Source organism: Perlucidibaca sp., from assembly GCF_057084925.1.
Genome location: NZ_JBXMRC010000031.1, coordinates 57,672 through 114,199, shown reverse-complemented (window position 1 = coordinate 114,199; position 56,528 = coordinate 57,672). Strand labels below are relative to the sequence as shown.

General features: G+C 56.6%; 56 protein-coding genes and 1 pseudogene (2 of these 57 cut by a window edge). 16 read left to right on the top strand and 41 right to left on the bottom strand.

Annotation, left to right across the window (positions count from 1 at the left end):
• The 4 genes and pseudogenes from AC14IB_RS10435 to AC14IB_RS10420 all read right to left on the bottom strand — a co-directional run.
• A protein-coding gene (locus tag AC14IB_RS10435; RefSeq protein WP_484231810.1) for a DUF445 domain-containing protein crosses the window boundary here: on the bottom strand, window positions 1-440 show its beginning. The gene continues 781 nt to the left of window position 1, outside the view; only the first 440 of its 1,221 coding nucleotides appear in the window; the start codon lies at window positions 438-440; its stop codon lies beyond the left edge, outside the window.
• A 141-nt stretch (window positions 441-581) separates the two neighbouring features.
• On the bottom strand, window positions 582-1,763 hold the full coding sequence (locus AC14IB_RS10430) for a lipid-transfer protein (RefSeq protein ID WP_484231809.1): 1,182 nt from the start codon (window positions 1,761-1,763) through the stop codon (window positions 582-584).
• Window positions 1,764-1,833: 70 nt separating this feature from the next.
• On the bottom strand, window positions 1,834-3,879 hold the full coding sequence (locus tag AC14IB_RS10425) for an SCP2 sterol-binding domain-containing protein (RefSeq protein ID WP_484231882.1): 2,046 nt from the start codon (window positions 3,877-3,879) through the stop codon (window positions 1,834-1,836).
• 63 nt (window positions 3,880-3,942) lie between these two features.
• A pseudogene (locus AC14IB_RS10420) lies at window positions 3,943-4,833 on the bottom strand (SDR family oxidoreductase); the annotation flags it as partial.
• Window positions 4,834-5,030: 197 nt separating this feature from the next.
• On the opposite strand from AC14IB_RS10420, the gene AC14IB_RS10415 reads away from it, so the two are divergent.
• Window positions 5,031-5,729 (top strand): TetR/AcrR family transcriptional regulator, encoded by a 699-nt coding sequence (locus AC14IB_RS10415; RefSeq protein ID WP_484231808.1) that lies wholly within the window; start codon window positions 5,031-5,033, stop codon window positions 5,727-5,729.
• A 13-nt stretch (window positions 5,730-5,742) separates the two neighbouring features.
• On the opposite strand, the gene AC14IB_RS10410 is transcribed toward AC14IB_RS10415, so the two are convergent.
• Complete coding sequence (locus AC14IB_RS10410; RefSeq protein ID WP_484231807.1) at window positions 5,743-6,330, bottom strand: hypothetical protein; 588 nt, start codon at window positions 6,328-6,330, stop codon at window positions 5,743-5,745.
• Between the two features lie 137 nt (window positions 6,331-6,467).
• Here AC14IB_RS10410 and gmk point away from each other — a divergent pair, with 137 nt between their 5' ends.
• The 4 genes from gmk to AC14IB_RS10390 all read left to right on the top strand — a co-directional run bounded on the left by gmk (window position 6,468) and on the right by AC14IB_RS10390 (window position 10,073).
• Complete coding sequence (gmk, locus tag AC14IB_RS10405) at window positions 6,468-7,085, top strand: guanylate kinase (RefSeq protein WP_484231806.1); 618 nt, start codon at window positions 6,468-6,470, stop codon at window positions 7,083-7,085.
• Window positions 7,086-7,185: 100 nt separating this feature from the next.
• A complete protein-coding gene (gene rpoZ / locus AC14IB_RS10400; protein WP_068857809.1) occupies window positions 7,186-7,458 on the top strand; it encodes a DNA-directed RNA polymerase subunit omega in 273 nt (90 codons plus the stop codon).
• 69 nt (window positions 7,459-7,527) lie between these two features.
• Complete coding sequence (gene spoT / locus AC14IB_RS10395) at window positions 7,528-9,657, top strand: bifunctional GTP diphosphokinase/guanosine-3',5'-bis pyrophosphate 3'-pyrophosphohydrolase (protein ID WP_484231805.1); 2,130 nt, start codon at window positions 7,528-7,530, stop codon at window positions 9,655-9,657.
• 32 nt (window positions 9,658-9,689) lie between these two features.
• Window positions 9,690-10,073, top strand: coding sequence for a RidA family protein (locus AC14IB_RS10390; RefSeq protein WP_484231804.1), 384 nt, complete (start codon window positions 9,690-9,692; stop codon window positions 10,071-10,073).
• 25 nt (window positions 10,074-10,098) lie between these two features.
• Here AC14IB_RS10390 and AC14IB_RS10385 read toward each other — a convergent pair whose 3' ends face one another.
• Together AC14IB_RS10385 and AC14IB_RS10380 are read right to left on the bottom strand one after the other, a co-directional pair.
• Window positions 10,099-12,006: an alpha/beta hydrolase gene (locus tag AC14IB_RS10385; protein WP_484231803.1), complete on the bottom strand. Its 1,908-nt coding sequence runs from the start codon at window positions 12,004-12,006 to the stop codon at window positions 10,099-10,101.
• Between the two features lie 91 nt (window positions 12,007-12,097).
• A complete protein-coding gene (locus tag AC14IB_RS10380; protein WP_484231802.1) occupies window positions 12,098-12,967 on the bottom strand; it encodes an NAD(P)H-binding protein in 870 nt (289 codons plus the stop codon).
• A gap of 61 nt (window positions 12,968-13,028) precedes the next feature.
• Here AC14IB_RS10380 and AC14IB_RS10375 point away from each other — a divergent pair, with 61 nt between their 5' ends.
• From AC14IB_RS10375 to AC14IB_RS10365, 3 genes are all read left to right on the top strand, one after another.
• Window positions 13,029-13,925 (top strand): LysR substrate-binding domain-containing protein, encoded by an 897-nt coding sequence (locus tag AC14IB_RS10375; protein WP_484231801.1) that lies wholly within the window; start codon window positions 13,029-13,031, stop codon window positions 13,923-13,925.
• Complete coding sequence (recG, locus tag AC14IB_RS10370; protein WP_484231800.1) at window positions 13,922-16,015, top strand: ATP-dependent DNA helicase RecG; 2,094 nt, start codon at window positions 13,922-13,924, stop codon at window positions 16,013-16,015. Before AC14IB_RS10375 ends, recG begins: the two co-directional genes overlap by 4 nt.
• 94 nt (window positions 16,016-16,109) lie before the next feature.
• Window positions 16,110-16,904 (top strand): tetratricopeptide repeat protein, encoded by a 795-nt coding sequence (locus AC14IB_RS10365; protein ID WP_484231799.1) that lies wholly within the window; start codon window positions 16,110-16,112, stop codon window positions 16,902-16,904.
• 68 nt (window positions 16,905-16,972) lie between these two features.
• On the opposite strand, the gene AC14IB_RS10360 is transcribed toward AC14IB_RS10365, so the two are convergent.
• The 3 genes from AC14IB_RS10360 to AC14IB_RS10350 all read right to left on the bottom strand — a co-directional run bounded on the left by AC14IB_RS10360 (window position 16,973) and on the right by AC14IB_RS10350 (window position 18,917).
• Window positions 16,973-18,142, bottom strand: a complete 1,170-nt coding sequence (locus AC14IB_RS10360; protein WP_484231798.1) for an NAD(P)/FAD-dependent oxidoreductase — start codon at window positions 18,140-18,142, stop codon at window positions 16,973-16,975.
• Between the two features lie 3 nt (window positions 18,143-18,145).
• A complete protein-coding gene (locus AC14IB_RS10355) occupies window positions 18,146-18,310 on the bottom strand; it encodes a rubredoxin (protein ID WP_068857800.1) in 165 nt (54 codons plus the stop codon).
• A gap of 133 nt (window positions 18,311-18,443) precedes the next feature.
• Complete coding sequence (locus AC14IB_RS10350; RefSeq protein ID WP_068857799.1) at window positions 18,444-18,917, bottom strand: rubrerythrin family protein; 474 nt, start codon at window positions 18,915-18,917, stop codon at window positions 18,444-18,446.
• Between the two features lie 181 nt (window positions 18,918-19,098).
• On the opposite strand from AC14IB_RS10350, the gene AC14IB_RS10345 reads away from it, so the two are divergent.
• From AC14IB_RS10345 to AC14IB_RS10325, 5 genes are all read left to right on the top strand, one after another.
• Window positions 19,099-19,620: a chorismate--pyruvate lyase family protein gene (locus tag AC14IB_RS10345; RefSeq protein WP_484231797.1), complete on the top strand. Its 522-nt coding sequence runs from the start codon at window positions 19,099-19,101 to the stop codon at window positions 19,618-19,620.
• 6 nt (window positions 19,621-19,626) lie between these two features.
• On the top strand, window positions 19,627-20,502 hold the full coding sequence (gene ubiA, locus AC14IB_RS10340) for a 4-hydroxybenzoate octaprenyltransferase (protein WP_484231796.1): 876 nt from the start codon (window positions 19,627-19,629) through the stop codon (window positions 20,500-20,502).
• Window positions 20,503-20,571: 69 nt separating this feature from the next.
• Window positions 20,572-21,285, top strand: a complete 714-nt coding sequence (phoB, locus tag AC14IB_RS10335) for a phosphate regulon transcriptional regulator PhoB (RefSeq protein WP_484231795.1) — start codon at window positions 20,572-20,574, stop codon at window positions 21,283-21,285.
• Window positions 21,282-22,583 carry a phosphate regulon sensor histidine kinase PhoR gene (gene phoR / locus AC14IB_RS10330; RefSeq protein ID WP_484231794.1) on the top strand — a complete coding sequence of 434 codons (1,302 nt, stop codon included), beginning with the start codon at window positions 21,282-21,284 and terminating at the stop codon, window positions 22,581-22,583. The genes phoB and phoR overlap by 4 nt, the downstream gene beginning before the upstream one ends.
• Before the next feature lie 31 nt (window positions 22,584-22,614).
• Window positions 22,615-24,114, top strand: coding sequence for an amidase (locus tag AC14IB_RS10325; RefSeq protein WP_484231793.1), 1,500 nt, complete (start codon window positions 22,615-22,617; stop codon window positions 24,112-24,114).
• Between the two features lie 47 nt (window positions 24,115-24,161).
• Here AC14IB_RS10325 and phoU read toward each other — a convergent pair whose 3' ends face one another.
• From phoU to AC14IB_RS10300, 5 genes are all read right to left on the bottom strand, one after another.
• The gene (phoU, locus tag AC14IB_RS10320; RefSeq protein ID WP_484231792.1) at window positions 24,162-24,875 is read right to left on the bottom strand and encodes a phosphate signaling complex protein PhoU; all 714 of its coding nucleotides are present in this window, start codon (window positions 24,873-24,875) and stop codon (window positions 24,162-24,164) included.
• 18 nt (window positions 24,876-24,893) lie between these two features.
• Window positions 24,894-25,751: a phosphate ABC transporter ATP-binding protein PstB gene (pstB, locus tag AC14IB_RS10315; RefSeq protein ID WP_484231791.1), complete on the bottom strand. Its 858-nt coding sequence runs from the start codon at window positions 25,749-25,751 to the stop codon at window positions 24,894-24,896.
• A gap of 82 nt (window positions 25,752-25,833) precedes the next feature.
• A complete protein-coding gene (gene pstA, locus AC14IB_RS10310) occupies window positions 25,834-27,495 on the bottom strand; it encodes a phosphate ABC transporter permease PstA (RefSeq protein ID WP_484231790.1) in 1,662 nt (553 codons plus the stop codon).
• A 17-nt stretch (window positions 27,496-27,512) separates the two neighbouring features.
• Window positions 27,513-29,759 carry an ABC transporter permease subunit gene (locus AC14IB_RS10305; RefSeq protein ID WP_484231789.1) on the bottom strand — a complete coding sequence of 749 codons (2,247 nt, stop codon included), beginning with the start codon at window positions 29,757-29,759 and terminating at the stop codon, window positions 27,513-27,515.
• A gap of 187 nt (window positions 29,760-29,946) precedes the next feature.
• Entirely contained in the window at window positions 29,947-30,903 is a 957-nt protein-coding gene (locus AC14IB_RS10300; protein WP_484231788.1) for a PstS family phosphate ABC transporter substrate-binding protein, read from the bottom strand.
• A gap of 177 nt (window positions 30,904-31,080) precedes the next feature.
• Between AC14IB_RS10300 and AC14IB_RS10295 the strand changes: the two genes are divergently transcribed.
• Both AC14IB_RS10295 and AC14IB_RS10290 read left to right on the top strand, forming a co-directional pair.
• A complete protein-coding gene (locus tag AC14IB_RS10295; RefSeq protein WP_484231787.1) occupies window positions 31,081-31,347 on the top strand; it encodes a hypothetical protein in 267 nt (88 codons plus the stop codon).
• Window positions 31,348-31,461: 114 nt separating this feature from the next.
• Window positions 31,462-31,881: an acyl-CoA thioesterase gene (locus AC14IB_RS10290; protein ID WP_484231786.1), complete on the top strand. Its 420-nt coding sequence runs from the start codon at window positions 31,462-31,464 to the stop codon at window positions 31,879-31,881.
• Here AC14IB_RS10290 and uvrD read toward each other — a convergent pair.
• Window positions 31,878-34,079, bottom strand: a complete 2,202-nt coding sequence (gene uvrD, locus AC14IB_RS10285) for a DNA helicase II (protein WP_484231785.1) — start codon at window positions 34,077-34,079, stop codon at window positions 31,878-31,880. The genes AC14IB_RS10290 and uvrD overlap by 4 nt on opposite strands.
• Before the next feature lie 118 nt (window positions 34,080-34,197).
• Between uvrD and AC14IB_RS10280 the strand changes: the two genes are divergently transcribed.
• Window positions 34,198-36,780 carry a putative bifunctional diguanylate cyclase/phosphodiesterase gene (locus AC14IB_RS10280; protein WP_484231784.1) on the top strand — a complete coding sequence of 861 codons (2,583 nt, stop codon included), beginning with the start codon at window positions 34,198-34,200 and terminating at the stop codon, window positions 36,778-36,780.
• Here the strand turns inward: AC14IB_RS10280 and AC14IB_RS10275 are convergent.
• The 25 genes from AC14IB_RS10275 to rsmG all read right to left on the bottom strand — a co-directional run.
• On the bottom strand, window positions 36,777-37,541 hold the full coding sequence (locus AC14IB_RS10275; RefSeq protein ID WP_484231783.1) for a pseudouridine synthase: 765 nt from the start codon (window positions 37,539-37,541) through the stop codon (window positions 36,777-36,779). The two genes, AC14IB_RS10280 and AC14IB_RS10275, sit on opposite strands and share 4 nt — an antisense overlap.
• Window positions 37,538-37,912, bottom strand: coding sequence for a phosphopantetheine adenylyltransferase (locus AC14IB_RS10270; RefSeq protein ID WP_484231782.1), 375 nt, complete (start codon window positions 37,910-37,912; stop codon window positions 37,538-37,540). The genes AC14IB_RS10275 and AC14IB_RS10270 overlap by 4 nt, the downstream gene beginning before the upstream one ends.
• Window positions 37,913-38,026: 114 nt before the next feature.
• Window positions 38,027-38,419: an acyl-CoA thioesterase gene (locus tag AC14IB_RS10265; protein ID WP_484231781.1), complete on the bottom strand. Its 393-nt coding sequence runs from the start codon at window positions 38,417-38,419 to the stop codon at window positions 38,027-38,029.
• Window positions 38,420-38,473: 54 nt separating this feature from the next.
• Entirely contained in the window at window positions 38,474-38,902 is a 429-nt protein-coding gene (locus AC14IB_RS10260) for a DUF3465 domain-containing protein (RefSeq protein ID WP_484231780.1), read from the bottom strand.
• 22 nt (window positions 38,903-38,924) lie between these two features.
• A complete protein-coding gene (locus AC14IB_RS10255) occupies window positions 38,925-39,245 on the bottom strand; it encodes an eCIS core domain-containing protein (RefSeq protein ID WP_484231779.1) in 321 nt (106 codons plus the stop codon).
• Window positions 39,246-39,369: 124 nt separating this feature from the next.
• Window positions 39,370-39,864 carry an LbetaH domain-containing protein gene (locus tag AC14IB_RS10250; protein WP_484231778.1) on the bottom strand — a complete coding sequence of 165 codons (495 nt, stop codon included), beginning with the start codon at window positions 39,862-39,864 and terminating at the stop codon, window positions 39,370-39,372.
• Window positions 39,819-39,974: a hypothetical protein gene (locus AC14IB_RS10245; protein ID WP_484231881.1), complete on the bottom strand. Its 156-nt coding sequence runs from the start codon at window positions 39,972-39,974 to the stop codon at window positions 39,819-39,821. The genes AC14IB_RS10250 and AC14IB_RS10245 overlap by 46 nt, the downstream gene beginning before the upstream one ends.
• A 277-nt stretch (window positions 39,975-40,251) precedes the next feature.
• Window positions 40,252-40,476, bottom strand: a complete 225-nt coding sequence (locus AC14IB_RS10240) for a YbdD/YjiX family protein (protein ID WP_484231777.1) — start codon at window positions 40,474-40,476, stop codon at window positions 40,252-40,254.
• Window positions 40,473-42,533 carry a carbon starvation CstA family protein gene (locus AC14IB_RS10235; protein WP_484231776.1) on the bottom strand — a complete coding sequence of 687 codons (2,061 nt, stop codon included), beginning with the start codon at window positions 42,531-42,533 and terminating at the stop codon, window positions 40,473-40,475. Before AC14IB_RS10235 ends, AC14IB_RS10240 begins: the two co-directional genes overlap by 4 nt.
• 4 nt (window positions 42,534-42,537) lie before the next feature.
• On the bottom strand, window positions 42,538-44,364 hold the full coding sequence (gene glmS / locus AC14IB_RS10230) for a glutamine--fructose-6-phosphate transaminase (isomerizing) (protein ID WP_484231775.1): 1,827 nt from the start codon (window positions 44,362-44,364) through the stop codon (window positions 42,538-42,540).
• A gap of 30 nt (window positions 44,365-44,394) precedes the next feature.
• Entirely contained in the window at window positions 44,395-45,765 is a 1,371-nt protein-coding gene (gene glmU / locus AC14IB_RS10225; RefSeq protein ID WP_484231774.1) for a bifunctional UDP-N-acetylglucosamine diphosphorylase/glucosamine-1-phosphate N-acetyltransferase GlmU, read from the bottom strand.
• A 93-nt stretch (window positions 45,766-45,858) separates the two neighbouring features.
• Entirely contained in the window at window positions 45,859-46,293 is a 435-nt protein-coding gene (locus AC14IB_RS10220; protein WP_484231773.1) for a CBS domain-containing protein, read from the bottom strand.
• Window positions 46,294-46,398: 105 nt separating this feature from the next.
• Entirely contained in the window at window positions 46,399-46,827 is a 429-nt protein-coding gene (locus AC14IB_RS10215) for a F0F1 ATP synthase subunit epsilon (RefSeq protein WP_068857729.1), read from the bottom strand.
• A gap of 31 nt (window positions 46,828-46,858) precedes the next feature.
• Window positions 46,859-48,253, bottom strand: coding sequence for a F0F1 ATP synthase subunit beta (gene atpD / locus AC14IB_RS10210; RefSeq protein ID WP_484231772.1), 1,395 nt, complete (start codon window positions 48,251-48,253; stop codon window positions 46,859-46,861).
• A gap of 46 nt (window positions 48,254-48,299) precedes the next feature.
• A complete protein-coding gene (atpG, locus tag AC14IB_RS10205) occupies window positions 48,300-49,169 on the bottom strand; it encodes a F0F1 ATP synthase subunit gamma (RefSeq protein WP_484231771.1) in 870 nt (289 codons plus the stop codon).
• A 60-nt stretch (window positions 49,170-49,229) separates the two neighbouring features.
• Window positions 49,230-50,774 carry a F0F1 ATP synthase subunit alpha gene (gene atpA, locus AC14IB_RS10200; protein ID WP_484231770.1) on the bottom strand — a complete coding sequence of 515 codons (1,545 nt, stop codon included), beginning with the start codon at window positions 50,772-50,774 and terminating at the stop codon, window positions 49,230-49,232.
• A gap of 25 nt (window positions 50,775-50,799) precedes the next feature.
• Window positions 50,800-51,336 (bottom strand): F0F1 ATP synthase subunit delta, encoded by a 537-nt coding sequence (locus AC14IB_RS10195; RefSeq protein WP_068857725.1) that lies wholly within the window; start codon window positions 51,334-51,336, stop codon window positions 50,800-50,802.
• Window positions 51,337-51,354: 18 nt separating this feature from the next.
• Window positions 51,355-51,828: a F0F1 ATP synthase subunit B gene (locus AC14IB_RS10190; RefSeq protein WP_068857724.1), complete on the bottom strand. Its 474-nt coding sequence runs from the start codon at window positions 51,826-51,828 to the stop codon at window positions 51,355-51,357.
• Between the two features lie 73 nt (window positions 51,829-51,901).
• Entirely contained in the window at window positions 51,902-52,150 is a 249-nt protein-coding gene (gene atpE / locus AC14IB_RS10185) for a F0F1 ATP synthase subunit C (protein ID WP_068857723.1), read from the bottom strand.
• Window positions 52,151-52,193: 43 nt separating this feature from the next.
• Complete coding sequence (gene atpB, locus AC14IB_RS10180) at window positions 52,194-53,042, bottom strand: F0F1 ATP synthase subunit A (protein ID WP_484231769.1); 849 nt, start codon at window positions 53,040-53,042, stop codon at window positions 52,194-52,196.
• 14 nt (window positions 53,043-53,056) lie between these two features.
• Entirely contained in the window at window positions 53,057-53,455 is a 399-nt protein-coding gene (locus AC14IB_RS10175; protein WP_484231768.1) for an ATP synthase subunit I, read from the bottom strand.
• Between the two features lie 155 nt (window positions 53,456-53,610).
• Window positions 53,611-54,312, bottom strand: coding sequence for an SRPBCC family protein (locus AC14IB_RS10170; protein ID WP_484231767.1), 702 nt, complete (start codon window positions 54,310-54,312; stop codon window positions 53,611-53,613).
• Window positions 54,287-55,174: a ParB/RepB/Spo0J family partition protein gene (locus tag AC14IB_RS10165; protein ID WP_484231766.1), complete on the bottom strand. Its 888-nt coding sequence runs from the start codon at window positions 55,172-55,174 to the stop codon at window positions 54,287-54,289. Before AC14IB_RS10165 ends, AC14IB_RS10170 begins: the two co-directional genes overlap by 26 nt.
• Before the next feature lie 36 nt (window positions 55,175-55,210).
• Entirely contained in the window at window positions 55,211-55,978 is a 768-nt protein-coding gene (locus tag AC14IB_RS10160) for a ParA family protein (protein WP_484231765.1), read from the bottom strand.
• A 36-nt stretch (window positions 55,979-56,014) separates the two neighbouring features.
• Window positions 56,015-56,528: the 3' portion of a 16S rRNA (guanine(527)-N(7))-methyltransferase RsmG gene (gene rsmG / locus AC14IB_RS10155; protein ID WP_484231764.1), read on the bottom strand. The gene runs 140 nt beyond the window's last position; only the last 514 of its 654 coding nucleotides appear in the window; its start codon lies beyond the right edge, outside the window; its stop codon occupies window positions 56,015-56,017.

Sequence of the window (56,528 nt, the reverse complement as noted above, 5' to 3'; positions counted from 1 at the left end):
TCGCCCATGATCGTGGCCACGATTTTCGGTGCTTCCGATTTCACGCGTTTAATGATGGCTTGACGCATGAACTCGGGCATACCCTCCCAGAGTCCCGGCTGATACTGGTGCATGACTTCACGCACGATATCTTCCGATGCTTCCATCATCGGCGTTTCGATTTCACGGGCGATGCGCTTGGGGTCAAGTCTGGCAAAGATTTCTTCGGGCTTAATTAAGCGCTCGGTCATCAGATCCACGGCGATGGTGGCCATTTTTACGGATTTGCGCGGCACAATACCTTGCCAGCCGAAAAACGGTTTGATGCCCCAGAATTCGATGGGGTGGAACATCATTTTGATCGCCACCACTTTCGTGACGTAGCCGATCAAACCGCTAATAAACGGAATCGAGATGTATAGCCATAAGTTGGCTTGAAAGTCGGCGATATATGCGTCCATGAAGCCCCGAAAATGGCAAATGCCGTCAAAAGTGACCAAAAGGTCTACCAATCGCGGAGCTTACGGGGTTGACCTGACAAGTTCAAATCGCATGCTGCTTGGCAGGCAACCCCTGTACAGACGTCACAGGTAAGTTAGAGCTCAGTCACGACGATACATCGTGACCACGCAAGCCCCTCCGAGGCCGAGATTGTGCTGCAGCGCCACGCGCGCGCCGGCCACCTGACGCTGATCGGCGGTGCCGCGCAGCTGCCAGACCAGCTCCGTGCACTGCGCCAGTCCGGTCGCGCCGAGCGGGTGACCCTTGGACAACAAACCGCCGGACGGGTTGGTCACGACCTTGCCGCCGTAGGTGTTGTCTTCGTCCCAGATGAACTTCTCGGCGCCACCTTCCGAGCACAGCCCCAGCGCCTCGTAGGTCAGCAGCTCGTTGGCCGTGAAGCAGTCGTGCAGCTCGACCACATCCACGTCTTCCGGGCCGATGCCGGCCGCCTCGTAGACCTGACGCGCCGCATTTTTGGTCATGTCGTAACCGACCATCTTGATCATCGAGTTCTCGTGGATGCTGCTCGGGAAGTCCGTGGTCATGGCCTGCGCGGCGATGTAGACCGGGTTCTTGATGCCATGCTTGGCAGCGAAGGCGTCCGAGCAGAGCACGGCAGCACCGGCACCACAGGTCGGCGGGCAGCACTGAAAGCGGGTCAGCGGATCGAAGACTTCCTCCGAGGCCATGATTTCTTCCAGCGAAAGCACCTGCCCGAACAACGCATACGGGTTCTTGCTGGCATGACGACGCGCCTTCTCGGCGATCTTGCCAAAGGTCTCCTTTTTGGTGCCATGCTGCCAGCGATACTCGCGGCCGGCACCGCCGAACATCTGCGCGGCCGGCGGCGCGCTGGTGAAGCCCTGGGCATCGAGCATGACCTGCGCATGCAGCGACATGGAGGATTCGCGGTCGTTGAACTTGGCCCCGAGCGCGCCCTTTTCCATCTTCTCGAAACCCACCACCAGCACGCACTCGGCCAGGCCGGACTCGATAGCCTGGCGACCCAGATACAACGCGCTGGAACCGGTGGAGCAGTTGCTGTTCACGTTGAAGATGGGAATGCCGGTGAGGCCGATCTCGTACACGGCGCGCATGCCGCTGCAGGAGTCGCCATAGACATAGCCGGTGTAGGCCTGCTCGATCTCGTCGTAGCGGATGCCGGCGTCATTCAGCGCCAGGCGGCCCGCGGCGGCGGCCATCACATGGTAGTCGTCGCTGGCACCGGGCTTGGCGAACTTGGTCATGCCCACGCCAATCACGTTCACACGATTTTTCATGATGCTTTCTCTCGTTGAATTCAGGGTTGATCCGGGCGGCCGAAGCCGCCCGGCAGTCAGGCAAACTGGATCAGAGCAGTCCGGCCAGACAGGTCAGCTCGCGCGCCAGCCGCACATCGCCGACCACGCTCAACGCGCCTTTCTGGAACAGCGCCCGCAGATCGCCACCGTCGGCCAGTGCCTTCAGGGTGTCGTCACTGAGGCCGATGACCGCCGCCGGCGAGGCCACCGCACGGCGCGCCACCTCGCGGCCACCGAAGTCCACCGACCACACCGCGTCGAGGTCGTGGAGGTTGAACTGCAGCACGGCCGTCAGCCCGGTCTTCAGCTCGCCCCGTCCCAGCTTCTCGGTCAGCGCCGCGAACAGGCGATCCGCGAAGACCTCGCGCGGCGCTTTGGCGGCCACCGCCGCCTCGGCCGATGCACCGCTGGCCAGACGCGCCTGACGCGCTTTTTCCACCAGCGCCTTGTCCATGTCGGCCAGCACCGTGAGCTTGTTCGACGCCATGACATTGCCGCTGATCTTGAGCTGACCGCCGAAGAACAGCTTCTGCACGGCCGCCAGATCGCCGCCAAACAGCGTATCCACATACTGGCTGTCGAGCTCGATGGTCACGTCCGGCTTCACCGCTGTGCCGGCGCCCACGCTGCCCGGCGCATTGCGCAGGTCAATGAACCAGCTCGACTCGGGATTGTGGAAAGTGAACTGGAAGCTGGTCTTGGTCTGCTCGACCAGCTCCGGCTTGGCCGCCACGAAGGCCTTGATGCCACCGAAGACATCCGCCAGCGTCACGGCTTCATCTGCTGCCGGCGCTGCCGCCTCGGAAGCAGCTCCACCACCCGCCGCGACACGCGTAGCCCGCGCCTGCTCAACCAGGGCCTTGTCCATGCCCGAGAGCACGGTCAGCTTGTTCGAGGCCATGACATTGCCATGCACCTTCATCTTGCCGCCGAAATAGAGCTTCTGCACCGCGCCCAGATCACCGCCGAACAGCGTGTCGATGTGCTCGGCATCGAGCTCGATGGTCACATCGGGCTTGTCGATCTGACCGCTGCCGACCGCGCCTGCTCCATTCTTGAGATCGATGAACCAGCTCGATTCCTGGTTGTGGAAAACGAACTGGAACGAGGTCTTGGTTTCCGCCACCAGCGCCGGCTTGGCTGCCACAAACGCCTTAATGCCGCCGAACACATCAGCCAGCGTCACACCCTCGTCAACGCCACTGGCCGCACCCTTGGCAGCCGCCGGCTCAGCCTTCGCCTTGGGCGCAGGAATCTCGGCATACAGTTCCACAGCGGCGTTCTTGATCACCACCTCGCCGCGCTCCTTCACTGAAGTCTCGAAGAGGATGCGGGTGTCGGACTCCTTCCACATCTTCGTGACCAGAGTCTCGCCCGGAAACACGCTCTTGGCGAAGCGCACCTTGATGCTCTTGAAATAGCGTGGGTCGTTGCCGCTGAACGCCTTCACCACATGGCGACCGCAGTAGCCGAAAGTACACATGCCATGCAGGATGGGCTTCTCGAAACCGAACGCCCTGGCGAAAGCCGGATCGGCATGCAGCGGGTTCCAGTCGCCGGACAGGCGATACAGCAGCGTCTGGTTGTCATCGGTCTTCTCCTCGATGACCGCATCCGGCTCGCGCGCCGGCGGCACATTGATGTCCGCCGATGGCCCGCGATCGCCGCCCCAGCCACCCGCGCCCTTCACGAAGGAGGTCATCTCGTTGTAGATGATCTCCTCGCCGGTCTCGTCATAGCTGTGCACGGCAAAGGTCACCACCGCATTCGGCGCCTTGTCGAAGGCTTCCTTGAACTTGAACACGTGCCGTAGCTTGGCCTGCGGCGGCAGCGGGCGCTTGATCTCGGTGTACTGCTCGCCGTGCAGCAGGCGATCAAAGCCGAAATTCATGCCCGGCAGCTTCAGGCCGCCGGCCTTGGCCGCCGCCAGCATGGCGTTGGACTGCGGCATCACGCCGTAGGTCGGCAGCACCCGGAAGTCCGACCCCAGCTCGTACACATAACCCAGCTCGGTAGCGTCCATCGGGTCGCGCGCGGCACCGATGCCCAGCGCATACAGCGCGATATCGCGCTCGTCGTAACTGTTTTCCAGCACCAGCTCGGCCTTGGCGGCTTCATCGAGATCAATGAACTCGTTCCCGCCCAGGCGCGGGTTGTTGATGTTGTGCAGAATCGGTGCGAAGGAATCGTTCACACTGGCCGGGTGGCCGGCGTCGGTGAAATCAGTGATCGTGTCCCATTTCTTCGCCACGTCATCAATGCTGAACGCCTTGCCCAATGGGAATGACTGGCCCTGCGTGCGCTCCCAGCGCAGCTTGGCAATGTAACCAGCGCCGACCTCGAACAGACCCTTGGTCTCTTCGCAATCCTCATGGCAGAGCCAGGCCACCAACGGGCTGACATTCTCTGGCTTTAGATTGGCCAGCAGCTCCGGCGGCATCACCGTCTCGGTCAGGCGCGACGCCGCGATGGGCGCGATGGTGTTGACGTGGATGCCCTTGCTGCGACCCTCCTCGGCGAGACAGTTGGCGAGGCCGGCGAGACCGAGCTTGGCCGCGCAGTAGTTGGCCTGGCCGAAGTTGCCGTAGATGCCCGCCGCCGAGGTGGTCATGATGATGCGGCCGTAGCCCTTCTCGCGCATGATCGGCCACGCCGCGTGCGACACGCTCATCGACCCGGTGAGATGCACCTTGAGGATCAGGTCCCAGTCGCCCTGGGTCATCTTCTGGAAGCTGACATCACGCAGGATGCCGGCGTTGTTGATGACGATGTCGACCGTGCCGAAGGCATCCAGCGCCGTCTGCACGATGCTCGCGCCGTGTTCCACGGAATCGTAGTTGGCCACGGCATCACCACCGAGCGCCTTGATTTCTTCCACGACCTTGTCGGCCGCTGCGGAGGACTTGCCGTCGCCATGCGCGCCACCCCCCAGATCATTGACCACCACCTTGGCCCCGAGCGCACCCAACATCAGGGCGTGCGAACGACCAAGGCCGTTACCAGCCCCGGTCACAATGGCCACGCGGCCGTCAAAACGCAGATTGGACATCGTTCAACTCTCCCAAGTGTCGGCCGCGCTAATGAAGAATATTTACAATACGGTCGTACAACATGTTTGTGTTTACCGCGCAGGCTGAGATACTGTCAAGCAATTTATGACCACGCAGTCATGAAATGACCGAGTCCCGGTCCAGTGAAATGATCGTTAGAATGCGGCAACAAAGATGGTCGCGAGAGAATGCCAAGATGACTGAAGCTGCTGCTTCCGGTGCCGTCAATGACAGCGCCCGCCGCACCCAAGCCGAGCGCAGCAACGCCATGCGCCAGCGTCTGATCGAGGCCACGGCGCAATGTCTGGCTGCCGAAGGTTATGTTGGCACCACCGTCAGTCAGATCATCACTGCCGCCGGCGTATCGCGCGGGGCTCCGCTGCATCACTTCCCGACCAAGGCATCGCTTATTGAGGCCACGGCGGACCATCTGATTCGACAGCTCTACATCTATCTCGGCCATGCCATTCGCGCACTCGAGCACTCGGACAATCGCCTCAACGACATGATTCTGGCGAGCTGGCACGAGCTCTTCGGCAAAACTGAGAGCCTGGCCTTGATGGAGCTCATGCTGGCGAGTCGGCGCGATGATGAGCTGTCGGCCATCATTCAGAAACTCTGGGCCGTGGGATACAAAACACTTGAAGTGGCGACGCAACACTACTTTGAGCCAGCGCGAGATGGCGTTAATGCCACGCACCTGTTCGTGCTTACGCACTGGCTGCTCACGGGCATGGCGATGGAGCGCCATTTAATGAAAAGCGACGCTTTCGCCTCACACTTTCTCACGCTCTGGTCGCGCGTGCTTGGAGAATATCTACAGGCAAAACCGGGGGTGACGACACCGCCGCCACGACCGGTTTATTGGGATAGTTCGTTCAACGATCCGCACTGAGCGTCAACACACTTCACGCCACGGATGGCACAGACTTCAGCGGTGCGCCAACCACGCGCCCGAAGCGCATCGGGTCCGGCAAGCGCTTCGCCAGCCACTGCGGCAGCTTCTGCAGCCCAAGCACATTATTCTCACGCGGGGCATCCGGCATGAATTCACGCGTGCCCATGACGTAGTCGAACCACGGCTTGGTCACACACCAGTTGGCGTTCGGGTTACGGCCCATGTGATGGTCGTAGTGCCAGGGAATGTTGGCTCGCCCCCACGCTGGGTCCATGTGCGACTTTTTGTGCACGCGATAGTAGTTGGCCGCGCAATACCAGAGCGTGCCCACATAAAACGGCGCTACCGGGAACAACGGTGCCACCGCCGCGCTGGCCGCGATCAAACCCCACGCTTCCTTGCCCTGAGCGTGCAGGCCGAGCGGGAATTTCTCGTAGTTCGGATCGTGGTAGGCATTCTTACGCACCACTTTGTGATGCTCGTGAAAATGAAAGGCCCAGAAGTTTTTCGGATCGCGACCCATGTCATGCAGCACATACTTGTGCATGACCCACTCCACGGCGTTTGCGGTCATCAGCCCCAGCGGAATACCTAGCATGATCCAACCTATTTTTAATGTGACAACGCGTTTTATCACGACCCAGCAGTCACTGTCAGTGGCCTTACAATCACGCACACGACCACTGCCTGCTGCATGCGCTAAACTCCATTCTTTGTAATTTTTGGAGCGAGGCCATGTCCGGCACCCTGTTTATCATCGCCGCCGCCTCCGGCACAGGCAAAACCTCACTCGTGAAAGCCTTGGTGGCCGATGCCGACCGTCTGGGAGTATCCGTGTCGCACACCACGCGCCCAGCTCGCCCTGGCGAGGTCGATGGCGTGAACTATCATTTCACCTCGCGCGAACAATTCTTAGCTGAGGTCGCGGCCGGTCAGTTCCTTGAACATGCTGAAGTCTTTGGCAACCTCTATGGCACTTCCCGCACGTGGGTCGAACAACAACTCGCCAAGGATCACGATGTCATTCTTGAAATTGACTGGCAGGGTGCTCAGATTGTTCGTGCGCTGATGCCGCAGGCCTTATCCATCTTCATTTTGCCGCCATCACTTAAGGCACTCGCCGAGCGCCTGAACGGACGCGGCACAGACAGCAATGAGGTCATTGCGCATCGTCTTAGCGAAGCCATTGCCGACATCACGCATTACAGCGAGTTCGACTACCTCGTCATTAACGATGATTTCCCCACCGCACTGGCTGACCTGCAAGCGATTGTCCGTGCGGCGCGCCAATCCCATCGAGCCCAAGCCGACCGTCAGGCCGAACTGATCAAACGACTGCTCACCGGTGGTTAAGTCTTAATCATTGCGTTGAGGCGGCTCGTCGCGTAATATTCCGCCTCTTTTGTGATCGCTCCCCAGCTCGGCGCAGCGATCACGCCTTCGGAGAGACATCGTGGCCCGTGTAACCGTCGAAGACTGCTTAACCAACCTAGATAACCGTTTCGAGCTCGTGCTGGTCGCTTCCAAGCGTGCTCGTCAACTCGCGACTGGCGGCAAAGAAGCCACTCTGCCGTGGGAAAATGACAAGCCTACCGTCATGGCTCTGCGCGAAATCGCTGCTGGCCATGTCACGCGCGCCATTCTCACGGAAGTGCAAGAAGAAGAAGCGCTGCCTGACCTCAGCAACCTCGGCGACCTCGAATACCAACCGCCTGTTGAGCTTTAAATAAATTCCAGCAAAATTAGCCGCTTGTCTGCCTTGACGACGCGGCCTGCGAAGCCGGAGACTCAACCCATGAGCTCCGGCATCGACACCCTCTGTAAACGCCTATCCGATTACCTGACACCAGACCAAGTGGCAGACATTCGTCGTGCCTACTTTTTCTCCGAACAGGCCCATCTCGGTCAGTTTCGACGCAATGGCGACCCTTATGTCACGCACCCGCTAGCCGTTGCCCATATTTTGTGCGACATGCACATGGACCATCAGAGCTTGATGGCCGCGATGCTGCATGACGTGATTGAGGACACGGGCGTTTCGAAAGAGGCCCTGAGCACTGACTTTGGGCCTGATGTAGCGATGCTGGTGGATGGCGTTACCAAGCTCACCCAAGTGCACTTCAATTCCAAAGCCGAGGCTCAGGCCGAAAACTTCCAGAAAATGATTTTGGCGATGACGCAGGATGTCCGCGTTATCGTCGTTAAGTTGGCTGACCGCCTGCACAATATGCGCACGTTGGATGTGCTGACGCTGGAAAAACGCAAACGGGTGGCGCGCGAAACACTGGAAATCTATGCCCCCATCGCCATGCGACTGGGCATGAATGACATCCGCATTGAATACGAAGAGTTAGGCTTCCAAGCCATTTGGCCCATGCGCGCCGAGCGCATTCGTGGCGCCGTTCTCGCTGCGCGCGGCCACCGCAAAGAAATGGTCGTCACGCTGGAAGCTGCCTTGAGCGAACGCCTTAAGAGCGAAGGATTGACCGCTCGTGTTGAAGGCCGAGAAAAGCATCTTTACAGCATTTACGAGAAAATGCGCGATAAACGCCGCAATTTCGCCGAAATTATGGATGTTTATGGCTTCCGCGTCATCGTCGAAAACGTCGATGCCTGCTACCGGGCACTGGGCATCATGCATAATTTGTATAAGCCGATACCGGGCAAATTCAAAGATTACATCGCCATTCCGAAAACCAATGGATACCAATCGCTGCATACCGTGCTCAAAGGCCCGCGCGGGGTACCCATTGAAGTGCAAATTCGTTCGGAAGCAATGGATGCAATGGCCAGCAATGGCATAGCCGCGCATTGGTTGTATAAGTCGGATGGCTTCACTAACACTTCGCAAACCCGTGCGCGCGAGTGGATGAAGTCATTGCTGGAGCTGCAGCGTAACGCCGGGGACTCGCTAGAGTTCATTGAGAGCGTAAAGGTCGATCTATTCCCCGACGAGGTCTATTTGTTCACGCCCAAGGGTCGCATCATGACCCTGCCGCGTGGCGCCACCCCGGTGGATTTTGCCTATGCTGTGCACTCCGATGTGGGCGATACCTGCGTGGCTGCTCGCGTAGACAACCGGCTCGCGCCGCTCAGTTTACCGCTGATGACCGGACAAACCGTGGAGATCGTCACCGCACCAGGTGCACGCCCTAACCCGGGCTGGCTCGATTTCGTTGTGACCAGTCGTGCCCGAGCTAAAATTCGCCACTTCTTAAAAGATCAGCAAGGTAGCGAATCTCAAGATCTCGGTCGACGCCTGCTCGCTAAGGCGCTTTCCAATATTGGCGCCAGCTTAGACACCCTGCCGGAAAAAACGGTGAAGAAAGTACTGCGTGAACTTGGCATGCAGGAATTAGAAGAGCTTTTAGAAAGCGTGGGGCTGGGCAATCAGGTTCCACAAATCGTTGCTCGTCGCCTCGTGCCCGAGGAAGAGGGCATTCTCGATAAGCTATTTTCTAAGCGCAACGCCGCCGCCAAAGGCATTGCGATTCGCGGCACGGAAGGGCTGGTTGTGTCCTATGCTCGTTGCTGCCGCCCTCTTCCGGGCGATGACATCATGGGCCATCTCAGCGCCGGTCGCGGCATCGTTGTGCATCGCCAGAAGTGCCGCAACATCAGCACGGAGTTGCGCGCCAGCCCAGATAAATGCCTACCGCTTCGTTGGTCCGATAAAATTGATCGGGAGTTTCAAAGTGAATTGCGCATTGCTCTGGTGAATCAACGGGGCTTATTGGCGACCATTGCCAGCGTGGTCACCGATAGCAATGCCAATATCGAGCACATCAGCATCGAAGAAAAGGGCTCGCATCACGGTGTGATGCAGCTCGGCCTCTTGGTAAAAGACCGTATTCATCTGGCGCAGATTATTAAACGTATCCGCGTGTTGACCGGCGTCGATAAAGTTATTCGCGTCAAAGCCTGACGCCGTCATTTTTCTTTCTCTTGGGAGTCGCTATGAATCGTTCCATCATTTCCACGAACGCTGCACCTGCCGCCATCGGCACTTACTCGCAAGCGGTGAAAGTGGGTAACACCATTTATTTGTCTGGCCAAATCGGCTTGGACCCTGCCAGCATGCAGATGGTGGACGGCATTGAGGCGCAAATCGTGCAGGTTTTTGACAACCTGAAAGCAGTCTGTGAAGCCGGCGGCGCCAGCCTCAATGACATTGCTAAGCTCAATATTTTCTTAACAGACTTGGGCCATTTCGCCCTGGTTAACGAAATCATGGCGCGTTATTTTCAGCAGCCCTACCCAGCGCGCGCGGCCATTGGCGTAGCCTCGCTACCCCGTGCCGCATTAGTTGAAATGGATGGCATTGTGGTGGTGCCGGTCTAAGCGCAGCACCACCCTCGCCCAGCGGTTACGGGTTTAGCAATGGCACATCCACCGTGCCACTCACCGTCACCGCGGGCACCAAGAGGTCACGCGAAATACTGGTTAAGTACTGCAAGTGGTAGCCATAAACCAGCAAGCCCAAACTTTCGTCAGCGGCCAACTCGTCAGCAACGCCCACCATTCTGATGGTGTGATCACCCAGCCCACGTACCGGTACGACTTGCTCATCAAGTAAGCGCGGCGCTGCTGAGCCAGACTTTGCACCCCAACCAATATAGACAATCGCATCACAGCCTTTGATGGGGAATTCCGGCGGCAGAGAGCCTGCGAATGCACAGCCATCAACCGGCAGTATCGAGGCTAATTTAATTTTTAGCTGGCCGATGCCCGCCACCGTGCGGCGCGCTGCGGGCAGGTTTGCCAGCGGAATAAACGTGGGTTGTAGCAGACTGGTCAGGCCCAATAAGGAATTGGCCACCGGCAAGGTGGTGGCTGGAATGGGAACTGCTTTTACTAAATTTTTGTCTGCAATTTGGTCCGCATTGACCCAGGCCGCTTTTTTATCGTCCAGTGATAAACACACCTGACTTTTCAGCCTATCCAATCCCGCCACAATGGCGGCAGAGCTGGCCACTTTGTTGGGCGGATTCAGCTTTTCATTGAGGAAGGCCAGGGTCAGATCAAAGCGATCTAGGCCGCCGCAAGCATTAGCGCCTGACGGCTTCTGCAGCTCCACCGTACTCAGCCCGGCGCCATTTAGCTGATCAGTGATCTGATTGACTGCGTCACCTAACGGCCCCGCTTGCGCCAAGATCGTTTGCGTACCCGGCAAAATATGACCGGACTCATGTGTCATCAAACGGACGTCGCCGCCAATCGCCTTGTACGCTTGGAAATTGTCCCAACCATTGTTGAAGTCAAATAAGGTATCGCGCATGCCTTGCGAAAACAGAATGCTCACCGGCTTTGGTTTGGTTGCGGGCACTTCATAGGTTAACAGATCACTCAAGGGAGCCCCCAGAAAGTCCATGGGCTCCTGTGCGCTCGCAGGCTTAGCGTCCGTAAAGTAACGCACGCTGTGGTAATAGAAGAATGGCAGCGCGCCCGCGTGTATCGTGTTGGTTGCGGCACCGCGCAGCAGCGTTTCTTTTAACACCGGATCTAAGCCGCCAATTAATTTCTCGCTCGCACCTGCTTCTCCACCCACGGCTAATAGAGCCACCCAAGCCGACTTAATGGTGCTGTTGGGGTTCAGGCTATAACGCAAATCATGCGGGGTGATGTCCGGCGTTAATGCATCCAGTCGCTGCTTAGGATCCATGTTGTGAATCAACATTTGATACATGCCGCCATAACTGCCTCCAGTAGCGCCGGCAACTAGGTTGAAGTTCACATTATCCGTGGTGTCTTGCGCCAGATAATCGAGATTTTTCTCGGCCCAATCCAAGATTTGCAGCAGATCTTTACCTTCGGCATTGGGGTCCATGACGCGCACGGTGCCCGTGCTTTCACCAAAGCCACGCTGGTCAATACTAATAACGGCATAACCGTTGTTTTGTAAGCGCTCGAGAAACGTACCGGCGGGGTCAATCGTACGCGAGCCGCCAAAGCCGTGGCCTTGAAGGACGAGGGGGTTACCCACCGTACAGTTAATGATTTTGGGTTCAATGACTTCAAAGCTAATGACCTTGCCACTGGCCGAGGTCAATTTCACTTGATGATGGCGGCCACCCGTTAAATTAGCTTTACGGGCACACGAAGCTTCGTTGGCATTTTCTGGCGTTTGCTGCGTCCGATTGGGCACCTTGAAGCTCGCCACACGCTCCGATTTAGTCCCCGTTTCACCCTGAGGGTCTGGCTTATTTTCAGAGCCACTGCCACACCCATAAAGTGATAACGCCACAAGTGCTGCGGAAACTGTGCGCAACTGCATACTGCCCCTCACTGGCTGGAAATAGCCGAATTGTTTTATTTATATGACGGGATGGTAATGCGATTGCCTTAATCGGGCCATCAAAGAAATGTTAATGCGCTTCTCGAGCCGCCAATACCTGCAACAGCACCTGCAAATAACCCTCTCGAAAACTCGGGTAACGCAATGCATAGCCACTGGCACGTAATCGTATATTGCGCAGTCGCTTTCCCCGCTGAGTGCTGACTTCGGTCACTTCAGGAGGCACCGCGCAGCCTAGCTGCTGCGCCAGCCAAGTCAGTACCTCATGCTGCGCACTGGGCGCATCATCCACGCCGATATAACTGTCGTGCAGTGTGTCTCCTCGTAAAGCTAGCATCGCGAGATGGGCCAGAAAGCCTGCGGCATCTTCAACGTGTATGCGGTTGCTCCACACCGGCGGTTGTGACTGCATGGGGCGCCCCGAACTGACCCAACGCAATAACCAATGCCTCCCCGGACCATACAGCCCGCCAAAGCGCACCAGGGTGCACGGGATTGAGGATGCCTCGGCCAACGCTTCCGCAGCAATTAAGGCATCGGTGGTTGGGCTGCTGGCAGCAACGGGCGTGTTGTCATCGATCCAAGCACCAGTTTGTTCACCGTACACGCTGGTTGATGACACCCAAAAGTGACGAATCACGTTCTGCCCCTCTAGGGCCTGAAGCAGATGACGTGTGCCCTCCACATACACTCGACGGTAGGCCGCTTCGCTGGACTCACCTGGGCTCAGGGCCGTTATGACCACGTCTATGTTCTCTGGCAACTGCGTCAGGGTTTCTGGGCGTGTGACATCCGCGACCAGTGTTTGCACTCCCGCTAGCGGCTGCCGTTGTTCGGGCATGGACCGACGCAATGCCCAAACACGATGGCCCTGCTCGGCCAAAAGCACCGCAACGCGGCCACCCACATCGCCCGCACCCACGATTAATATTCTTGCCATTGAATTCCCAAACTCATAGGTTTTAGCTACTGTTCATTGAAACCAATTCGTGTGATGGCCCATGACACTGACCGAGCTTCGTTATTTAGTCACCTTAGCCCAAGAGCGCCATTTTGGCCGCGCGGCTGAGCGTTGCCATGTGGCGCAACCGACGCTGTCGGTGGCCATTCGCAAACTCGAAGAATCGCTCAATTTGAGTATATTCGAACGCCATCGTCATGGGGTCCTCGTCACACCTGCCGGCGAAGCCGTCATTGCACAAGCGCAAGTGGTGCTCAATGAAGCGGAAACACTCACGCATCTCGCCAATCAGGCCAGAGACGAATTTGCCGAACCCCTGCGTGTCGGCGCCATTTTTACACTGGGGCCCTACTTATTTCCGGCCTTAATACGGCAACTCAGAGCCAGTGCCAGCCCCTTAAAGCTGTATTTAGAAGAAAACTATACCCATGTGCTTGATCAACAACTCGCCAATGGCGACTTAGACGCCATTCTGGTGGCTCTGCCCTTCGAGCCACCGGAGACACGCGTCGTAGCCTTGTTTGAAGAGCCCTTTAGCTTGTTAATGTCGGCGCAACACCCTTGGGCGAAACGCCGCAGCATTAATAGTAGTGAGGTCAGTAATAGCCCGCTCTTGATGCTCGGAGAAGGCCATTGCTTCCGAGACCAAGTGCTAGAGACTTGTGCCCTGAGCAGTGCCGCCGGCAGCATCCGTACCGGCAGCTCGCTCATGACGCTGCGTCATATGGTTGCCAACGGCCTGGGCAGCACGTTTATCCCGGCTATTGCCGAACCTTACCTAGTAGACGACGACGTTATTTCTCGACCGCTCAAACCTGCCCCTATGCGCCAAATCGTACTTGCCAGCCGCTACCGCTTCCCGCGTCGGCGCGCCTTAGAGGCACTCACACAAGCCTTGCAATTGTTGCAACTCCCGGGCGCTGTTCGTCTCACATGACATCGGCCAGCGGCTTTCTTCACTCGCTGCCCATGCGTCAACTCCGTGGCGTAGGCCCGGCGCTAGCCGAAAAGCTTGCGAAACTAGGCATTAACACGGTTGAAGACCTGCTGTTTCTTCTCCCTCGCCAATACGAAGACCGTAGTCAAATCACGCCCTTCGGCGCGTTGATTCCTGGCATGACCACCTTGGCCGAAGGCGAAGTGAAACTCGCGGATATCGCACTTGGTCGCCGCCGCGCCTTGCTCGTTCGCCTGCGTGACCACACGGGCGGCCTTACCCTGCGCTTTTACCATTTCCGACAAAGTCAAAAAGAAAGCTACCGGCCAGGTCTGCGCGTACGCGTTTTTGGTGAGGTGCGCCTGGGCCCGCTAGGACCTGAAATGGTGCATCCTGAAGTCGAGTTCCTGAGTGAAGAAGCGGCGTCGCCCGAATCCAGCCTGACCGCCACGCTCACGCCAATTTACCCGTTGGTGGATGGCCTGACGCAACGCCGATTGCGGGAGTTAATGGCACGAGCCCTGCCCCTGCTGGATCAAACCGATGCACTGGTGGATGTGCTGCCCGCGCGCAGCAGCGGCGGCTGGACCTTGGCCGATGCCCTGCGCTATGTGCATGCGCCACCGCTCGATAGCGACCGCCGTCGCTTGCTTGCGGGCGAGCATCCTGCGCAACAACGATTAGCCTTCGAGGAGCTGGTGGCACATCAGCTCAGTCTGCTGCAACGTCGCCAGCGTCAACGACAGTGGCCCGCGCCTGCCTGCACCGACAGCGCCCAACTCAGTGAACAGTTTCTTCACCAACTGCCCTTTCAACTGACCCTCGGTCAGCAGACGGTACTGCACGAAATTCGACACGATCTGCAACAACCCACGCCTATGCTGCGCTTGGTTCAAGGGGATGTAGGCTCTGGCAAAACCGTGGTAGCCGCACTCGCTGCCTGCCCCGTACTCGCCGCTGGTTACCAAGTGGCCATCATGGCCCCCACGGAAATTCTGGCAGAGCAACATCGCCAGCGCTTTCAAAGTTGGTTCGAGCCCTTGGGCATTCCAGTAGGATGGCTGGCCGGCAAAGTCACCGGCAAGGCGCGACAGACTCAGCTCAACAGCATCGCTTCGGGCGAGTGCCGCCTGGTCACCGGCACGCACGCGCTGTTTCAAGACAGCGTGCAATTCGCCCGATTAGGTTTGGTGATTATTGATGAGCAACATCGCTTCGGTGTTGAGCAACGCTTAGCGCTGACCCGACGCGGCCTGGCCAGCGGATTCGCTCCCCATCAACTCATCATGACAGCCACCCCTATTCCGCGCACGTTGGCCATGAGCGCTTATGGCGATCTCGATACGTCCGTGATTCAGGGCTTGCCGCCGGGCCGACAACCCATCCAGACCGTCGTGCTTCCCGCCACCCGACGCGACGACCTGATTACGCGTATTGCCCATCATGTCGCCAATGGCCAACAAGTGTATTGGGTGTGCACATTGATTGAAGACAATGAACAAATCCAAGCGCAAGCCGCAGAGGTCGCGGCTGATTTGCTGCGGGAGTCTCTGCCCCATCTCGCCATTGGCTTAATTCATGGCCAGCTAAAAGCGGCTGACAAGGCCGCCATCATGGCCGCCTTCGCGAGTGGTCAGATAGCCGTGCTCGTCGCCACCACCGTCATTGAGGTTGGCGTGGATGTGCCCAACGCCAGTCTCATGGTGATTGAAAATCCGGAGCGCTTAGGTCTGTCTCAGCTCCATCAATTACGCGGGCGTGTGGGACGAGGATCGGCGGCAAGCTTCTGCGTGCTGCTTTATCAAACCCCGTTATCCGGCCTCGGACGCGAACGCCTGCAAATTCTGCGTGACTCGCAAGATGGTTTTGTTATTGCAGAAAAAGACCTTAGTGTGCGAGGCCCCGGTGAAGTACTAGGCACTCGCCAAACAGGCGATATCAGTTTTCGCATGGCGGATTTGCTGCGAGATCATCACTTGCTAGAACCGGCTCGCGTGCTGGCAGAACACCTCATGCGAGATAACGCTAGACTTGAGCAAGCACTCCTGCAACGCTGGGTTGCAGAAAAAGACCATTACGCGACCGTTTAAACACAATTCCAACACATTGCATGGGCTTTGCACTTCCCGTGCCGACAATCGATTGGTAAATTGTTAATCGTACTTTTGTTCAATGGATGACGATATGCCCCTATCGCGTTTGAATCGCTTAGTGATGCTCTGCTTATGTGCAGGCATTTCGGCGGCGTATGCTGCCCCTAGCATCAAAGGTGATCGCAGCACCGTCTCCTTGGCGCAAACTCGTCTAGAGGCCCAGCGTGGGTCGCCCGAAGCTCAATACAACTTTGCTATTTTTTACTACAACGGCGATGGCTTGGTGCGTAATCGCACGAAAGCAGCCGAGTGGTTTACAAAATCGGCTAAACAAGGCTTAGACCGTGCGCAATACAACCTAGGTGCGCTGTATTTCAGCGGCTTAGGTGTGGAGCGCGACTATAAAGTGGCCAACACCTGGTTCCGTTTGGCTGCTGAGCAAAATTACCCACCAGCCCTCTACGCCCTAGGCATGTCTTACTACGAGGGCAAGGGTCTTCCCCAGGATCGCCGCAAAGCCGCAGAGCTACTCACCCGTGCAGCAAAACGAGGCTCAGCTCTCGCGCAAAACAACTTAGGCCTGATGTATGACCAAGGCGTTGGTGTTCCGCAGGACAAAGGCAAGGCCGCCGACTGGTATGAGGAGGCCGCTGATCAAGGCATCGTAGAGGCGCAATTTAACTTGGCGCAGATGTACTACAGCGGAGAAGGTGTTCGTCAGAATCGTCGCAAGGCTGCTCGTTGGTTTGAACAAGCGGCGAATCAAGGCTATGCCAAAGCCATGTCGCGCCTTGGCGATATGTACTTAACGGGAGACGGCGTGGAGCAAGACATTGATCGTGCCCGCACGTTGTACAAGCAAGCAGGGGCTGCAGAGCAGCGCTAACCCGCTTCCCCTCTGCATAAAAAATGCCGGCACATGCCGGCATTTTCACTGATGGTTCCGCAGTGGGCTTAAGCCAAAATTGCTGGCAGCCCCTTGGCCATTTCCGATTTAACTTTCATATCGGTGGCATAGCTACCCGTTAAGGCAAAGCCCAACAGGTCGCCATTAGCCGCACGGAAGCTAGCTTTCACATTAGCGCCATCCGCCTCCACTTCCCAAGCACCTTCGGTATTCGGGGCCACTGGCGAGACCACAATTGGGCAGATCGGCGTCTTGATCTGCACCGGCATGGCTGGGTAGCTCACCAGCGTCGCTTCACCGGCCAAGGTCTTGGCCAAAGCACGCGCAGCAGCCATCAGCGGCAGCACATACATCAGCACCTTGCCAGACACTTCAGCGCAATCACCCAGCGCATAGATATGCTCGTCGCTGGTGCGCAGCAAGCGATCGGTCACAATACCGCGAGCCGTCTCTAAGCCTGCAGCCTGTGCCAACGCAACACGCGGGCGCAAACCAATGGCAGAAAGCACCACATCGGCTGCGACGGACTTTCCGTCCGATAGCGTGACGCTCACGCCATCACCGGCCAGATCGACCGCCGTAACCCCTGCAAAATGGAAGTTCACACCGAGGGAACGCAAACCTTCCGCCACCGCTGCCGAGGCGCGCTCGGGCAATAACGTCGGTAGCGGGCGACCCATAGGCTCGACCAGCTCCACCGCAAAACCACTGGCGGACAAGTCATTGGCAAATTCACAACCAATCAGACCGCCACCAATAATGAGTACGCGCTTACCGCTCTCACCAATAGCAGCACGGAAACGAGCGTAGTCTTCCAAGTCGTTAACCGTGTAGACGCGCTCGCCGCCGTTACCACCCAGTGGTGGACGGAAAACGTCAGCGCCAACTGCCAGTACGAGATCGCCATAGGCCAGCGTTTCGCTACTGCCGTCGGCGGCCTGCACAGTAACTGTCTGAGCAGCACGGTCGATCGCGGTGACGGCAACATGCGAATGCACGGTCGCTTTCAGTTGCGAGGCCATGTCTGCGGCGGATGCCATCGCGATAGCATCTGCCGTTTTGCCCTTGCTGAGTCCGTTCGACAGCATGGGCTTGGAGTAGCTGCGCCCATCATCCTGCGAAATCAGCACGAGCTCGCGCTCGGCATTGAGCTTGCGGTATTCGCGGGCCAGCGTGTAACCGGCCAGACCCGTACCGAGGATGATTAACGGGCGCATGACTTAGATCTCCACCATTTCAAAGTCGTCTTTACCCACGCCACAGTCTGGGCACAGCCAATCTGCTGGAATGTCATTCCACGAGGTCCCGGCGGGAACGCCGTCCCACGGCATGCCTACGGCTTCGTCATAAATGAAACCACATACGATGCATTGCCACTTCTTCATGATTTACCCCTGATTCATCAAATTCGTTTCGGATTTATGATCGCCACTGTGACAGCGTCGATACGGTACGCGCGCCAGCTGGCACATGCAATTCGGCGCGCTATGTTACATCAAACCCTTACATCAAACACTGTCATGCTTGAACGTTCGCCAACACCTGCTTGTAGTGATTGGCATGGCGCTCTTCGACTTTCGCCAGCGCGGCAAAACGCTTCTCTGCTTTTAACAGCGCCTGCTGGAACCACTGAGCATGCTCCTGAGACTCGGCAATCTGCTCGCTAAACTCTTGGATGGCATCCGCGTTGTTCTCCGCTACTGCTGTTTCGCGGAACTTAGGGTACATTTCAGTGTACTCGTAGGTCTCGCCGGCAATCGCCGTTTCCAACATGTTGGCGGGCGTAAGCGTTTCTTTGGGATAGAGAATATCGAGGTGACCAAAGGCGTGCTGGATTTCCTGTTTCGCTGTTTCCTCAAACGCGGCGGCAGTGGCTTCATCGCCCATGGCACGAGCCACTTTGGCAAAGTAGCTGTACTTCATGAAGGCCATCGACTCGCCAGCGAAAGCGGCTTCCAAGTTTTTTCCGGTCACGGTAACGTTGATTTTCATGCTGCATACTCCTCGTAGAATCGGCTGCGAACAGGGGCTAGCTGCTCGGTTCAAATGCACTTTAACCAGACCCATAAACAATAGAAAATATATTATTTATAATTAAATGATAGCAAATGACTATGACTCTAAGCTTCGTTAGCTTGCGTCCCCTGAAACACATCGTCATGCTCGCGCCATCATGCAAAAACACCGCACGCATTGGCATCACCCAGCGCTCTGGCTTCCGTCGACACGGCACTGGCAAATTGCTCCACCCACGCAATGGCGAAGCTGGCTCAAGGAGCCCGGCTCGCTCACCGCGCGCCTGCAACGCAAAGCGCAGGGCCAACTACGCGTAAGCGTTTTACACGAGGGCTGGGCGCTGCCGCATCGCGAAGAGCGGGCGCAATTGGGTTTGGCTGCTGGCCAATTGGCGTGGATTCGTGAGGTTCAACTGATTTGCCAGAACGACGTGTGGGTTCAGGCCCGCTCCATTTTGCCGCGCAGCAGCCTCATCGGCATGGGGCGACGCTTAACGCGGCTGGGCAATCAATCTCTGGGCAGCGTTCTTTTCCGCAACCCGCAATTGGTTCGCGGCGACATTGCCTGCGCGCAAATTCTGTTGCGGAATCAATTATGCTGGGCGAGGCGATCACGCCTGTCTCTGCAAGGCCATCCGATCTTGGTCGCAGAGGCCTTTTTACCCGCGCTTTTGGACTGACTCGCTATGGCCTCTTTCGCTTCGCGCCTGCCCGATTTTATTGCCCTCATGCGACTCGATCGCCCCATCGGCATTTGGCTGTTGCTCTGGCCTACGCTGTGGGCCGTCTGGATTGCAGGCGACGGCCATCCCAGCCTGTCTATCGTGCTGATTTTCACCCTAGGCGTGGTGTTTATGCGCTCCGCCGGCTGTGTCATTAACGACTATGCTGATCGGCATTGGGATGGCGAAGTTGCACGGACGGCAGAACGTCCACTGGTCACCGGCCGTGTCAGCGCGAAAGAGGCCCTGCTGCTGTTTGCGCTCTTAGTCGGCCTCAGCGCCTCGCTGCTGCTCTGGCTAAACCGCGAAACGTTTTATTGGTCTTTTGGCGCATTGGCCTTAGCCACACTGTATCCGTTTATGAAGCGCTACACCTATTTACCGCAAGTGGTCTTAGGCGCGGCGTTTTCCTGGGCTATCCCGATGGCTTTTGTGGCCCAAGGTAAATCGCCCGATGCGCTGTGCTGGCTACTTTACAGTGCCAACTTAGCCTGGACCGTGGCCTACGACACGCAATACGCGATGTGTGATCGCGACGATGACCTTAAGGCGGGAATCAAATCCACCGCCATTTTGTTTGGTGAGCTCGACTTACTCATGGTTGGCCTGCTGCAAGGCCTGTTTTTAGTGGGCTTGTTCCTGCTAGGGCAACAGCTCAGCCTAGGCTGGCCTTGGTATGCGGGACTGCTGGCTGCTTTCATACTGTTTGCTTTGCAGGCATGGCAAACTCGCGCTCGAGAGCCGCTAACCTGTTTGGATGCGTTCAAAAACAACCACATTGTCGGATTGGTCGTTTTTGTCGCACTCTTGGGCGGATGGCTTTTTCACGCCACGACATGAAATAGTAATATTTCCGTCATGAAATCTGCGTGTAATGAGAGTGTCACTTCACTCACGGTAAACCGTCACATGAAAAACGAACGTATTTTAATCGTCGATGATGAAGCGGCTATCCGCGAGATGATCGCCATCGCCTTGGATTTAGCCGGTTTTGAATGCATTGAAGCTGAAGATGCCTTGCAAGCACATCACCTCGTGGTCGATGAGCGGCCCGCCTTAATTCTGCTCGACTGGATGCTGCCCGGCATGACCGGTATTGAGCTGGCGCGTCGTCTCAAGCGTGACGAAAATACCGGCGAAATCCCTATCATCATGTTGACCGCGCGTGGCGAGGAAGACAACAAGATCCAAGGCCTAGACGCCGGTGCCGACGACTACATCACCAAGCCGTTCTCAACTCGTGAGCTGATCTCGCGAATTAAGGCCGTACTTCGCCGCTCCAGCGCATTGAACCAGGAGAAGGCGATTGAGGTTGAAGGCCTGAAGCTCGACCCGGTCAGCCACCGGATTACCGCGCACGACAAGCCCGTGGAAATGGGCCCAACCGAATACCGTCTGCTGGCCTTTTTCATGAGCCACCCCGAGCGCGCCTACACCCGCACGCAGATGCTCGATCAGGTCTGGGGCGGCAATGTCTATGTTGAAGACCGGACCATTGATGTGCACATCCGCCGTCTGCGCAAAGCGCTGGAGCCCTTCGGCTTCGAACGCTTTATTCAGACCGTTCGCGGCACCGGCTACCGCTTCTCGACGCAAGTCGAGGATCGCGCTGAGGCGCCGTGAAGCGATATCTCCCCGAACGTGAAACCAGTGAGCTCCTGCTAGCCATCGTTGCTGCAGGCGCCGTCGGCTGGTTCTTCGGCATCGCAGGATGGACAATTGCAGCCGTCTTGGTGCTTTTTCTTTGGCGCTCACTGCGCGACCTTGAGCGTCTACGTGAATGGTTGCGCAACCCAGAACAAGATGTGCCGGACAGCAACGGCAGCTGGGATGAAGTTTTTCAAGGCATTTTCCAACTGCGTCGCAATGAGCGTCGTTCCCGCGATAACTTGCTCAATATTATTGAGCGTGCCCGCGCCTCTGTATCGGCTCTGGAAGAAGCCGTCACGCTCATCGACAGCGCTGGCAATTTGGAGTGGTGGAACCCCGCAGCGCAGGCCCTACTGGGCATACGCCCACGCGACCGCGGCCAGCCCATTCTTAACCTCATTCGTACCCCAAGTTTCAATCGTTATTTTCAATTTGGCCCCTATGAGGATGGCCTGAAAATGGCTTCCCCGCGAACACCGGGGCAACATCTGCAATTTGAGATCACGCGCTTCGGTGATAACGACAGGCTCATGATTGTGTACGACATCACGCGCCTGCATAACCTCGAACAAATGCGCAAAGACTTTGTCGCAAACGTGTCGCATGAGTTAAGAACGCCGCTCACCGTACTCAGTGGTTACTTAGAAACTCTCAACGATCAGATCGAAGATTTCGCGCCGCGCTGGACGCGTGCATTGAGCCAAATGCAGCAGCAAGCCACGCGCATGAATAACCTCGTGAACGACCTGCTCATGCTATCGCGCTTGGAGAGTCAACCGGATGATCGTGAACCGCAATGGGTCGATGTACCGAGACTCTTGCGCCAGATTCATCATGATGCCGAAGCGATGGCCAAGCCCAAAGGTCAGAGCGTGACCCTGGAAGTGGAACACGGCTTGAATCTGCTCGGCCGCGAAGCGGATCTGCGCTCGGCCTTCTCCAACCTTGTCACCAATGCCGTGAAGTACACACCCGACAACGGCCTGATACATGTGCGCTGGTGGTCCGACAGCCAGGGCGCCTACTTTCGCGTTAGCGATAACGGCATTGGTATCGACCCGATACATGTGCCCCGTCTTACCGAACGTTTCTATCGTGCCGACGCCGCCCGCAGCTCAGCGACCGGTGGCACGGGCCTGGGGCTGGCGATCGTTAAGCATGTGTTGATGCAGCATAAAGCGCATCTCGATATTCATTCCGACTTGGGGAAAGGATCGCGATTCACCTGCACCTTCCCGCCATCGGTCATTGCTGAGATTATCGAACACTGACCATTTCGTTCACTATTTGCGCGAGGCCACCATGCAATTTCATGAGTACGTTCAATACGACGCCCTCGGTTTAGCGCAACTGGTGCGGCAAGGCGAGGTACAGCCCGATGAGTTGTTACAGCTGGCCTTAGCGCGTATTGAGCAGGTGAATCCGCTCATTAACGCCGTGGTTCGAACCTTTCCAGAAGCCGCTCGCGTGCAGCGTGCCGATCAAGTGCCGGGCACACCGTTCTATGGCGTGCCGTTTCTAACGAAAGACTTACTCGCGGCCGTCGCCGGCCAGCCACTGGGTTGCGGCTCCCGCTTTGCGCTCAACACGCTGGTGTCGTCACAGCACAGCTCGTTGGTCGAACGTTTCATATCGGGTGGCCTTACGCTGTTTGGTCAAACGGCCAGCCCTGAATTTGGCTTAATGCCCTGCACTGAGCCTGTTTCTACAGGCATTACGCGTAACCCGTGGCATCTGGATCGTACGCCCGGTGGTTCTAGCGGTGGCTCTGCAGCAGCCGTCGCTGCTGGCATTGTGCCCATGGCCAGCGCCGGCGATGGTGGCGGCTCCATTCGTACGCCAGCAGCCAGTACTGGCCTGTTTGGCTTAAAGCCGTCACGCGGTCGTCAACCGCAAGGCCCGCGAACCGGCGACCACTGGTTCGGCTTTGCCGTAGAACATGCCATCACGCGTAGCGTACGCGACTCAGCCGCCTTGCTTGACCTCACCGCTGGGGCCTTACCCGGCAGCAGCTTTCAACTCAGTAAACCTAACGTGCCGTACTTAGACCAGTTGAACGTCGCGCCTGGCCGCTTGCGTATTGCGCTGACGCTAACGCCGGTGGTTAGCCGCCAACTGCACTCCGACTGCCTCGCTGCGCTAGAGGCTACCGCCAAGCGCTTAACGGATTTAGGGCATGAGGTCATCGTTAGCGATCCACCCCTTGTGGGTGATGACTTCATTTTTCATTATGTGCGTCTGCTTGCTGCCGACACCGCCGCGACACTCGCTGAGTTGGAAGTAAACGTGGGTCGCAAAGCCAAGCGTCACGAGCTCGAACCTCGCACATGGGCCTTAATTCATATGGGTCGTGCCATCAGTGGCGAGGAGCTGGTGAGCTCGCAGTGGTCGCTGCAAAAAATTTGTCGCGACTATGCGGAATGGGCGAATGGCTTTGATGTGGTGGTTTCCGCCGCCTTGGGCAGCCCGCCTATCGCGATTGGCGCGCTCAAACCTGATTTTGGCCAACGTACCTTGCTGACCCTGGCCAATACCCTGCCCTTGGGCAATGTGGCTAAACAGCGCGACTTTATTCTGTCCAATGCCCGCGATATTTTTGATTACACCGCTTACACCATGCCCTCTAACGCCGCAGGGCTGCCTTCCATGTCGGTGCCTTTAGACTGGAATGCTGACGGCCTGCCCATAGGCACCCTCTTCACCGGTCGCTACGGCGATGAGGTCACGCTATTCCGTATCGCCAGGCAACTGGAGCTGGCCTATCCCTGGGCCGACAAACGCGCCAGCGCCATCCCGTTTTAAGGGCATAAAAAAACCGGCGAGATTATCGCCGGTTTTTTGTTACTCACTCAGTCTTCGAGCTTGCGTTGTATCTGCTCATAACTGCTGTGACGCACATCCGCACCCTTAACCAAGAAAATCAACTGCTCGGAGATATTGCGCGCGTGATCGCCAATACGCTCCAGCGAACGCAATACGCCCATGACATTGAGCACGCGCGAAATAGCGCGTGGGTCTTCCATCATGTAAGTCACCAGCGCACGCGTAGCGGTCTTGTACTCGATGTCGATTTCGGCATCGGCCTGCATGACCTTGAAGGCCTGGTTGGCATCGAAGTGCGCGAACGCATCTAGCGCTTCGTGAATCATTAAGCGCACCTGATTACCGATGTGACGGCACTCCAGATAGCCGCGTGGCGACTCGCCTTCTTCGCACAGCGAAAGGGCTGCGCGCGCGATCTTGGCCGCTTCATCTCCCATGCGCTCGAGATCGGTAATGGATTTACCAATGGCGATAATCATGCGCAAGTCGGATGCCGCCGGCTGACGACGGGCAAGAATACGAATAATTTCTTCGTCAATCCCCGATTCCATCTGGTTAATTCGGCGGTCATTTTCTTGTACGGATGACGCCAGTGCCGAGTCGGCATCGAGCAAGGCGTTAATACTGTCCGATACTTGCTTTTCAACCAGACCACCCATGGCGAGGAAGTGGGTACGAACTTCCTCCAGCTCTGCGTTGTACTGGCCGGAAATATGGTGAGCGTAATCTTTGCTTTGCATGGTCTTAGCTCCGCCTCATTAACCGTAACGGCCGGTGATGTAGTCTTCGGTTTGTTTATTTTTCGGGTTGGTGAAAAGCGTATCGGTATCACCGTGCTCCACCATCTTACCGAGGTACATAAAGGCAGTGTAATCGGACACACGCGCTGCTTGCTGCATGTTGTGCGTCACAATGAGGATGGTGAAGCGCTCGCGCAGGTCGTTGATCAGCTCTTCCACTTTCAGTGTGGAAATCGGGTCTAGCGCCGAACAGGGCTCATCGAGCAACAGCACTTCGGGCTCTACAGCAATGGCGCGGGCAATGACCAAACGCTGCTGCTGACCACCAGACAGGCCAAGTGCAGACTCGTTCAAACGGTCTTTCACTTCGTCCCAGAGGGCCGCGCCTTTCAGCGAGTTTTCCACCACTTCGTCGAGCACACGCTTATTGTTTTGGCCTTGCAAACGCAGACCATAAGCGACGTTTTCATAGATCGTCTTCGGGAATGGGTTGGCTTTTTGGAACACCATCCCAACACGACGACGCAAATCAGTGATGTCTACCGAACGGTCAAAAATATTCTGGCCATCGAGCTTAATTTCGCCATTGATGCGGCAGCCATCAACCAGATCATTCATGCGGTTGAAGGTACGCAACAGCGTCGACTTACCGCAACCGGACGGGCCGATGAATGCCGTCACGCGCTTTTTCGGAATCTTCATGTTAACGTCGAAGAGCGCCTGCTTATCGCCGTAGAACAAGTTCAGATTGTGTGTTTCCACACACACTTCTTCGTTACCTAACTGCAGTTGGCGGCTAGTACGACCCATTGCGCCATCGTCGTTGCCAGTCATGTTGTAACCCTTGCTTGCAGTTACTGGGGTGTCATTAGTCATGGGCTTGTCCATATCGAAACTCATCGCTCTTCTCAGGATTCTGTCAGGTTGTGATGGCTGGTGTCTCCACCAGCCGTCCTAATTAGTTTTCTAGGGCCTTGTACTTTTCACGCAAACGGTTACGCAGGCTGATTGCCGATAGGTTCAGCGCAACCACCACCGTCACCAGCAGGAACGCGGTGGCGTAAACCAGCGGACGTGCCGCTTCAACGTTGGGGCTCTGGAAACCGACGTCGTAGATATGGAAGCCTAAGTGCATGAACTTACGTTCGAGATGCAGGAACGGCGCGTTCATGTCGAGCGGCAAGGTAGGTGCCAACTTAACCACACCGACCAACATCAAGGGGGCCACTTCACCCGCAGCGCGAGCAATGGCGAGAATCACACCGGTCAAAATCGACGGCGTTGCCATGGGCAAAATGACTCGCCACAGCGTTTCCGCTTTGGTTGCGCCCAATGCCAGCGAGCCTTCCTTGAGTGCACGCGGAATACGCGACAAACCTTCTTCGGTCGACACAATCACCACCGGCAAAGTCAGCAAAGCCAAGGTAATGGCCGCCCAAAGCAGGCCTGGCGTACCGAATACAGGCGCTGGAGAAGCCTCGGGGTAAAACAGGGCATCAATATTGCCGCCCAAGAAATACACGAAGAAGCCCAAGCCAAACACGCCGTAAACGATAGAAGGCACGCCGGCGAGATTGTTTACCGAAATACGAACGATCTGAGTAATGGCGCCTTGGTTGGCATATTCGCGCAAATAAATGGCGGCAATTACGCCCAACGGTGTCACCAAAACGGTCATCAACAACACCATCAGCACGGTGCCAAAGATGGCAGGGAAAATGCCACCCTCGGTGTTGGCTTCACGCGGGTCGCCAGACAAAAAGTGCCAGAGGTTCTTGAAGTAGTGGCCGATCTTCTCGAACACATTCATGGCGTTTGGCTGCGTGGCGGCAACAATTTTATTCAGTGAAATATCCACTTCGTTGCCTTGCGGCGTCACGAATGTCGCGCTGTCGCGCGTGCCCTGCTGCTTTAAGGCATCCAGCTGCTCGGCCAGTTTGGCATAACGCGCATTCAGGGCATCACGCTCAGAGTTAATACGAGCAACTTCCGTCTCCGTCAGCGCATTTTCCAGTTGCAGACGCTTCTCTTCCAGACGCAGAGATTCTAGGGCGAAGTTGATGGTACCAATCTCGCCTTTTTCAATGTCGGCCATGTCCGCTAGCAAATCATTGCTACGATCCAAGCGATCTTGCAGCGCGTCCCACGCGGCTGGGCCTGAAGCGACTTCAGTGCCATTCTCGCTCACCGACTTTAGGCGGCCATAGAAGCTACCCCATTCAAAGCGCTCCAACACCACGATATCTTCGGGGTATTGAACTTCTTTCAGGGTGTCAGCAAATACCCAGCGGAAGTCCGGCTGGCCTTGGTCGCGATTACCTTGCTTAATGGAAATACGCTCAACTGCCGTGATGCCCTCGGGCACAGCAATGCCCGATTCTGCCAAACGTTTAGCCGTATCCGTTTTGCTGTCATAAATCTCGCCGACAACAGTTTCAATTTGGCTGCTGCCCGGTACCGAATACTGCGCCTGCACTACATCGGCAGGCCAGAAGTAGCCCAAGCCTCGCACCGCGATGAGGCCAAGTACGCCTAACACCATGATCAGGCAGATGGCGACCGTGCCGGCATTTAGCCAAACATAGGCCTCACCGGATTTAAAATATTCACGTGCTTTCATGAGTCAATCCACTTCCCTTACAGAGAGCCGTACTTTTTACGCAGGCGGTTACGCACCACTTCTGCTGCGGTATTCAACACGAAGGTCAGCACAAACAGCACGAAAGCCGACAAGAACAAGACGCGGAAGTGCGTAGATGCCACCTCAGCCTCGCCCATTTCAACGGCCACGTTCGCCGACAGCGTGCGCATGCCTTCGAAGATGTTCCAATCCATGACCGCCGTATTACCCGTGGCCATGAGCACAATCATGGTTTCACCAATGGCGCGACCAAAACCGATCATGACCGCCGAGAAAATACCCGGCGACGCTGTTGGAAGTACAACGCGCGTTAGGGTTTGCCACTGCGTAGCGCCCAGCGCCAAGGAGCCATTCGTCAGATGACGAGGCACCGCGAACAGCGCATCTTCGGCAATGGAGTAGATGCTAGGAATCACCGCAAAGCCCATGGCCAATCCCACAATCAGGGCATTGCGCTGGTCGAAGTTCAGACCAGTTTCAGATTCCAACCAGAGGCGAACATCGCCACCGAAGAAGGCCACTTCAACGGGCTTGGACATAGCAAACGAGAACCAGCCAATCAGCAGAATCGGTACGATCAGCAGAATCGGCGTCCAGCCTTCGCTAAACAGGCGCTTTTCTTGCGGCAGTCGCGACCAGAGCATGCCGAATAACAAGATGCCCAGCGGGGTCAGAATTAACAGGCTGAAAATACCAGGCAAGTTAGCTTCGATAGTGGGTGCTAACCACAAGCCCGCTAAGAAGCCCAAAATAACCGTCGGCAGCGCGCCCATCAGCTCAATGGTCGGCTTTACTTTGCGGCGCAGCGCAGGTGCCATGAACATGGAGGTGTACATCGCACCAAAAATCGCCAACGGAGCCGCCAAGACCATGGCGTAGAACGCGGCCTTGAAGGTACCAAAGGTCAGCGGCATTAAGGACAGCTTGCCTTCGAAATCAATGTTGCCGGAAGACGATTGCCACGTGTAGGACGCTTCTGGATACGATTCGTACCAGACTTTGCTCCACAGCGAAGCCATAGACACGTCTGGGTGTTCCGATTCCAACGCCCAGAAGCTAAAGGCATCTTCCGACTGCACTAAAATACCTTGCGAGCGGGGCGACACTGACAGCACACGAATGGGTGTCGTCGAAACCTGCTCTTGCCCGATGAGGCGTTGCGAAGTGGTGTAGTAATACGACATCACGCCTTTTTTATCGCCCGCCACAAAGCCTTTACGGCCAGGCTCGCCGGTCAGCGCAGTGATGGGCGCATCGCCCAACTTAGTGCCACGAATCTTGGTTAACTCAAACTTTTCGCCATCGGCAGTTTCTTTACGAACCTGAAACCATTGGCTGACTTGGCCTCGGCTATCGCCAATGATCAGCGAAATATTGCCTAGCAGCGCCGTCACTGCTGTCACATCAACGCCGGGCTCAGCCACGGTAATTTCTTGATTCAGGACCGGCTCGTTTCGCAGGCTGTAAATGGCGAGTTGATTGCGATCATGGAACACATAGCCCCAAACACCGTCTTGGCCCAACACGATTTCCGTGATGGGTCCGCCACTGTAAGGCAGCAATGTTCGCTCGGTTTCGGTGAGTGCGGCTTCGCTGCCCTCGCTGGCTTCATCTAAACCCAGCGACAAACCACCGGCTTCCTCGCCACCGCTCATGGCATAGGTCAAACGCTCCAAGCCGTTTGACGTTTTTGCCAGTACCACCAGCTCACTTTCGTTACCGCGAACATAAAACGTGGTCAGCGGCTGGCCATCGGCATTAACAACGATCGGCTGTTCACCATATGGATACTCTAAGGATGCGGTTACCTGACGCGCGTTCGTGGCATCATCGAATTGCGTGGTGTACTGAGGCTTGGCTACGAGTAACTGGCCGTTGGATAAACCAAAGCCGATCAGCCCCGATAACACGGAGCCTTTTTTAATGGATGCCACCGTCACGCCTTCAGGCAACGGCAGGGGATTACGCGATAAAAGCGTGCCGGACTTGGCATCAATCACGTCGTATTGACCGTCTGCCTGAATACGCAGGCCACGCGAGTTGTACTCGTCTGCATCGAGGTAAAGTGATGGTGTGGTCGACGCCACGGAACTACCTTTCGTTAAGTCACTGCCTTTGAGCAGCGGCCAAACCTCATACAGCAAGTAAAAGAAAATGAGCAGAATAGACAAGATGACGGTCACACCGCCCATGCCAATCGTGATGTTGGCCAGCTTATCTTTGAAGCGCCGTTGGCGTTGCATCAAAAGCCGATTCTGAGTGGTGGCTGATACCGCAGGTGTTTTGTCCATCACGCAACCCTATAAGACGAGGTGGTCTACTTCGTTTGTAAACGACAGTTTATGTCGCAATTGTTGCAATTTTACTTCAAAACAAAGGGGGCTAGGCCCCCTTTGTTTTTTCACCGTGTAACGACTAACTTTTCGCGTATTACAAACCCAGCATTTTGCGAACTTTCTCAGCCTGCTTTGCCGGCATAGGGATGTAGCCGTCTTTTTCAACGACCGATTGACCCTGCTTCGACAGCACCAACTTCAAGAATTCAGCTTCCAGTGGTGGCAGTGGCTTGTTCGGCGCTTTGTTGACGTATACGTAGAGGTAACGCGCCAGCGGGTAGTTACCGCTGAGTGCGTTCTTCTCGTTAGCATCGTAGATCTCACCGTCTTTACCCTGCAGCGGAACCGCACGAACACCGGAAGTCTTGTAGCCGATACCCGAGTAACCTACGCCGTTAATGGAGCCGGAAACCGACTGCACAACCGATGCGGAGCCTGGCTGTTCGTTAACGTTGGTTTTGAAGTCACCCTTACACAGGGCGGTTTCCTTGAAGTAACCGTAAGTACCTGACACCGAGTTACGACCGTAAATCTGCATGTCACGGCTGCCCCAAGCACCCGTCATACCCAGATCGCCCCACTTGTTCACGGACTTGCTCAGACCACACTTACGCGTTGAGGAGAACACAGCATCCACTTGCTGCATGGTCATGGACTTGATGGGGTTATCCTTGTGTACGTACACCGCCAAGGCGTCAATACCCACCGGAACGGCAGTTGGCTTGTAGCCCTTAGCCGCTTCAAAAGCCTGAATTTCGTTGCCCTTCATCATGCGCGACATCGGACCAAAGTTAGCAGTGCTCTGTGTCATGGCGGGTGGTGCTGTGGAAGAGCCGGCACCTTGAATCTGAATATTGATGTTGGGATACATCTTTTTGAAATCTTCAGCCCACAGTGTCATCAAGTTGTTCAGCGTGTCCGAACCAATGCTGGTCAAGTTGCCCGACACACCAGAGGTTTTCGTGTAGGCAGGCAACTTAGGGTCCACAGCGGCTTGTGCCGACAGGGAAAGGCCTAGGCCCATGGCAACAATCAGTGTCTTCGCGTTCATTTTTACTCACTCCGCAAGGGGGTTAATTCGCTACGGTGCAAATATTGACGGCGAATTGTGAACATAAGATGACAATATCTTGACCGATGCGCCAGCCCGACTGTCGTCATTTCGTCATAATTCTCTCGCAGAATCATTTCCGTTTGCACAACTCTCTCTTCTATATGGAGCAACCTCATGATGATTCGTCGCTTAGCACTAACCACTTTTTTAGCCATCAGCAGTGTCGCTTTCGCTAGCACTGACTTTAATAAAGCCGGCTTCGAAGCCCATGTTGAAAATGGTCGTCTCTGGGTGTTTAAGGCCAACTCGCCTGAGCTCGCCGCCTTCAAAGCCCAGGGTGAACCTGCCGTGTCGGTCTCCCGCATTGGCGAAGGCCCAGAAGGCATGACGGTTCGCAGCCACAGCCAAGACATCATTGACGCTTACTTATCCGCCAAGTAACTCGTCGCTGTCTGATGAACATGACGGCCGAAAGGCCGTTTTGTTTTTTTTCCGTATATTCGGGCTCTCCCTTTATACGCTAGGATTTCCAAAGAATAAGACTGGGAAGTCCACATGAACATACAAGAACAAGAACCCACCGATTACACCATCACAGGTCCCATTGGCCAACTCACCTTACAACTCGTGGCACTGCCCTCTCACACCAATGCCACGGGTGATATATACGGCGGTTGGCTCGTCGCCAATATGGATATTGCCGGAGGCGTAGCTGCCTCGGCGCGCGCTGAAGGCCGAACGGCAACGGTCGCCATCGATAGCATGGTCTTTTTGCGATCGGTCAAAATTGGCGACGTGATTAGCTTCTATACGCATCTCGAAAGCGTTGGACGCTCTTCATTAAAATTTCACGTGGAAGCTTGGGTCAATTCGCTCAATGGCCAGCGCCTAGTGAAACTGACCGAGGGCCGCTTTACGTTTGTGGCTCTGGATGGGAATGGCCGCACCCGGTTGCTACCCATCGCGAGTACTTAAACCCGCGTTAAGCGCGCGTACTGGGCCACTAACCACTTGCTGCCGAGATCGGCAAAGTTGACCTGAATACGCGCATTCGGGCCATTGCCCTCGAACGCCAGAATCACGCCCTCGCCAAAGCGCGGATGCGCCACGCGCTGACCCAAGCCCCAGCTGCCATCACCGGTGGCATCGCCACCCAAGGAATTTTGTTTGAGGTTGGCGGGCAAGGCGCTGTTGGGCACGCTGCTGCCACCGCGATAGCTCATCGCCGTCGGTGCCGATTTCACGCGCACCGGTTCCAGCAGTGTTTCCGGCATTTCGCGCAGAAAACGCGATGGCACATGATGGTTCTCGCTGCCGTAAAGCCGGCGCACTTCGGCATAGGTGATATAGAGCTCGCGCATGGCGCGGGTGATACCGACATAGCAGAGCCGGCGCTCCTCTTCGATATTCCCGTCTTTCAGCGCCATCTCGTGCGGGAACAAGCCCTCCTCGAAGCCGGCCAGAAACACAATGGGGAACTCCAGGCCCTTGGCGGCATGCAGCGTCATCAGCTGCACGGCATCCTCGAACTCGCCGGCCTGCTGCTCGCCTGCTTCCAGCGCGGCATGGTCGAGAAACGCGGCGAGGGCGGACGGCGCTTCATCGTCCTCCACTTCAAATTCGCGCGCGGCGGAGATCAGTTCGCGCAAGTTCTCCACCCGCGCCTGGCCCTTCTCGCCTTTCTCTTTCTGGTGATGCAACACCAATCCACTCTGTTCAATGACCGCTTCAATCAACTCACCGAGCGGAACGTCGCGCGTGTTCGCATCAAGGGTCTCAATGAGCTGCAAGAAGGCTGCGAGTTTACTGCTGGCTAGCGTGGGCAGGAGCTTGCCTTTGAGCACGGCTTCGGCCGCTGCCCACAGGCTAATTTTTTCCTCACGCGTGACTTGGCGGAGCAGCTCCAAGGTCTTATCGCCGATGCCGCGTGTTGGCGTATTCACAACGCGCTCAAAGGCCGTGTCGTCATCACGTTGCTGCAGCAGGCGCAAATAACCCACGGCATTCTTAATTTCGGCGCGCTCGAAGAAGCGCAGGCCGCCATAGATGCGGTACGGAATCTGCGCTCGCAACAGCGCCTCTTCCAGCACGCGCGACTGCGCGTTGGAGCGATACAGGATCGCCATGTCGCGGCGTGCCGTGCCAGCCCGGAAACGGTCATCGAGCGTGCGCGCGATGTAATGTGCCTCGTCGAGATCATTGAAGGCGGCATAGACCCGGATCGGGTCGCCGTTCGGACGCTCCGTCCACAGGTTCTTGCCGAGGCGATCACCATTGTTGGCGATGACCGCGTTGGCCGCCTGCAGGATGGCCGAGGTGGAGCGGTAATTTTGTTCGAGGCGAATCAGCTCGGCATCGGCGTAGTCACGCTGGAAGGTGCGGATATTCTCAATACAGGCGCCACGCCAGCCGTAGATGCTCTGGTCGTCATCGCCCACCGCGGTGAGCATGCCGTGCTCGCCCGCCAGCATGCGCAGCCAGGCGTACTGAATTTTGTTGGTGTCTTGGAACTCATCGACCAAGATCATGCGGAAGCGCATTTGATAATGCTTGAGCAACTCCGGATGGTTCAGCCACAGCTCATGACTGCGCAGCAGAATTTCGGCAAAATCAATCATGCCGCTACGCTGACAAATCTCTTCGTAGGCCGCATAAATACGTAGTTGTGTGCCGGTAAATAAGTCGCCGTTGTGTTGAATATGGTGCGGTCGACGACCCTCTTCCTTATTGCCATTAATGAAGCTCGCCGCCTGCCGTGCCGGCCACTTTTCCTCATCGAGCTGCAAATCTTTCAAGACTCGCTTAATGACGCGTTGCTGGTCATCGCTATCTAAAATCTGAAAGGTCTGAGGCAGTCCCGCTTCCTTAAAGTGGGCGCGCAGAAAGCGATGGGCCAGGCCGTGAAAGGTGCCGATCCACAGGGGCTGCGTGGCAATGCCGAGCTGCTGCTCTAAGCGCGCACGCATCTCATGCGCAGCCTTGTTGGTAAACGTCACCGCCATCACCGCAAACGGCGAGATACCAAAGCTCTGGCAGAAATGCGTGATGCGCGAGGTCAATACGCGTGTTTTGCCCGAACCGGCGCCGGCCAGTACCAAGAGATGTTGGCTGTCACAGGTGACGGCATCGTGTTGGGCTGCGTTCAGCCCTCGGAGTAATTCAGAGTCGTTCATGCGCGCTATTGTAGACCACGGACACTCAGGCGTTTTCGCTTAGCCCGTCAAATGTTATGGTAAGCGCCTAGTTACAGACAGCGGGGAGGACACCCGCTGCTGTTTGAGGGAAAGCGGCATGACAGAACCGGCCAACACCGCGTCGTCGTCAACACAACACACCAACGCTAGCCTTGCCGCCGAACTGATGAGCGTGCAGGAACGCGAGCGCGTGGCCGCTCGTGAAGCCCAGCAACTGCGTGAGTTACAGAATATTCAGTTGCGCCAGGTACAGCAGCAGCTCCCTCGCTTTTTGGTCATTACCGCACTGTCTGTGTTGGCCGCCACCTGGCTTTTTTGGGATTGGCCCTACGCCAGCAATACCAAGATTCTGATTTGGGCTGCGAGCTTTCTAGTCTTTTTGGGGTGTCGCGGCATCTTGGTTTGGTGGTACGGCCGACGCGTCTCACAAAATCTAAACACCCTCGGTGTCATCATTACGGCGACTGCCGTGATGACGGCCAGTTTTTGGGTTTTTGCAATTGTTGATTTCAATCCGCGTATTTTCCCCAGTAGCGACTATTTATCGGATGTCGCTAATCGTCAGGTCTTATTAGCCGCCCTCTTGGCCGCTCAGGGCATTGCCGCCCTCACCGCCTACGCGGGTTATTTGCGGGCGTTCATTGCCTTCACCTTTATTACGTTTACGCCGTCTTTGCTGCATTTAATCATGCACCCTAGCTCCACCAATCTCACCGTGGCCACCATCGGTGCCATTTGGTGGGGCTTTTTGATTCTCAGCGCGCGTTACCTGAACCGCATGGTGCTGGGCAGCCTGCGCCTGCGTATCGACAATGAAAAACTGATTCAGCATCTGCGCGACACGCAGTACGACACCCTGACCTCAAACCAGCAGCTGGCCATCGAAGTAAAAACGCGAACCTTGGCCGAGCAGCAATTGCATCAGCTCAATAACCAATTGGAAGCCCGCGTACTGCAACGTACCGAAGCGCTAAAAGAAAGTCAGGAAGGCCTCACGCTGGCCATTGAAGCGTCCGGTATTGCGCTGTGGGACTGGTCTATTCCAGACGGCACGCTCAAACACACCAACCTTGAGCCCTTGCTGGGTTGTAACGACGGCGGCTGTGATGACCTGCTCACACAAGTCCAAGAGCGTGTGCATCCCGAAGACCTGCGACTGGTGAAGCGTAATATTGTTCGTCACTTACGCCGCCGCTCGCCGCGCTATGAAGCCAAATACCGGCTCAAGCATCAGCGCGGGCATTGGGTCTGGGTGGAAGACAAAGGCCGTGTGGTGCTTTGGGATGCCCAAGGCAAACCGCTGCGTATGCTCGGCATTCGTCGCGACATTACCCGCGAACGTGAAGCCGAAGAGACGCAGAAAAAGCTCGACTATTTAGCCAACCACGACCGCCTCACCCAGCTGGCCAATCGTCGCCAACTGCGCAATCGCCTGCATGCGGCGATGACCCGTGCCCGCGAAAACGACCAACGCTTAGCACTGATCTACTTAAACCTAGATCGCTTTCGACAGGTCAATGAAAGCCTGGGCTTTGAAGTGGGCGACGCCATTTTGCGTGAAACTGGTCGGCGCTTACTGGAAATGGGCACACGTTTAGATACCTTGGCGCGCTTAGGCGGCGACGAGTTTGCACTGATTTTCACCGAGCTCAAAAGCAATGACGAGCTCGACAGGCTCTGCGAAGACATCATCGCGCAGCTGCGCCTGCCCTTCCGCGTGGCGGACCACGAGCTGCTCTTGGGCGCCTCGCTGGGCATCAGCCTGTTCCCTGAGCATGGCCGCGAACTCGCCATTCTGGTCAATCACGCCGACCTCGCCATGCAGCAAGCCAAGCGCTTGGGCGGCAACCAGTGGCGCACCTATTCGCCCGATTTACGCAGCGCCACTATCGAGCAATTGAACCTCGAGAACAGCCTACGCAAAGCCATCTTCCGGGATGAATTTTTGGTTCATTACCAGCCCAAAGTGTCGCTCATGAGCAAGCGCATTGTGGGCATGGAAGCGCTGGTACGCTGGCAACACCCCACCCTGGGTCTGCTCTATCCCGGCGACTTTATTCCACTGGCGGAAGACACCGGGCTGATTTCCGTGATTACCGAGCGTGTGTTGCAACAAGCGTGCGAGCAAGTCTTGGCCTGGTCACGCGCCGGTCTTGGCGAGCTCACCGTGGCGGTGAATATTCCGCCGCAACAGCTGCACAAAGGCGATTTGATGCTCACGCTCAATAACGCACTGTCAGAAAGCGGCCTGCCCGCCGAGCAACTGGAAATTGAGCTGACCGAAACCTCACTGATGGACGATCCAGACATGGCTGCCAGCATCTTGGCAAAAGTCCGTGAGCGCGGCATTGCCATTGCGCTGGATGATTTTGGCACGGGCTATTCGTCCCTCAGCCAACTGCGAAAATTTCCGCTGAATACCCTGAAGATCGATCAATCGTTTATTCGTGAAGTTGGGCAAAGCACCGAAGATGGCGCCATCGTGCGCGCCATCATTACCATGGCGCATGAGCTGGGCATGACCGTGGTCGCGGAAGGGGTGGAAATGCCCTGCCACCTCGATTTCTTAATCCGCGAACGCTGCGACTATGTGCAAGGCTATTACATCAGCCGACCCGTATCCGCCGAGGCCATGGAAGCGTTGCTGGTTACTCAACAGGAAAGGCAGCGCGCAATCTAAACACCCGCGCCCGGCTCGAAAATCTCTAATAACTGCTGAAAGCTAGGCTCTAGCGGCGCAGTCAGTGTCATCGCCTGACCCGTGTACGGATGCCGAAAGCTCAGTGCCGTGGCCGCCAGCATGAGCCGACTGGCACCAAATCGCTGGGCAAAATAGTGGTTATGCCGCGTACGGCCATAATTGGTATCGCCAATGATGGGATGGCTAATGTGCTGCAGGTGGCGTCGCAACTGATGCTGGCGACCCGTCTCCGGTTTCAACTCCACGACGCTGTAACGACTGCTGGCATAGCCTTCTATTGCCACGGGAATCTCCGTGATCGCCAGGCGCCGGTAGTGCGTTCGCGCCTCACGCATCACCTGCTCGCGGGTATCGCGGCGATCAATCGCCTTGTCCCGCAAGGGCTCATCAATCACCCCGCTCTCTGGTGTCCAGCCTCGCACCATCGCCACATAGGTCTTGGCCATGTCACCGGCCATGAGCGCCTGCCCTAAAGCGCTAGCCGTCTCGGGGTCACGGGCGAATAGCAGCAGGCCTGAGGTGGGTCGATCCAGCCGGTGCACTGGATAGACATGCTCACCATCGTTCAGCTCACGGGCGTATTGCAACGCGAACTCGGTCTCGTGACGATCTATGGGGCTGCGATGCACGAGCAAGCCAGCGGGTTTGTGTACCGCCAGCAGATGGTCATCGCGGTGAATGAGTTGCAGGGGGTTGGGGCTTAGCGATACCGGGTTGAAATGCTGAAGTTGATCACTCATGACAACAGCTTATGCCGAGCAACAGCGCCCATGATCAGGCACACCAAGGCAACGATGTCTGCCGTGAACACCCGCGCCAGTTGCACGTTGTAATCGTCCACCGACCACGCCAACAGAAGATAGGACACAACACTGACAAAGCCGGCAATAAAGGCTGCTGTTTGCAGGTTAGGCTGGAAAGCCGCCGCGATTAAAAACAGGCCGAGCAGACCAAAAAGCACAGCGCGATGGCGCATAAGGATGACGAGGTTAGGCTCGTTAAAGGAAATGCCATACAGTGCTGCGAGTCGGTCACTGCCCAGTACACCCGACAAGGGCAGCAAATGAATGACCCCCACCACAATCAACATGGCCGAAACAAAGTAGGACATGGAGGTGCACTCCTAAAGCCGATTCAAGGATTTGGCTTTTTAGCACGCCGCCCGACGGCGCGCCAAGGATGCGGAGGCGCCGTTATCAGTACCTGGCTGAGTAGGCTTGCAGCCTCAACCCTCCAGATGCGCTGCCAGTGCCAGACGCTGGGTCTCGGTGAGCGGTTGCGATTTTTGCGTGGCAAAATCAAAGGCCACTTGCACGGCCTTGCCGCGCGCCACGCACACGCCGCCCTGCCAGGCCTCATGCAGCACCACAAACGATGAATTGCCCAACTTCTCAATGGCAGTGTTCAGCGTCACCTCGCTGCCGTAATAAATCTGCGCGATGAAATCCACCTCGGTGCGCGCCAGAATCAGCGACAGCTGGCGAATATCCATGCCCGGCGAAAAGATGCGGAAGATCGGCTCGCGCGCGGTTTCGAACCAGCCGCCCACGACCGTGTTGTTGACATGCCCGAAGGCGTCCGTCTCATAGAAGCGGGGCATGACGGTGGTGGTGAACATAGGTGTTTCTCATGGAAATGAATGGGGTGGTCGACAGCGCAAGCATTTGTGCGCTTATTGGTAGGTTCTGCCGCCGGTTTTTAGCCAGCCAGCCTCATGTCTGCCATTTGGGTCGCGATGGGTCCAATGCACAACGCCACCTTTTTCGTTCCACTCATATTCGCCGTTGAAGGCAATGACATCACCCTCCGTAATAGGCGAAACCCTCGGGGCCAGATCAATGTTGTGGGCAATGAGAATTGTTTGACCGGACGATAGCTCAAGGAGGAACTTCTGGTGCCTGCTGCCTTGGTTGTCGTCAGGAAGAACCTTTACGACAACACCCTCGCTTTGCACCTGACGATTGCTGTCTGCATGCCCAAACGACGACGACCCGGAAAGTGACTGCTCTTCGACTCCGGAAGCAAGCTCTTGGTGATTTCCATCGCTGAACCAGAAGTACGCGCCCGCCATGAGCGCGGCAATGAGTATGAGATTTTTCATTTCCAGTGCCTAACCTCGATTTTTAGCGCCCGTTTGTGAGTTGCTTGCCAACAGAGCTCGGACCTAGTGCCTCTTCGTCTGTGCCCACGCCTATAGGGGTTCGTACGGTTGGCGACACGCGTCCCTGCTCCTGCTGCACTACATGCCAAGCTTCGTGCGGCAAAGTACTTTCTTGGCCGGGAGCAATATGTATCTGACTGCCCTGCGCATAAGCATGGGCATTGAGCTGAGCCGGCTTTCGGGAGTTGTCGTGGACGACCACACGGTCCATCTGCATGCCCGACAAGGACTCGACTCCAGACTTTAGTGACTCGGGGAGGTCGGTGGGTGAGGAGTTTTCCATTGCATTTCTCCAGTTGACCTGCTGGTAGGGCGCAGAAGCTAGGAGCTGTTGAGCCTACCGCCCAAGTTCACCGGAAAAACTGCCGTAGCGAAGCGGAGGCGGGTTTTTCCGGTGCAACGCCTTGTTATGCGTAACGTTTCTTGAACTCTGCTGGGATGCCTGCATACAAACTGTTGGCATCCGTGCTTTTTGTAACACATGCACCCGCACCGATAACTGTGCCGTCGGCGATTACTAGTGGATTTTCTGATGTGCCGTTGATGATGACAGCGCCAGTGCCAATGTATACAGATTTTCCTATATGCACATTGCCTGAAACATGAACTCCAGGTGAGAGCGTAGTGAACTCTCCAATGCGGACATCGTGCCCAATAGTGCAGTCAAGATTGATATGAACATGCTGCTCGATTTTTATGTTTACCGTGAGGATGCTGCCGCAACAAATTATCGAGCCAACCCCAAGCTCAACAAACTCAGACATTTCTACAGAATGGTGAACTAACGTTGCGAAAGAAAACCCTGCCTCGGCGCATTTTGCGACAATTTTTTTACGCGATTGTGGGCTGCCAACTGCTACTGTAACGAGTGAGTCGTGGGGGGGGCTGAAAAAGAATGCCACGACAGCACGGGCTTGCCGTTCAAAATGCGCCCATGTTCTGCGTCGTCTTCGACATACCCAATAACGTCATAAACCTCATAATTTTCGTGGGTTGATAGAAGCCACGCCACCTCTCTGGCGAATCCGCCAGCGCCATAAATTGCAACTTTCTTTGGATCTGTCACTGCTCTCTCCTGTTACGCATAAACTTGGTTTATACAGCACTCACTGCTGCGTAATAATTTCAAACTGCCGCATAACATCAGAGGGAGAGAAAAGACTTCAGCCGTTTCAACGACTTGAATAACCTGACACAGCACTCCCTGCCGACAACTGCCGCAATCCACTACACCCGAGCATGCCAGCCTGCCCATCCTGCGGCAAGGCACACCACAACCATTCATCCCTTCAGCAAGGGCACTTCCCTGGCGTCTTCGCCCCCAGCCGCGCCTCCATGCGCGAGCGCACAAACTGCTCCCGCGTCATCGCCGCCAGCTCCGGATGTTTCTCCGCCATGTGCCGCACATAGGCGTCGTAATCTGGCACGCCCACCAGCATCGCACCGAAATGCCGGCCCTGCTGCCACAGCGTCGCGAGCCGGCCAGTGGTAACGCCTGAGCCAGCGTCGCTCACGCCCGCTCACCCACCAGCACCACCGGTGTTTCCGTGCTCTCAATCCGGCCACTGCGCAACGCCGTTAACATGGCGCGCACGCTGCAAAACAGCATGACCAGCACCACGCTCATAAACAGCACGCAGAGGGTGGCGTTGATGTGGTCATTAACGATGACCTGCTGCATCTGCGCCAGGCTCTTGGCCGGAGCCAGCACTTCTCCTTTGGCAAAGGCCGCGCTGAACTTGTCGGCATGCGCCAGAAAGCCGATGCGCGGGTCATCGTGAAACAGCTTTTGCCAGCTCGCGGTCAGTGTGACCAGCAGAATCCAGCTTGCCGGTAGCAGCGCAACCCAGGCATGGCGGGCGCGCTGAGCTTTGAACAACAACGTGCCGACCAACAGCAGCGCGATGGCGGCGAGCATTTGGTTGGCAATGCCGAACAACGGCCACAAGGTGTTAATGCCGCCGAGCGGGTCGATCACGCCCTGATACAGGAACCAGCCCCAGCCGCCCACGCAGAGCAAGGTGGCTACCACATTCGGCCACCAGCGCTCGGTGTCGCGGAACGGCGCATAAACAGCGCCGAACAGGTCTTGAATCATGAAGCGGCCCACGCGCGTGCCGGCGTCGATGGTGGTGAGGATGAACAGGGCCTCAAACAGAATGGCGAAGTGATACCAGAACGCCATCATGCCGCTGCCGCCCACCACCGAAGACAAGATGTAGGCCATGCCCACGGCCAGCGTGGGTGCGCCGCCGGCGCGTGACAAAATGCTGTCTTCGCCGATGTCTTTCGCGGTTTGCGCGAGCAACTCCGGCGTAACCAGGAAGCCCCACTGGCTGATCACCGCCGCCGCTTCTTCCACGGTCTTGCCGATCAGGGCCGGTGGCGAGTTCATGGCGAAGTAGATGCCGGGCTCAATCACACAGGCGGCAATCATGGCCATGACGGCCACGAACGACTCCATGAGCATGGCGCCGTAGCCGATTGGTCGTGCGTCGAGTTCGTTGTCCAGCAATTTCGGCGTGGTGCCCGACGACACCAGCGCATGGAAACCGGAGACAGCGCCGCAGGCGATGGTGATGAACAGAAACGGGAACAGGCTGCCCGCAAATACCGGGCCGCTGCCGTCAATGAACGGGGTTAGCGCCGGCATTTTCAGCTCAGGCATCACGATCAGGATGCCCAGCGCCAGCGCCACGATGGTGCCGATCTTGAGGAAGGTCGAGAGGTAATCGCGCGGGGCCAGCAGCAGCCACACCGGCAGAATGGACGCCAGCGCGCCGTAACCAATCAAGCCCAGCGCCAGCTGCTCGCCGGTGAAGGTGAAGCGCGCCGCCCACAACCCGTCTTCGGCAACCCAGCCGCCCACGATAATGGACACAAACAACAGCACCACACCGATTAACGACATTTCACCGATGCGGCCCGGGCGTAGGTAGCGCAGATACAGACCCATAAACACGGCAATGGGAATGGTCGCCACCACGGTGAAGGTGCCCCAGGGCGAGTGCGCCAGCGCCTTCACCACCACCAGCCCCAGCACGGCGAGCAGAATAATCATGATGGCGAGAATGCCAATACCGGCCACGGTACCGGCAAACGGCCCCAGCTCGCTGCGGATCATGTCGCCCAGTGAGCGACCATCACGCCGGGTGGACGCGGTGAGCACGAGCATGTCCTGCACGGCGCCCGCGAGTACCACACCGGCGAGCAGCCACAGCGTACCTGGCAGATAGCCCATCTGTGCTGCTAGCACGGGGCCGATCAGCGGGCCGGCACCGGCAATTGCCGCGAAGTGATGACCGAACAAGACCACGCGATGCGTGGGCAGATAGTCGAGGCCGTCGTTGTGGCGATGTGCGGGCGTTAGCCGACGCTCATCCAAACTCAGCACCGAGGTGGCGAGGTAGCGGCTGTAGAAACGATAGGCGATGACGTAGACCGACACCGCCGCCACCACGATCCAGGCGGCGTTGATGCTTTCGCCGCGATGCAGCGCCAGCGTCGCCAGCGAAAACACCGCGACACCGCACACGGCCAGCCAAACTAAAACCGAGCGCAGCGTTGTCATGGCCTTATTCCACCGTTACTGATTTTGCTAAGTTGCGCGGCTGGTCCACGTCCGTGCCCTTGATCACGGCCACGTGGTAAGAAAGCAGCTGCAGCGGAATGGTGTAGAGAATCGGCGCGACTTCGTCAGCCACGCTGGGCATGGAGAACACCTTGATGCCCGGCTCGGCACGCACATCGGCGGCATGGTCGGCAAACACGTAGAGCACACCGGCACGCGCGCGCACTTCCTGCAAGTTGGACTTGAGCTTGTCGATGAGATCGTTTTTCGGCGCCACCGCCACCACCGGCATGTCCTGATCGACCAGCGCCAGCGGGCCGTGCTTGAGCTCACCGGCGGGGTAGGCTTCGGCGTGGATATAGGAAATTTCCTTGAGCTTGAGCGCGCCCTCCATCGCCACCGGGTATTGCGCGCCACGGCCGAGGAACAGGGTGTGATGCTTGTCGCCAAACTCGGCGGCAATACGCTCGATGGCTTGATCCATCGCCAGCACTTCATCGCACAGCGTAGGCAGGCCAGCGAGTTGCGCCACGATATCGCGCTCACGTTCTGCCGTGAGGTTACCCTGACGTCGGCCCGTGGCCAGCACCAACAGCATCAAGGCAACCAGCTGTGTGGTAAAGGCCTTGGTCGATGCCACGCCAATTTCCGGGCCAGCATGGGTGATAAACGCCAGATCCGATTCGCGCACCAATGTTGACGTTGGTACGTTGCAAATACACAGCGAGCCCAACGCACGCGACTTCACTTCGCGCAGCGCCGCCAGCGTATCGGCGGTCTCGCCGGACTGGGAGATGGTGACCAGCAGCGTATCGGCTGGCAGCACCGTGGTGCGGTAGCGGAATTCGCTGGCCACTTCCACATGGCAGGACACCCCCGCGATGGCCTCGAACCAGTATTTGGCGACGAAGCCAGCGTGATAGCTGGTGCCGCAGGCGAGGATTTGCACATGCTTGGCTTTGGTCAAGAGCTCAGCTGCTTGCGGGCCAAACGCATCAATTGCGACCTGACCGTTGCTCACGCGACCCGCCAGCGTGCGCTGAATTGCTGCCGGCTGCTCGTAAATTTCCTTCAGCATGTAATGCTTGTACGCGCCCTTGCTGCTGGCATGCACGGTGGCATCCAGCTCCACGGCCTTGCGCGCGATGACCGCACCGCTGGCATCCCAGATCGTGACCTGATCGCGCTTGAGCTCGATGAAGTCGCCCTCTTCGAGATAGATGAAGCGATTGGTCACCGGCAGCAAGGCCAGCTGATCGGAGCTGATGAAGTTCTCGCCAATGCCCAAACCGACCACCAGTGGCGAGCCCTGCCGCACCGCCAGCAGACGCTCCGGCTCGGACGCCCGCACGATGCCCAACGCAAACGCGCCATGCAGCTGCGCCACGGCACGCCGCACCGCCGCCATGAAGTCGCCGCCTTTCTTGAGTTCAGACTGAATCAGGTGCGGTACCACTTCGGTGTCGGTCTGCGAGGTAAAGACATAACCTTCGGCCTGGAGTTGCCCGCGCAGGGCTTCGTAGTTCTCAATGATGCCGTTGTGCACCACGGCGATATCACCAGACTGATGCGGATGCGCGTTGTCTTGCGTGGGTGCGCCGTGGGTTGCCCAGCGCGTGTGGGCAATCCCGATCTGTCCGCTCACACCGCTAGCGTGGGTGGCATCCGCGAGTGCCTGCACCTTGCCCGGCTGACGCTCTCGCTCAATGGCCCCGCCATGCACCACCGCCAGACCCGCAGAGTCATACCCACGATATTCGAGACGGCGCAGACCTTCGATCAACACATCCGTGATATTACGCTCGCCAATGGCGCCAACAATCCCGCACATAACCTTCTCCGTAAATTCTAAATTGCTGGCTTAAACTTTGGGTGCCTTGCGCGGACGCTGCCAACCTTCAATCGTTTTTTGCACAGCGCGTGCCACCGCCAACTGAGCGTCGGGCACGTTTTTGCTAATCGTTGAACCAGCGCCGGTCGTTGCCCCCGCGCCAATGGTGACGGGCGCCACCAAGGAATTGTTCGTGCCAATAAAGGCATCATCACCAATCGTGGTTTTGTGCTTGTTGGCACCATCGTAATTGCAGGTGATGGTGCCGGCGCCGATATTCACGCCAGAGCCAATGTCGCTGTCGCCCAAATAGGCGAGGTGGTTGGCCTTCGAGCCGATACCCATGATGGTGGCCTTGGTCTCCACGAAGTTGCCGATATGCACTTCGTCAGCCAGCTTTGAACCGGGGCGCAGTCGCGCAAACGGGCCAATATGCGCGTTCGCACCGACCACGGCACTGTCGATCAGCGAGTACGGCTTAATCTCCGTACCGGCACCGATCTCGCAATCTTTGAGGATGCAGCCGGCACCGACGCGCACATTGTTGCCCAGCACCACGCGGCCTTCCAAAATCACGCCCGCATCCAACGACACATCCATGCCGTGACTGACCTGGCCGCGAATATCCAACCGCGCCGGGTCTAACACCGTCACGCCAGCACGCATGAGCTGCTCGGCCTGATGCCGTTGCCACACTCGCTCTAATGCCGACAGCTGCAGCTTGTCGTTCACACCTTCAACTTCCCAGATGGTATCGGGATGCACCGCCGTGACCGGCACACCGTTGGCGGTGGCCATGCCGATGAGGTCAGTGAGGTAATACTCGCCCTGCGCATTGTTATTTTTTAGCTGAGGTAACCATGCATGCAGCAAGGCATTTGGTACACACAAAATTCCGGTGTTGGCTTCGGTGATTAGCTTCTCATCTGCAGTCGCATCTTTCTGCTCAACAATGCGCACCACGCGACCCTGCTCGCGAACAATTCGACCGTAACCCGTCGGGTCTGGCAGATGCACGGTGAGCAGGCCAAGGCTCTGGTCATTGGGTACGACTTCAATGAGCCGCTGTAGGGTCGTGACTGAAATGAGTGGCACATCGCCATAGAGAATTAAGGTACGACCCTGAGCGGCCAGCACCGGCAGCGCCACTTGCACGGCATGGCCGGTGCCCTTCTGTTCGGCCTGCAACACCCAATCCAGTGCTTGCTCAGCAAACGCCTGCAGCACCACATCGCCGCCGTGGCCATAGACCACGATCGGGCGATCGGCACCAAGTTCGCGAGCAGCCACAATGACATGATGAAGTAGCGGCTGGCCGGCTAGGGGTTGCATGACTTTTGGCAGCGCGGAACGCATACGCGTGCCCTTTCCTGCTGCCAGAATGATGACCTGAAGACTCATGAAGGGTAGCTTCCTGCGAAAAACTGGTCGCCAGTTTACACCAAGCTAGACAGGCATTCAGGCCAGTTTGTCGGGGGTGTCTGTTACGGCGCGCTATTCGCCGCGAATGTATTGCTCAAGCTGATCAATCATGACTTTTTGTTCTGAAATAACATCTTTCACTAAGTCACCAATGGAAATAAGACCCAGCAATTTTCCGTTGTCCATGACGGGTAAATGGCGCAAGCGTTTTTCCGTCATGAGTGTCATGCATTCAGAGCTGGTTTGGCTGGGATGCACGAACATCACCGCTGAAGTCATGATGTCGGCCACGGGTGTTGCCTGTGAGGATCGCTCCAACAAAACCACTTTGCGCGCATAGTCGCGCTCCGTGATGATGCCGACCACATCCGACCCCTCCGTTACGAGTAACGCGCCAATTCCCTTTTCTGCCATGAGGGCAACGGCCTCAAGAACGGTTTGATCAGGGCCGATGGTATAGACGCTTGCGCTACCCTTGTTTTGCAACAATTCCGCAACGGTTTTCATGTGACTTCCTTAGGCCATGAGCAGGTAGGCTTTTTGTAGCATGAAAAAAGCAAAAGGGCAGCCTAAGCTGCCCTTTTTTAGATCACATCCGCTTACGCCGAGTGATTAGCCGCGACCTGCGCGATTCTTCATAGCCTGCAAGGTACGCAGCTGAGCTGCGGACTCTGCCAAGGATGCCAAGGCTACCGACGTATCCATTTCACCCTTCTGGTTGGTCAGCGCGTCGGCTGCCGCACGGCGAGCCTCAAGAGCTGCAGCTTCATCTACATCTGCCGCGCGTACGGCGGTATCCGCCAGAATCGTAACGATTGTTGGCTGCACTTCCAGCACACCACCGGAGACGTAGTAAATCAGCTCTTCGCCATCGTCCAGCAACACACGTACCGGGCCTGGCGACAACAGCGTCAGTAACGGAGCATGGCCTGGGGTGACACCGATGTCACCGAGTTGACCATGCGCCACCACCATCTTGGCGTTGCCGGCGTAGATCGATTCTTTGGCACTGACAATATCGCAGTGAATCGTGTTCGCCATGTTCTACTCCTGAGCCTGAAGGTGAGGAAGCTTAGAGCTTCTTCGCCTTTTCGATGGCTTCGTCGATACCGCCAACCATGTAGAACGCCTGCTCTGGCAGCGAGTCAAACTCACCGGCCAAAATGCCTTTGAAGCCACGAATGGTTTCTTTTAGCGAGACATACTTACCTGGCGAACCGGTGAAGACTTCGGCCACGTGGAACGGCTGCGACAAGAAGCGCTGGATCTTACGCGCACGGTACACAACCAGCTTGTCTTCTTCCGACAGCTCGTCCATACCCAGAATCGCGATGATGTCCTTCAGTTCCTTGTAACGCTGCAACACGTTCTGCACGCCACGAGCAACGGCGTAATGCTCTTCGCCAACAACCAGTGGGTCGAGCTGACGCGATGTGGAGTCGAGTGGATCAACTGCAGGGTAGATACCCAGCGAGGCGATATCACGCGACAGAACAACGGTGGCGTCCAAGTGAGCGAACGTGGTTGCTGGCGATGGGTCAGTCAAGTCATCGGCAGGAACGTAAACGGCTTGGATCGAGGTGATCGAACCGTTCTTAGTCGATGTAATACGCTCTTGCAGAACGCCCATTTCCTCGGCCAGCGTTGGCTGGTAGCCCACAGCTGACGGCATACGGCCGAGCAGCGCGGATACTTCGGTACCGGCCAATGTGTAACGGTAGATGTTGTCTACGAAGAGCAGAACGTCACGGCCTTTGCCGGATTCGTCCTTTTCATCACGGAAGTATTCCGCCATGGTCAGACCGGTCAACGCAACGCGCAGACGGTTGCCGGGCGGCTCGTTCATCTGGCCGTAAACCATCGCAACCTTGTCGAGAACGCCCGAATCCTTCATTTCGTGATAGAAGTCATTGCCTTCACGGGTACGCTCACCCACACCGGCGAACACGGACAAACCGCTGTGCGCCTTAGCAATGTTGTTGATGAGTTCCATCATGTTCACGGTCTTGCCGACGCCAGCACCACCGAAGAGACCGACCTTACCGCCCTTAGCGAATGGGCAGAGCAGATCGATAACCTTAATGCCTACTTCCAGCAGCTCAGTACCGCCCGACTGTTCGTCGTAGCTAGGAGCCTTGCGGTGGATCGACATAGTGACGTCGGTTTCAACCGGGCCGGCTTCATCTTCTGGCTGACCCAGAACGTTCATGATGCGACCCAGCGTGCCCTTACCGACTGGCACGCTGATCGGACCGCCGGAGTTGCCAACCGTCAGACCGCGCTTGAGGCCTTCGGTGGAACCCATGGCAATCGTACGCACGATGCCGTCGCCCAGCTGCTGCTGAACTTCGAGGGTGGTCGATGTCGCGTCAACTTTCAGCGCGTCATAGACTCTGGGCACGCTATCGCGCGGGAATTCGACGTCAATAACGGCGCCGATGATCTGGACAATACGACCGCTGCTCATGGGTTCATCCTCTCAAACTGCAATACTGTTTTAGTTATGCGCGACCTTAAACGGCCGCAGCACCACCGACGATTTCCGAGATTTCCTGGGTGATCGCAGCCTGACGCAGCTTGTTATACACGAGCTGGAGGTTACGGATCAGTTCACCGGCGTTATCAGTTGCCGCCTTCATGGCGACCATACGAGCAGCCATTTCACAGGCTACGTTTTCGATCACACCTTGGTAAACCTGTGACTCAATGAAACGAAGCAAGAGCGCATCGAGGATGGGCTTGGCTTCGGGCTCATAGAGGTAGTCCCAGTTATAGCTACGCTCACTCAGGCCGTCATCACCGGACGTGGCCAACGGCAGCAATTGCTGCAGTGTCGGCTTCTGCGTCATGGTGTTAACAAACTCGTTAGACACTAGGTAAAGGCGATCAATTTTGCCTTCATCATAGTGTTCGAGCATGACCTTAATGGCGCCAATCAATGCTTCCAGCGATGGCTTGTCACCCATATGGGTTTTAGCTGCCACCACTTTGCCGCCGAAGTTCTTGAAGAACGTGGTGGCTTTAGTCCCGAGCAAACAGAACTCGACCTCAACGCCCTGAGCCTGAAACTCGCGAACGGAAAGTGCGACCTGCTTGAACAGGTTGGTGTTCAGGCCGCCGCAAAGACCACGATCGGACGACACCACAATGTAACCAACGCGCTTCACTGGACGCTCGATCAGATAGGCGTGTTTGTACTCGGGCGTTGCGTGAGCAACGTGAGCCACCACCTGACGGATCTTTTGGGCGTAGGGCTTACCTGCGACCATACGTTCCTGGGCTTTGCGCATCTTAGAGGCGGCCACGAGCTGCATCGCTTTCGTGATCTTCTGCGTGCTCTTGATGCTCGCAACCTTGACACGGATTTCTTTTAAGCTGGCCATAGCCTCACCAAATCGTTGCCTGAGTCACCGGCCCAGCGCGAACGCTAGGCCGGATCGTACTTACCAGCTCTGCGTGGCTTTGAACTTCTCGATGCCAGCGCGCAGCTCAGCTTCGATCTTGCCATCGTAGTTAGCGGTGGCGTTGATGTTATCCATCAGCGCTTTGTACTCGCTGTTCATGAAGGCGTGCAAAGCGGCTTCGAAATCGAGCACTTTGTTCACGGCAACATCGCCCAGATAGCCTTCGTTAACCGCGAAAATCGACAGTGCCATGTCGGCAATGTTGAGCGGTGCGAATTGCTTCTGCTTCATCAGCTCAGTCACACGCTGACCCAGTTCCAGCTGCTTACGGGTCGCTTCATCGAGGTCGGAAGCGAACTGAGCAAACGCGGCCAGTTCACGGTACTGAGCCAACGAGGTACGAATACCGCCGGAGAGCTTTTTGATGATCTTGGTCTGCGCTGCACCACCCACACGCGATACCGAAATACCAGCGTTAACCGCAGGACGGATACCGGAGTTGAACAGCGACGTTTCCAAGAAGATCTGGCCGTCGGTGATCGAAATCACGTTGGTTGGAACGAAGGCGGATACGTCACCGGCTTGCGTTTCAATGATTGGCAGCGCGGTGAGCGAGCCAGTCTTGCCCGTTACGGCTCCCTTGGTGAACTTCTCAACGTACTCAGCGGATACGCGCGATGCACGCTCCAGCAGACGGGAGTGGAGATAGAACACGTCGCCTGGGTACGCTTCACGACCTGGCGGACGGCGCAGCAACAGCGAAATCTGACGGTAGGCCACAGCCTGCTTGGACAGATCGTCGTAAATGATCAGGGCGTCTTCGCCACGATCACGGAAGTATTCACCCATGGTGCAACCGGAGTACGGAGCCAGGAACTGCATGGATGGCGCGTCAGCAGCAGCAGCAGCAACAACCGTGGTGTAAGCCATGGCGCCAAACTCTTCGAGCTTGCGAACCACGTTAGCAATAGTCGATTGCTTCTGGCCTACAGCAACGTAGACGCACTTAATGCCCGAGTTCTTCTGCGCAATGATGGCGTCGATGGCCAGCGCGGTTTTACCGGTCTGACGGTCGCCAATGATCAGCTCACGCTGGCCACGGCCGATGGGGATCATGGCGTCGACAGACTTGTAGCCAGTCTGTACGGGCTGGTCTACGGACTGACGCCAAATAACGCCTGGAGCAACCTTTTCAACGGCGTCAGTTTCTTTAGCGTTGATCGGGCCTTTGCCGTCGATGGGGTTGCCCAGCGCGTCAACGACGCGGCCGAGCAGCTCAGGACCTACTGGCACTTCCAAAATACGGCCGGTGCAGCGGGCTTTGCCGCCTTCCTGCAGAGTCTGGTATGGGCCGAGTACCACGGCACCGACGGAGTCGCGCTCGAGGTTGAGGGCCATGCCGAAGACGCCGCCGTCGAACTCGATCATTTCGCCGTACATGACGTCGGCCAGACCGTGGATACGCACGATACCGTCGGATACGCCGACGATGGTGCCTTCGTTACGCGCTTCAGCGGAGGCGTTCAGATCCGTGATGCGGCTCTTGATCAGTTCGCTGATCTCGGAGGGATTCAGATGCTGCATGATGCTCTCTTCCTCGAAGGAATAATCAGGTATTCAGGGCAGCGTTAAGCTTGCCCAGCTGGCCTCGTACAGAGGCATCGATAACCATGTCACCGGCACGAATGATGGTGCCACCAATGAGGCTAGCATCGGTCGTGCTTGTCACATTCACTTGGCGCGACAGCTTTTGAGCCAGAACCTGGCCCAATTGCTGAGTCTGCTCGGCGCTTAAGGCGAATGCAGACGTCACCGTGACATCTACAGCGCCTTCGGCCTCAGCCCGCAGACCTTCGAAAAGGCTGCTAATGGCCGGCAGTGCGGCCAAGCGCTTGTGGCTGGCAACATTGCTGATGAAATTGCGGCCGGCGGCATCAAGACGATCACCACAAACCTTGAACATGGCTTCCGCCTGTTCAGCCGCGCTCAACATCGGGCGCGAAATGTACTGATTGAAGTCTGCATTGGCGACCACGGCGGCAGCGAGTGCCAACATGGACGACCAACCGGCTAGCTCGCCCGCGCCACGAGCATACTCGAAAGCGGCTTTGGCGTAGGGTCGCGCTACTGTTGTGAGTTCAGCCATGATGGTCTGTTGAGCCTCTTATTTGAGCTGGCTAGCCAGTTGATCCAACATGCCGGCATGCTTTGCAGCATCTACTTCGGCTTGCAGAATCTTCTCGGCACCGGCAACAGCTAAGGCCGCAACTTGCTTACGCAATACATCACGAGCGCTGGCCATTTCAGTTTCGATATCCGCACGAGCCTGAGTGAGGATGCGCTCAGCTTCGGCCGCAGCCTGAGCCTTCACTTCATCACCGACTTGCGAGGCACGACGGTTAGCCTGCTCGATAAGCGCAGCAGCCTGCTGCTTGGCAGCTTGCAGTTCCTGAGCAACTTGCGCGTGCGCAACTTCCAGATCCTGCTTTGCCTTGTCAGCGGCATTCAGACCATCAGCAATCTTCTGCTGACGCTCAGCCATGGCGGCCATGATGGGTGGCCACACAAACTTCATGCAGAACCAAACGAAGATCGCAAAAGAGATCGCTTGGCCCACGATTGTGAAGTTGATGTTCACGCTATCACCTCTATTCCAGATTCATTCAGCAGACCGGAAGCCGGCCTGCAACATACCGATCGCGAGCGATCGATTACTGCTGAATGAACGGGTTGGCGAACAGCAGGAACAGACCGATACCAACACCGATCATGGTTACGGCGTCGAGCAGACCGGCGACGATGAACATCTTCACCTGCAGCTGTGGAGCCAGTTCTGGTTGACGGGCAGTGCCTTCGAGGAACTTACCGCCGAGCAGGCCGAAGCCGATTGCAGTGCCGAGAGCACCCAGGCCGATCAACAGTGCAACAGCGATCAGGTTAAGGCCAATAACTTGTTCCATTTGAGTTTCCTCTTCAGGGTTGGTTTCAGTGTGTGTAAAGGGTTTAGTGGTCGTGCGACTCAGACGCCATGCTCATGTAGACAATTGTCAGCATCATGAACACGAAGGCCTGCAGCGTAATAATCAGGATGTGGAAGATCGCCCAAGGCACGGACAATGTCCACTGCAGATACCACGGCAGCAAAGCAATCAGGATGAACAGCAACTCACCGGCATACATGTTGCCGAAGAGACGCAGCGCCAAGGAAATTGGCTTAGCAATCAGTGCCACGCCTTCCAACAGGAAGTTGAACCAAACCAGCCAAATAGTGTTGAACGGCTGGAAGGTCAATTCCTTAGCGAAGCCACCCACACCTTTCATGCGGATGCTGTAGGCAACGATCAAGATGAAAACGGAGATACCCATGCCTAGCGTAGCGTTCACGTCGGTGGTGGGTACGACCTTGAAGAAAACAGCATGCGGATCAGCGCCAAAGACGCTAACACCAATGATTTTGGCAATTTCTGGCAAGAAATCGACAGGCACCAAGTCCATCAAATTCATCAGGAAAATCCAGACGAAAATGGTCAGAGCCAACGGCGCAATCAGTTTGGATGTGCCGTGATACGTGTCTTTGACGTTGGTGTGTACGAAATCAACCACGACTTCGACGAGATTCTGCAAGCCACCTGGTACGCCCGAAGTGGCTCGTACAGCAGCCAGACGGAACAGGAAGCAAAATACTAGGCCGAGGAAAATCGACCAGCCCATGGTATCAACATGAATCGCGTTGAAACCCATCTCGGCAGCTTCTTGAGCGGTGTGCGCAAAACCCCAACCATTCTCCGGGTGATTCCCGTAGGTTAAGTTGGTTAAGTGGTGCTTGATGTACTCGGTGGAATTTCCAGCCATTAGTCTCTTACCCATCAGGGCTGAGTTGCACGCATCGTGAGTGGCACGATCCAAGCAACCAGCTGCTCCAAAACAAAACTGGCGAATAGCCAGCGGGCATCGACTTCTTCAAAGCCAATAAACACCGCGGCAAAGAGTAAGGCGGTTAATACAAATTTACCTGCCTCACCCCGATAAAAATTTTTCACAATCTGCTGTGCAGATGTTGCACCGGCATGACGAAAGGCGCGAAACACAAAATACGCCTGACCCACCACCGCGATGCCCGCCCCTGCTAGCGCAGATAAGGCCGCATGTTTACCGGCGAGCAAATAAGCGATTAGAAAAATCGCGGCCCAAAGCCGGCATTGCCAACGTAACTGCAGCTTAGCTGGCTTGAAATCGACCAGCGGTTGCGGCTTGCTGACACTCATGCTGCGCTCACTAGGTTAGCTGTCGGCGGTTGGTCTATCGACAAACCCTTGAAAGCGCGCGGATTATAGATGGCAGTGCGCTTAAAGGGCAACCAATTCACACAGACTTTTCATGACTCGTGTACCGTGTGGAAAATGTCGCTTCATCTTAAACACTACATTTGGTGGATTGCTTTCAGCGCAGGCGCTTTATCTTGATATTTTTCCCGTAACGACATTCTTCTCAGCTGACGCAAGGTCTGCAAAGCGTCATCGGCTAAATTGAAGTTATAGACCACGGCAGGAATCAGGCCACCCGGCTCTGCGCTACCCCAGAGCTCGATTTTGACGTTATTGCTGGATTGCGGCGTTAAACGCCAGCTGCTTTGCACCGAATGCATACGAATTTTGCCTGCCGTTTCGCGAACATAGCCCGGAACGGCTTGCGAGCGGATCGTCACAATACCGTTACTTTCTAAACGCTCCGACTTCACCACCACTTCGCGGGGCTTAAAGGGATAGGGCAGTTTGTATTGAATATAGATCCACGCCACATTGCCTTGACGCTTGATCAACCGAGCTTCGCTAACGCGAGAGGCCCACTGCGGCATAACCGCGACATCACTGAGAACCGCCTCAATGCGTTGAGTCGATCCTTTCATGGTAGTGACGGCATAAACATCGCGATATTGGCCATTGGGCCGGTCGTGCAAGTACACACGAATCTGGCGCGCCGGCTCTTGTCGCTGAAGACGCCAGTCATCGCCAACGGTGTCGTTGCTGTAGGCTGTCGTTGAAAGAAACAGTAAGGACACTGTGAGCAGCCAAGCCGCTCGCAGAGCGCCGAAATGCTTACTGAATGTGCGCAAGAATGCCATCAAGCTCGTCAAGCGAGTTATAGCTAATGACCAAACGGCCTTTACCTTTCGCGTTGCAGTCTATTTTCACCACAGCACCCAACTGTGAGGACAAACGATCCTGCAGCTGTCGCACATTAGGATCAGGTTTGCGCTCACCCGCCGCAGGTTTTTCCGCCAGCAGCTGTCGAACCAAGGACTCTGCCTGACGAACTGTCATGCCCTTATCAATAATTTGCCGTGCCGCCAGCAACTGCTGCGCCGAGGTCAGCGCCAGCAAAGCGCGGGCATGGCCCATATCTAAATCGCCGTGCGCGAGTGAGCGCTTAACTTCTTCGTTCAAGCCGAGCAGACGCAACAAATTACTCACCGCTGCACGCGACTTGCCCACGGCGTCAGCGACTTCTTGATGCGTGAGCTTGAACTCCTCAGCAAAGCGCTGCATGGCTAAGGCTTCTTCCAGCGGATTCAGGTCTTCACGCTGAATGTTTTCGATCAGCGCCAGCGCAATTGCCGCTTCATCGCTGAAGTCACGGATCAGCGCAGGGACTTTATCCAGCTGCGCGAGTTGTGCGGCACGCCAACGGCGCTCACCGGCAATAATTTCGTAGCGCTGCTCGCCAATTTCGCGCACCACAATCGGCTGCAAAATACCCTGCGCCTTAATCGAGTCGGCGAGCTCTTGCAGGGCTTCAGGGTCCATATCCCGACGGGGCTGATAACGACCACGCGATAAAAATTCGACGGGCAATAGTTTCAGCTCACCTTCTGGCGGCAAGCCAGCGGCAACTGCAGTGACCTCTTCTTGAACCTTACGCACGGTGCCCAGCAAGGCATCGAGCCCACGATTCCCGCCTAACCCGCGCTTCTTAATGGTCGACATAGCGTTATTGTTCTCGTCTATCGATGGCTGGGCGAATTACGCGCGCTTTTGTCGGCGCAATAGCTCCGAGGCTAAAGCTAAATAGGCCATAGCACCGCGTGAACTTTTATCGTACTGCAATACCGGCACGCCATGCGCTGGCGCCTCGGCCAAACGGACATTGCGCGGAATAATCGTGTTCAATACGCGATCACCAAAATGGCTGATCAACTCTTTCGACACATCATTGGCCAAGGTATTACGTGGATCAAACATGGTGCGCAAAATGCCGGCGATATGCAGATTCGGGTTAGCTGTTTCAGCAACGCGGTTGATGGTCTCTGTCAGTGCCGCCAAGCCTTCAAGGGCGTAATACTCACACTGCATAGGAATGATGACGCCATCTGCGGCCACAAGCCCGTTCAACGTCAGCATGCTGAGAGACGGCGCACAGTCGATGATGATGCTGTCGTAGCGGCCCACAAGCGGAGCCAACGCTTCTTTTAAGCGCTGCTCCTTTCGCGGTACATCTAACAGCTCAACTTCAGCCGCGGTCAGGTCGCCATTGGCCGGCAGCAAATCATAGCCACCGGGCGATGCCTGAATGACTTCAGCGGCGGTGACCTCGCCTAACAACACATCATAAACACTGCGCGTCAGATCGTGTTTGCTAATGCCTGAGCCTGTCGTGGTGTTGCCCTGGGGATCGAGATCCACCAAAAGCACCCGGCGACAGGTCGCGGCTAACGAAGCGGCCAAATTGACACTGGTGGTGGTTTTACCGACACCGCCTTTCTGGTTCGCGACTGCAAAAATCTTATCCATGTATTTCCCCGCCGATCACCTATGGATGTCGGACTTTTAAGACACGGGCCGCAACACAATCAGGTGTCGAGCATCAGCGACAAAGGGTACTCGCAAAGCGGGGGTGTTTTCGAGTGCTGCGTTCACCGGTAGCTCAGCTATTTCATCGTGAGGCACATGGCCTTTCATGGCTAACCAGCGCCCATTAGGGGTCAAAAGATGCGCGGTGCCATTCACCATGTCGGCCAAACTGGCGAAAGCGCGACTGCAAACTTGAGCATATTGGCCTTGATGCTCCTCACAGCGTGCGTTCACGACCGTTACGCGCTGCATGCCCATGTCGGCGGCCATTTGCTTCAGAAATCGCGTTTTCTTGCCATTCGAATCCAGCAATGTGATGTCTTGCTCCGGATGCACCAGCGCCAAAATAAAACCTGGCAAGCCGGCACCCGTACCAATATCAATCAGACTCTCACGACTGATCAGGGGCAGCACGCTGAGGCTATCGAGCAGATGTTTATCGACCATGACCAGCGGATCACGAATTGCGGTCAGGTTAAAGGCTTGATTC

What these genes read in the sequence shown, in the direction of transcription:
- AC14IB_RS10255 (WP_484231779.1), bottom strand. Translation starts at nt 39,245, where the DNA reads ATGGAAAACTCCTCACCCACCGACCTCCCCGAGTCACTAAAGTCTGGA.
- AC14IB_RS10365 (WP_484231799.1), top strand. Translation starts at nt 16,110, where the DNA reads ATGCCCCTATCGCGTTTGAATCGCTTAGTGATGCTCTGCTTATGTGCA.
- AC14IB_RS10350 (WP_068857799.1), bottom strand. Translation starts at nt 18,917, where the DNA reads ATGAAAATCAACGTTACCGTGACCGGAAAAAACTTGGAAGCCGCTTTC.
- AC14IB_RS10290 (WP_484231786.1), top strand. Translation starts at nt 31,462, where the DNA reads ATGAACATACAAGAACAAGAACCCACCGATTACACCATCACAGGTCCC.
- recG (WP_484231800.1), top strand. Translation starts at nt 13,922, where the DNA reads ATGACATCGGCCAGCGGCTTTCTTCACTCGCTGCCCATGCGTCAACTC.
- AC14IB_RS10170 (WP_484231767.1), bottom strand. Translation starts at nt 54,312, where the DNA reads ATGGCATTCTTGCGCACATTCAGTAAGCATTTCGGCGCTCTGCGAGCG.
- AC14IB_RS10165 (WP_484231766.1), bottom strand. Translation starts at nt 55,174, where the DNA reads ATGTCGACCATTAAGAAGCGCGGGTTAGGCGGGAATCGTGGGCTCGAT.
- AC14IB_RS10260 (WP_484231780.1), bottom strand. Translation starts at nt 38,902, where the DNA reads ATGAAAAATCTCATACTCATTGCCGCGCTCATGGCGGGCGCGTACTTC.
- AC14IB_RS10385 (WP_484231803.1), bottom strand. Translation starts at nt 12,006, where the DNA reads ATGCAGTTGCGCACAGTTTCCGCAGCACTTGTGGCGTTATCACTTTAT.
- AC14IB_RS10280 (WP_484231784.1), top strand. Translation starts at nt 34,198, where the DNA reads ATGACAGAACCGGCCAACACCGCGTCGTCGTCAACACAACACACCAAC.
- ubiA (WP_484231796.1), top strand. Translation starts at nt 19,627, where the DNA reads ATGGCCTCTTTCGCTTCGCGCCTGCCCGATTTTATTGCCCTCATGCGA.
- atpA (WP_484231770.1), bottom strand. Translation starts at nt 50,774, where the DNA reads ATGCAGCATCTGAATCCCTCCGAGATCAGCGAACTGATCAAGAGCCGC.
- AC14IB_RS10360 (WP_484231798.1), bottom strand. Translation starts at nt 18,142, where the DNA reads ATGCGCCCGTTAATCATCCTCGGTACGGGTCTGGCCGGTTACACGCTG.
- phoU (WP_484231792.1), bottom strand. Translation starts at nt 24,875, where the DNA reads ATGCAAAGCAAAGATTACGCTCACCATATTTCCGGCCAGTACAACGCA.
- pstA (WP_484231790.1), bottom strand. Translation starts at nt 27,495, where the DNA reads ATGAAAGCACGTGAATATTTTAAATCCGGTGAGGCCTATGTTTGGCTA.
- AC14IB_RS10220 (WP_484231773.1), bottom strand. Translation starts at nt 46,293, where the DNA reads ATGAAAACCGTTGCGGAATTGTTGCAAAACAAGGGTAGCGCAAGCGTC.
- AC14IB_RS10380 (WP_484231802.1), bottom strand. Translation starts at nt 12,967, where the DNA reads ATGGCAAGAATATTAATCGTGGGTGCGGGCGATGTGGGTGGCCGCGTT.
- AC14IB_RS10265 (WP_484231781.1), bottom strand. Translation starts at nt 38,419, where the DNA reads ATGTTCACCACCACCGTCATGCCCCGCTTCTATGAGACGGACGCCTTC.
- AC14IB_RS10275 (WP_484231783.1), bottom strand. Translation starts at nt 37,541, where the DNA reads ATGAGTGATCAACTTCAGCATTTCAACCCGGTATCGCTAAGCCCCAAC.
- glmS (WP_484231775.1), bottom strand. Translation starts at nt 44,364, where the DNA reads ATGTGCGGGATTGTTGGCGCCATTGGCGAGCGTAATATCACGGATGTG.
- pstB (WP_484231791.1), bottom strand. Translation starts at nt 25,751, where the DNA reads ATGACTAATGACACCCCAGTAACTGCAAGCAAGGGTTACAACATGACT.
- AC14IB_RS10235 (WP_484231776.1), bottom strand. Translation starts at nt 42,533, where the DNA reads ATGACAACGCTGCGCTCGGTTTTAGTTTGGCTGGCCGTGTGCGGTGTC.
- AC14IB_RS10295 (WP_484231787.1), top strand. Translation starts at nt 31,081, where the DNA reads ATGATGATTCGTCGCTTAGCACTAACCACTTTTTTAGCCATCAGCAGT.
- AC14IB_RS10160 (WP_484231765.1), bottom strand. Translation starts at nt 55,978, where the DNA reads ATGGATAAGATTTTTGCAGTCGCGAACCAGAAAGGCGGTGTCGGTAAA.
- AC14IB_RS10305 (WP_484231789.1), bottom strand. Translation starts at nt 29,759, where the DNA reads ATGCAACGCCAACGGCGCTTCAAAGATAAGCTGGCCAACATCACGATT.
- AC14IB_RS10410 (WP_484231807.1), bottom strand. Translation starts at nt 6,330, where the DNA reads ATGCTAGGTATTCCGCTGGGGCTGATGACCGCAAACGCCGTGGAGTGG.
- AC14IB_RS10300 (WP_484231788.1), bottom strand. Translation starts at nt 30,903, where the DNA reads ATGAACGCGAAGACACTGATTGTTGCCATGGGCCTAGGCCTTTCCCTG.
- AC14IB_RS10375 (WP_484231801.1), top strand. Translation starts at nt 13,029, where the DNA reads ATGACACTGACCGAGCTTCGTTATTTAGTCACCTTAGCCCAAGAGCGC.
- AC14IB_RS10215 (WP_068857729.1), bottom strand. Translation starts at nt 46,827, where the DNA reads ATGGCGAACACGATTCACTGCGATATTGTCAGTGCCAAAGAATCGATC.
- AC14IB_RS10270 (WP_484231782.1), bottom strand. Translation starts at nt 37,912, where the DNA reads ATGTCCTACTTTGTTTCGGCCATGTTGATTGTGGTGGGGGTCATTCAT.
- AC14IB_RS10175 (WP_484231768.1), bottom strand. Translation starts at nt 53,455, where the DNA reads ATGAGTGTCAGCAAGCCGCAACCGCTGGTCGATTTCAAGCCAGCTAAG.
- glmU (WP_484231774.1), bottom strand. Translation starts at nt 45,765, where the DNA reads ATGAGTCTTCAGGTCATCATTCTGGCAGCAGGAAAGGGCACGCGTATG.
- AC14IB_RS10430 (WP_484231809.1), bottom strand. Translation starts at nt 1,763, where the DNA reads ATGAAAAATCGTGTGAACGTGATTGGCGTGGGCATGACCAAGTTCGCC.
- spoT (WP_484231805.1), top strand. Translation starts at nt 7,528, where the DNA reads ATGAGCTCCGGCATCGACACCCTCTGTAAACGCCTATCCGATTACCTG.
- atpB (WP_484231769.1), bottom strand. Translation starts at nt 53,042, where the DNA reads ATGGCTGGAAATTCCACCGAGTACATCAAGCACCACTTAACCAACTTA.
- AC14IB_RS10355 (WP_068857800.1), bottom strand. Translation starts at nt 18,310, where the DNA reads ATGAAGAAGTGGCAATGCATCGTATGTGGTTTCATTTATGACGAAGCC.
- phoB (WP_484231795.1), top strand. Translation starts at nt 20,572, where the DNA reads ATGAAAAACGAACGTATTTTAATCGTCGATGATGAAGCGGCTATCCGC.
- atpD (WP_484231772.1), bottom strand. Translation starts at nt 48,253, where the DNA reads ATGAGCAGCGGTCGTATTGTCCAGATCATCGGCGCCGTTATTGACGTC.
- uvrD (WP_484231785.1), bottom strand. Translation starts at nt 34,079, where the DNA reads ATGAACGACTCTGAATTACTCCGAGGGCTGAACGCAGCCCAACACGAT.
- atpE (WP_068857723.1), bottom strand. Translation starts at nt 52,150, where the DNA reads ATGGAACAAGTTATTGGCCTTAACCTGATCGCTGTTGCACTGTTGATC.
- AC14IB_RS10195 (WP_068857725.1), bottom strand. Translation starts at nt 51,336, where the DNA reads ATGGCTGAACTCACAACAGTAGCGCGACCCTACGCCAAAGCCGCTTTC.
- AC14IB_RS10390 (WP_484231804.1), top strand. Translation starts at nt 9,690, where the DNA reads ATGAATCGTTCCATCATTTCCACGAACGCTGCACCTGCCGCCATCGGC.
- AC14IB_RS10325 (WP_484231793.1), top strand. Translation starts at nt 22,615, where the DNA reads ATGCAATTTCATGAGTACGTTCAATACGACGCCCTCGGTTTAGCGCAA.
- AC14IB_RS10345 (WP_484231797.1), top strand. Translation starts at nt 19,099, where the DNA reads ATGCAAAAACACCGCACGCATTGGCATCACCCAGCGCTCTGGCTTCCG.
- gmk (WP_484231806.1), top strand. Translation starts at nt 6,468, where the DNA reads ATGTCCGGCACCCTGTTTATCATCGCCGCCGCCTCCGGCACAGGCAAA.
- atpG (WP_484231771.1), bottom strand. Translation starts at nt 49,169, where the DNA reads ATGGCCAGCTTAAAAGAAATCCGTGTCAAGGTTGCGAGCATCAAGAGC.
- AC14IB_RS10415 (WP_484231808.1), top strand. Translation starts at nt 5,031, where the DNA reads ATGACTGAAGCTGCTGCTTCCGGTGCCGTCAATGACAGCGCCCGCCGC.